The organism is Microbulbifer harenosus, from assembly GCF_005771435.1.
Taxonomy (GTDB): domain Bacteria; phylum Pseudomonadota; class Gammaproteobacteria; order Pseudomonadales; family Cellvibrionaceae; genus Microbulbifer; species Microbulbifer harenosus.
The window spans coordinates 57,672-115,342 of record NZ_VANI01000014.1; the positions used below are offsets into that span (position 1 = coordinate 57,672).

General features: G+C 57.6%; 46 protein-coding genes (2 of these 46 cut by a window edge). 31 read left to right on the forward strand and 15 right to left on the reverse strand.

The features are described 5' to 3' along the window. From FDY93_RS13305 to FDY93_RS13325, 5 genes are all read left to right on the forward strand, one after another. Positions 1-601, forward strand: the 3' portion of a protein-coding gene (locus tag FDY93_RS13305; protein WP_138236249.1) for a DNA polymerase III subunit delta'. Its footprint begins 449 nt before the window's first position; the window shows 601 of its 1,050 coding nt (coding positions 450-1,050); the start codon falls outside the window, past its left edge; it ends in the stop codon at positions 599-601. Positions 602-773: 172 nt separating this feature from the next. Next, entirely contained in the window at positions 774-1,127 is a 354-nt protein-coding gene (locus FDY93_RS13310; protein WP_138236250.1) for a PilZ domain-containing protein, read from the forward strand. Between the two features lie 130 nt (positions 1,128-1,257). Next, positions 1,258-2,034 (forward strand): TatD family hydrolase, encoded by a 777-nt coding sequence (locus tag FDY93_RS13315; protein ID WP_138236251.1) that lies wholly within the window; start codon positions 1,258-1,260, stop codon positions 2,032-2,034. Positions 2,035-2,065: 31 nt separating this feature from the next. Then, positions 2,066-2,698: a dUTP diphosphatase gene (locus FDY93_RS13320; protein WP_138236252.1), complete on the forward strand. Its 633-nt coding sequence runs from the start codon at positions 2,066-2,068 to the stop codon at positions 2,696-2,698. 88 nt (positions 2,699-2,786) lie between these two features. Beyond that, positions 2,787-3,767: a malate dehydrogenase gene (locus tag FDY93_RS13325; RefSeq protein ID WP_138236253.1), complete on the forward strand. Its 981-nt coding sequence runs from the start codon at positions 2,787-2,789 to the stop codon at positions 3,765-3,767. Positions 3,768-3,844: 77 nt separating this feature from the next. Here FDY93_RS13325 and asnS read toward each other — a convergent pair whose 3' ends face one another. Continuing rightward, complete coding sequence (asnS, locus tag FDY93_RS13330; RefSeq protein WP_138236254.1) at positions 3,845-5,245, reverse strand: asparagine--tRNA ligase; 1,401 nt, start codon at positions 5,243-5,245, stop codon at positions 3,845-3,847. 316 nt (positions 5,246-5,561) lie between these two features. Here asnS and FDY93_RS13335 point away from each other — a divergent pair, with 316 nt between their 5' ends. From FDY93_RS13335 to FDY93_RS13360, 6 genes are all read left to right on the forward strand, one after another. Continuing rightward, entirely contained in the window at positions 5,562-6,098 is a 537-nt protein-coding gene (locus FDY93_RS13335) for a DUF2244 domain-containing protein (RefSeq protein WP_138236255.1), read from the forward strand. A gap of 109 nt (positions 6,099-6,207) precedes the next feature. After that, positions 6,208-6,684, forward strand: coding sequence for a thioredoxin-dependent thiol peroxidase (gene bcp / locus FDY93_RS13340; RefSeq protein WP_138236256.1), 477 nt, complete (start codon positions 6,208-6,210; stop codon positions 6,682-6,684). Between the two features lie 458 nt (positions 6,685-7,142). Then, complete coding sequence (locus FDY93_RS13345; protein WP_043316188.1) at positions 7,143-7,589, forward strand: helix-turn-helix domain-containing protein; 447 nt, start codon at positions 7,143-7,145, stop codon at positions 7,587-7,589. 275 nt (positions 7,590-7,864) lie between these two features. Then, a complete protein-coding gene (gene yajC / locus FDY93_RS13350) occupies positions 7,865-8,197 on the forward strand; it encodes a preprotein translocase subunit YajC (RefSeq protein WP_138236257.1) in 333 nt (110 codons plus the stop codon). Positions 8,198-8,333: 136 nt separating this feature from the next. Further along, on the forward strand, positions 8,334-9,365 hold the full coding sequence (locus tag FDY93_RS13355; protein WP_138236258.1) for a D-cysteine desulfhydrase family protein: 1,032 nt from the start codon (positions 8,334-8,336) through the stop codon (positions 9,363-9,365). Positions 9,366-9,648: 283 nt separating this feature from the next. Beyond that, on the forward strand, positions 9,649-11,307 hold the full coding sequence (locus tag FDY93_RS13360; protein WP_138236259.1) for an alanine/glycine:cation symporter family protein: 1,659 nt from the start codon (positions 9,649-9,651) through the stop codon (positions 11,305-11,307). Between the two features lie 63 nt (positions 11,308-11,370). Here FDY93_RS13360 and FDY93_RS13365 read toward each other — a convergent pair whose 3' ends face one another. After that, complete coding sequence (locus tag FDY93_RS13365; RefSeq protein ID WP_138236260.1) at positions 11,371-12,705, reverse strand: glutamine synthetase family protein; 1,335 nt, start codon at positions 12,703-12,705, stop codon at positions 11,371-11,373. A gap of 253 nt (positions 12,706-12,958) precedes the next feature. Here FDY93_RS13365 and FDY93_RS13370 point away from each other — a divergent pair, with 253 nt between their 5' ends. The 5 genes from FDY93_RS13370 to cysB all read left to right on the forward strand — a co-directional run bounded on the left by FDY93_RS13370 (position 12,959) and on the right by cysB (position 19,749). After that, the gene (locus FDY93_RS13370; RefSeq protein ID WP_138236261.1) at positions 12,959-14,266 is read left to right on the forward strand and encodes an NAD(P)/FAD-dependent oxidoreductase; all 1,308 of its coding nucleotides are present in this window, start codon (positions 12,959-12,961) and stop codon (positions 14,264-14,266) included. Between the two features lie 122 nt (positions 14,267-14,388). Next, positions 14,389-16,761 (forward strand): TonB-dependent receptor, encoded by a 2,373-nt coding sequence (locus FDY93_RS13375; RefSeq protein WP_171018984.1) that lies wholly within the window; start codon positions 14,389-14,391, stop codon positions 16,759-16,761. 128 nt (positions 16,762-16,889) lie between these two features. Next, entirely contained in the window at positions 16,890-17,570 is a 681-nt protein-coding gene (locus tag FDY93_RS13380) for a TetR/AcrR family transcriptional regulator (protein ID WP_138236263.1), read from the forward strand. 13 nt (positions 17,571-17,583) lie between these two features. Continuing rightward, the gene (locus tag FDY93_RS13385; RefSeq protein ID WP_138236264.1) at positions 17,584-18,501 is read left to right on the forward strand and encodes a 5'-nucleotidase; all 918 of its coding nucleotides are present in this window, start codon (positions 17,584-17,586) and stop codon (positions 18,499-18,501) included. A gap of 273 nt (positions 18,502-18,774) precedes the next feature. After that, positions 18,775-19,749, forward strand: coding sequence for an HTH-type transcriptional regulator CysB (cysB, locus tag FDY93_RS13390; RefSeq protein WP_138236265.1), 975 nt, complete (start codon positions 18,775-18,777; stop codon positions 19,747-19,749). Positions 19,750-19,830: 81 nt separating this feature from the next. Here cysB and FDY93_RS13395 read toward each other — a convergent pair whose 3' ends face one another. From FDY93_RS13395 to ppsR, 3 genes are all read right to left on the reverse strand, one after another. Beyond that, a complete protein-coding gene (locus tag FDY93_RS13395) occupies positions 19,831-20,103 on the reverse strand; it encodes a hypothetical protein (RefSeq protein WP_138236266.1) in 273 nt (90 codons plus the stop codon). Between the two features lie 136 nt (positions 20,104-20,239). Beyond that, entirely contained in the window at positions 20,240-21,571 is a 1,332-nt protein-coding gene (pabB, locus tag FDY93_RS13400; RefSeq protein WP_240914239.1) for an aminodeoxychorismate synthase component I, read from the reverse strand. A 143-nt stretch (positions 21,572-21,714) separates the two neighbouring features. Further along, a complete protein-coding gene (ppsR, locus tag FDY93_RS13405) occupies positions 21,715-22,593 on the reverse strand; it encodes a posphoenolpyruvate synthetase regulatory kinase/phosphorylase PpsR (protein ID WP_240914240.1) in 879 nt (292 codons plus the stop codon). Between the two features lie 227 nt (positions 22,594-22,820). On the opposite strand from ppsR, the gene ppsA reads away from it, so the two are divergent. After that, positions 22,821-25,187, forward strand: a complete 2,367-nt coding sequence (gene ppsA / locus FDY93_RS13410; protein ID WP_138236268.1) for a phosphoenolpyruvate synthase — start codon at positions 22,821-22,823, stop codon at positions 25,185-25,187. Between the two features lie 550 nt (positions 25,188-25,737). Continuing rightward, complete coding sequence (locus tag FDY93_RS13415; RefSeq protein ID WP_240914242.1) at positions 25,738-26,283, forward strand: L,D-transpeptidase family protein; 546 nt, start codon at positions 25,738-25,740, stop codon at positions 26,281-26,283. A 7-nt stretch (positions 26,284-26,290) separates the two neighbouring features. On the opposite strand, the gene FDY93_RS13420 is transcribed toward FDY93_RS13415, so the two are convergent. Continuing rightward, entirely contained in the window at positions 26,291-26,527 is a 237-nt protein-coding gene (locus FDY93_RS13420; RefSeq protein ID WP_220446194.1) for a hypothetical protein, read from the reverse strand. Between FDY93_RS13420 and rraA the strand changes: the two genes are divergently transcribed. From rraA to FDY93_RS13460, 8 genes are all read left to right on the forward strand, one after another. Continuing rightward, a complete protein-coding gene (gene rraA / locus FDY93_RS13425; protein WP_138236270.1) occupies positions 26,517-27,020 on the forward strand; it encodes a ribonuclease E activity regulator RraA in 504 nt (167 codons plus the stop codon). The two genes, FDY93_RS13420 and rraA, sit on opposite strands and share 11 nt — an antisense overlap. Before the next feature lie 58 nt (positions 27,021-27,078). Beyond that, positions 27,079-27,849 (forward strand): DMT family transporter, encoded by a 771-nt coding sequence (locus FDY93_RS13430; protein WP_138236271.1) that lies wholly within the window; start codon positions 27,079-27,081, stop codon positions 27,847-27,849. 115 nt (positions 27,850-27,964) lie between these two features. Continuing rightward, entirely contained in the window at positions 27,965-30,190 is a 2,226-nt protein-coding gene (locus tag FDY93_RS13435; protein ID WP_171018985.1) for an acyl-CoA dehydrogenase, read from the forward strand. Between the two features lie 15 nt (positions 30,191-30,205). Beyond that, positions 30,206-32,428, forward strand: coding sequence for an acetyl-CoA hydrolase/transferase C-terminal domain-containing protein (locus tag FDY93_RS13440; RefSeq protein WP_138236273.1), 2,223 nt, complete (start codon positions 30,206-30,208; stop codon positions 32,426-32,428). A 218-nt stretch (positions 32,429-32,646) separates the two neighbouring features. Next, a complete protein-coding gene (locus FDY93_RS19780) occupies positions 32,647-34,683 on the forward strand; it encodes a hypothetical protein (RefSeq protein ID WP_246068578.1) in 2,037 nt (678 codons plus the stop codon). Further along, positions 34,680-35,234 (forward strand): hypothetical protein, encoded by a 555-nt coding sequence (locus tag FDY93_RS13450; protein WP_138236274.1) that lies wholly within the window; start codon positions 34,680-34,682, stop codon positions 35,232-35,234. The genes FDY93_RS19780 and FDY93_RS13450 overlap by 4 nt, the downstream gene beginning before the upstream one ends. 88 nt (positions 35,235-35,322) lie before the next feature. After that, positions 35,323-36,237 (forward strand): hypothetical protein, encoded by a 915-nt coding sequence (locus FDY93_RS19785; RefSeq protein ID WP_246068579.1) that lies wholly within the window; start codon positions 35,323-35,325, stop codon positions 36,235-36,237. After that, a complete protein-coding gene (locus FDY93_RS13460; protein ID WP_138236275.1) occupies positions 36,234-36,785 on the forward strand; it encodes a hypothetical protein in 552 nt (183 codons plus the stop codon). Before FDY93_RS19785 ends, FDY93_RS13460 begins: the two co-directional genes overlap by 4 nt. Before the next feature lie 153 nt (positions 36,786-36,938). Here the strand turns inward: FDY93_RS13460 and pta are convergent, their stop codons facing one another. The 4 genes from pta to FDY93_RS13480 all read right to left on the reverse strand — a co-directional run bounded on the left by pta (position 36,939) and on the right by FDY93_RS13480 (position 44,722). Continuing rightward, entirely contained in the window at positions 36,939-39,077 is a 2,139-nt protein-coding gene (gene pta / locus FDY93_RS13465; protein ID WP_138236276.1) for a phosphate acetyltransferase, read from the reverse strand. Positions 39,078-39,080: 3 nt separating this feature from the next. Beyond that, complete coding sequence (locus FDY93_RS13470) at positions 39,081-40,316, reverse strand: acetate kinase (RefSeq protein WP_138236277.1); 1,236 nt, start codon at positions 40,314-40,316, stop codon at positions 39,081-39,083. 126 nt (positions 40,317-40,442) lie between these two features. After that, on the reverse strand, positions 40,443-42,821 hold the full coding sequence (locus tag FDY93_RS13475) for a glycoside hydrolase family 9 protein (protein WP_181954063.1): 2,379 nt from the start codon (positions 42,819-42,821) through the stop codon (positions 40,443-40,445). A 302-nt stretch (positions 42,822-43,123) separates the two neighbouring features. After that, positions 43,124-44,722, reverse strand: coding sequence for an isocitrate lyase (locus FDY93_RS13480; RefSeq protein ID WP_138236278.1), 1,599 nt, complete (start codon positions 44,720-44,722; stop codon positions 43,124-43,126). A 208-nt stretch (positions 44,723-44,930) separates the two neighbouring features. Here FDY93_RS13480 and FDY93_RS13485 point away from each other — a divergent pair, with 208 nt between their 5' ends. The 4 genes from FDY93_RS13485 to FDY93_RS13500 all read left to right on the forward strand — a co-directional run bounded on the left by FDY93_RS13485 (position 44,931) and on the right by FDY93_RS13500 (position 51,503). Further along, positions 44,931-45,866: a LysR family transcriptional regulator gene (locus tag FDY93_RS13485; RefSeq protein ID WP_138236279.1), complete on the forward strand. Its 936-nt coding sequence runs from the start codon at positions 44,931-44,933 to the stop codon at positions 45,864-45,866. Between the two features lie 129 nt (positions 45,867-45,995). Beyond that, entirely contained in the window at positions 45,996-48,170 is a 2,175-nt protein-coding gene (locus tag FDY93_RS13490; RefSeq protein WP_138236280.1) for a malate synthase G, read from the forward strand. 151 nt (positions 48,171-48,321) lie between these two features. Then, on the forward strand, positions 48,322-49,158 hold the full coding sequence (gene fdhD / locus FDY93_RS13495; protein WP_138236281.1) for a formate dehydrogenase accessory sulfurtransferase FdhD: 837 nt from the start codon (positions 48,322-48,324) through the stop codon (positions 49,156-49,158). An 11-nt stretch (positions 49,159-49,169) separates the two neighbouring features. Then, positions 49,170-51,503, forward strand: a complete 2,334-nt coding sequence (locus tag FDY93_RS13500; protein WP_138236282.1) for an FdhF/YdeP family oxidoreductase — start codon at positions 49,170-49,172, stop codon at positions 51,501-51,503. Here FDY93_RS13500 and FDY93_RS13505 read toward each other — a convergent pair. Both FDY93_RS13505 and FDY93_RS13510 read right to left on the reverse strand, forming a co-directional pair. Continuing rightward, on the reverse strand, positions 51,500-52,897 hold the full coding sequence (locus FDY93_RS13505; RefSeq protein WP_138236283.1) for a sensor histidine kinase: 1,398 nt from the start codon (positions 52,895-52,897) through the stop codon (positions 51,500-51,502). The genes FDY93_RS13500 and FDY93_RS13505 overlap by 4 nt on opposite strands. Beyond that, entirely contained in the window at positions 52,894-53,562 is a 669-nt protein-coding gene (locus FDY93_RS13510) for a response regulator (RefSeq protein ID WP_138236284.1), read from the reverse strand. The genes FDY93_RS13505 and FDY93_RS13510 overlap by 4 nt, the downstream gene beginning before the upstream one ends. Before the next feature lie 225 nt (positions 53,563-53,787). On the opposite strand from FDY93_RS13510, the gene FDY93_RS13515 reads away from it, so the two are divergent. Continuing rightward, positions 53,788-55,326, forward strand: a complete 1,539-nt coding sequence (locus FDY93_RS13515; RefSeq protein WP_138236285.1) for a SulP family inorganic anion transporter — start codon at positions 53,788-53,790, stop codon at positions 55,324-55,326. 103 nt (positions 55,327-55,429) lie between these two features. On the opposite strand, the gene FDY93_RS13520 is transcribed toward FDY93_RS13515, so the two are convergent. The 3 genes in view from FDY93_RS13520 to purB are tightly spaced (at most 40 nt apart) and all read right to left on the reverse strand, a layout consistent with a single transcriptional unit that may run on beyond the window. Beyond that, positions 55,430-55,891, reverse strand: a complete 462-nt coding sequence (locus tag FDY93_RS13520) for a GNAT family N-acetyltransferase (protein ID WP_138236377.1) — start codon at positions 55,889-55,891, stop codon at positions 55,430-55,432. Further along, a complete protein-coding gene (locus FDY93_RS13525; RefSeq protein WP_138236286.1) occupies positions 55,891-57,099 on the reverse strand; it encodes a cupin domain-containing protein in 1,209 nt (402 codons plus the stop codon). The genes FDY93_RS13520 and FDY93_RS13525 overlap by 1 nt, the downstream gene beginning before the upstream one ends. 40 nt (positions 57,100-57,139) lie before the next feature. Beyond that, positions 57,140-57,671 carry the 3' portion of an adenylosuccinate lyase gene (gene purB, locus FDY93_RS13530; protein WP_138236378.1) on the reverse strand. 836 nt of this gene lie beyond the right edge of the window, so only the last 532 of its 1,368 coding nucleotides appear in the window; its start codon lies beyond the right edge, outside the window; its stop codon occupies positions 57,140-57,142.

Sequence of the window (57,671 nt, forward strand, 5' to 3'; positions counted from 1 at the left end):
GAATCTTGAAGAACCCTCCGGTTCGGTGGTCTTCCTGCTGATTACCGACAACCCCTCCGGTCTGTTGCCCACCATCCGCAGCCGTTGCCAGACCATTGCCTTCCCGGTACCACCGCAGCAGTCGTCGCTGCGTTGGTTGAGCGACAGCGGCGTAGAGGGGGAGGCGGCCACCGGTGCGTTGACTCTGGCGGGAGGCGCGCCACTGCTGGCTGTCAGTCTGATGGAGCCCGAGTCCCGCGAGCTGCGGGAGCAGTTTCTCGAGGACCTAACCGCGCTCACTCGGGGGGATGAAAGCCCTGTAACTGTGGCGGGGCGCTGGGAAACACCGGGGGAGGGCACAGATCTCAATTCGCTGCTGCAATGCTGGCAAAGCTGGGTGGCGCAGATGCTGCGTGCGCGTAGCACCGACAGCGCGGCGGAGCGCGAAATCATGGCGTTGTTACAGCGTTTGCCCGGCGCCGGGCCTGGGGGCATGCAGCGTCTGTTTGGCTTCTACGACCAGTTGCTTAAGGCCAGGGCCCTGCTTTCCGGGAACAGTAATCCCAACAAGCGACTACTGCTGGAAGAGCTGATGATCCGGTGGGCGGCTCTGTTCCGCTGATCAGGAGGCGGATTCCTGGGATGGAGTCGGATTCTTCTGTCCAGTAGACAGACAGCGTCTGTGCGGGGTAAGTTACGGCGACAACCCGCAGCGGAAGCCGCGGGTATAAAAAGACGTTTGCAGGATCATTTTAGGGCGCAGCGGATTTGCGACCAGTGAAGCGGGGTTGAATATGAAAGGTATGGGGGGCGGTGCCCGTAACGGCATCCTGTCGCTGAAAATCCAGGATAAATCCGTGCTGTATGCGGCCTATATGCCATTCGTTAAAAATGGTGGCCTGTTCATCAATACCGACAAGAGCTACAACCTCGGCGATGAAGTTTTCCTGCTTCTCAGCCTGATGGATGAACCGGAAAAACTGCCGGTTGCCGGGAAAGTGGTATGGATTACTCCATCCGGCGCCCAGGGCAACCGCACGCCGGGAATTGGCATCCAGTTCAGTGACAAGGAGCACACCGCGCAGAGCAAGATAGAGACTCTGCTGGCGGGTTCCCTCGAGTCCAGCCGACCCACCCACACCCTCTGACGCAGCTACCTTAGTGGCAACACCCAGGCGCGATTGCGAGCGCGCCGGGGCGTCAATCTGTATAATTCCCGGCTTTCTTTCTCCGACCGCCCGTTGTGTGGGGCGGTCCGCAACCCACGGGACTGGTTCCATGCTGGTAGATTCGCACTGTCACCTCGACAGGCTCAAACTGGACAAATTCGATGGCGATCTCGATGAGGTGTTGGCGCTCGCGCGCAGCCGCGGTGTGGGCAAATTCCTGTGTGTCGGTATCAGCCTCGACAATGTGGATGATGTGGTGCGCATTGCCAGCCGCTATGAAGACGTCGTCTGCTCCGTGGGTGTGCACCCCTTGGACGTGGATTCCGGGCTCGCGGATGTTGAAAAGCTGAAAGCGCTGGCGGGGCGCCCCAGGGTTGTGGCGCTGGGTGAAACCGGCCTTGACTACTACTACAGCACTGAAACCCGGGAAATTCAGCAAAAAAGTTTTATTGCCCACCTGCAGGCGGCGGGTGAGGTGGGGTTGCCGGTCATTGTTCACACCCGCGATGCCCGCGAAGATACCATCGACCTGATTCGCGCCCATGGCAGCCGTGAACACGCCGGCGTGCTGCACTGCTTCACCGAAAGTTGGGAGATGGCAAAGGCGGCGTTGGATCTGAACTACTACATATCCCTGTCCGGTATTGTGACCTTCAAGAATGCGGAAGAGCTGCGCGACGTCGCCAAACAGGTGCCGCTGGATCGGCTGTTGGTGGAAACCGACTCCCCCTATCTGGCGCCGGTACCGTATCGTGGCAAACCGAACATTCCCGCCTACGTGCGCGAGGTTGCGGAGTTCATTGCCGAGCAGCGCGGTATTCCTTATGAAGCGCTGGCCGAAGCCACCACGGAAAATTTCCACCGACTTTTTCCCCGCGCCGCTTGAGCGCGGACGACTGATTTAGCGAGAACTGTTTATGTTGCATACCCAATTGCAGACCATGCTGGCGCTGCAGGACGAGATCAACACGCTGGTGAATGAAAACTGGCGCGCCCAGAACTTCCCCTGGTACCGGGCTATCTGGGTGGAAAGCGCAGAGCTGCTGGATCACTACGGGTGGAAGTGGTGGAAAAAACAACAACCGGAAATGGAGCAGGTCAAACTCGAGCTCGTGGATATCTGGCATTTCGGTTTGAGTCTGGAGTTGCAGCAGGGCACACCGCAACAGGTTGCAGAAAAGATGCAGCAGCAGCTTTCTGCCGAGCGCGCTATTGCGGGTGATTTCCGCGAAAACCTGGAAGCCTTTACCCTGAAAACTCTGGCGAGCAGGCAGTTTGACCTGGTGGGGTTCGCGCAGATGATGGCGGACGTGGAATTGCCGTTCGATGAACTTTATCGCCGCTATGCGGGTAAAAACGTCCTGAACAGATTCCGCCAGGACCACGGCTACAAAGACGGCAGCTACCAGAAACTGTGGAGTGGTCGGGAAGACAACGAGCATCTTGCCGAAGTTGTTCAATCTTTGGACGCTTCAGCAGAAAATTTCAGCAATCAGCTGTATCAAACCTTAAAAGACCGCTATCCGGGCCCGGTAAAGAATTTGGCCTGACAGATTTGGTCCGTTAACGCGCGAAGGTTAATGAAATTTATTTGCAAGGCCCTATAATGCGGGCGCCTGAAAACAACGGAGATTAATCGTGAAAGCACCTGTTCGTGTCGCAGTTACCGGCGCCGCCGGTCAGATCAGCTACTCGCTGCTGTTTCGCATCGCTTCCGGTGAGATGCTCGGTAAGGATCAACCGGTCATTCTTCAGCTGCTGGAAATCACTCCTGCACTGGAAGCCCTGAAAGGCGTGGCTATGGAGCTGGAAGACTGCGCGTTCCCGCTGCTGGCTGGTATCGTACAGTCCGATGACGCTACCGTTGCCTTCAAAGACGTTGAATACGCACTGCTGGTAGGCGCACGTCCGCGCGGTCCGGGTATGGAGCGCAAAGACCTGCTGGAAGCCAACGCGGCTATCTTCTCCGCTCAGGGCAAAGCTCTGAACGAAGTTGCTGCACGCAACGTAAAAGTGCTGGTTGTGGGCAACCCCGCCAACACCAACGCGCTGATCGCCCAGCGCAATGCGCCGGATCTGGATCCGCGCAACTTCACCGCCATGACCCGTCTGGACCACAACCGTGCCCTGACCCAGCTGGCGAACAAGACCGATTCCACGGTGAACGACATCACTCACATGACCATCTGGGGCAACCACTCTGCGACCCAGTACCCTGACCTGCACCAGGCCAAGGTGAATGGCGAAGACGCCATGGGCAAAGTGGAACAAGAGTGGTACGAAACCGACTTCATCCCGACCGTGCAGCAGCGCGGTGCCGCCATCATCAAGGCGCGCGGTGCTTCCTCCGCGGCTTCCGCGGCCAATGCGGCCATCGACCACATGCGCGATTGGGCGCTGGGCACCGAAGAAGGCGACTGGACCAGCATGGCTGTGTACAGCGACGGCTCCTACGGTATCCAGGAAGGCTTGATCTACTCCTTCCCGGTAACCTGCAAAAACGGTGACTGGGAAATCGTTCAAGGCGTGGACATCAATGATTTCTCTCGCGAGAAAATGACTGCGACCGAGAAAGAGCTGGCGGAAGAGCGCGACGCGGTTGCGCACCTGCTGCCCTGATTTCACGAATCCCGATTTGTGAAAACGAAAAACCCGCACAATGTGCGGGTTTTTTTATCGCTGCGCGAAGGTGAAAATCAGAATTTCACATTGCGCGGGGTGCGCGGGAAGGGGATCACATCGCGGATGTTGCCCATTCCGGTCACGTAGGAAACGATACGGTCGAAGCCGAGTCCGAAACCGCCGTGAGGCACGGTGCCGTAGCGGCGCAGGTCGCGGTACCAGTCCAGGTGCTCCTTGGGAATGTCCATCTCGTCCATGCGTGCGTCCAGCTTGTCCAGGCGCTCTTCGCGCTGGGAGCCGCCGATGATCTCGCCGATGCCCGGGGCCAGAATATCCATCGCCGCTACGGTTTTGCCGTCGTCGTTCATACGCATATAGAAGGCTTTGATGTCCTTCGGATAGTTCAGCACGATCACCGGCTTCTTGAAGTGCTTCTCGGCCAGGTAGCGTTCGTGCTCGGACGCGAGGTCGATGCCCCAGGAAACCGGGAACTCGAACTTCTCGCCACACCTCTCGAGAATCTCGATGGCCTCGCAGTAATTGATCCGGGCGAAATCGTTGCCGATGATGTTTTCCAGACGGCTGATAGCCTCTTTGTCGATACGCTCGGCGAAGAACGCCATATCATCCGGGCGCTCTTCCAGCACCGCCTTGAATACGTATTTCAGCATCTCTTCGGCGAGATTGGCGCAGTCCGCCAGGTCGGCGAACGCAATTTCCGGCTCCACCATCCAGAACTCTGCCAGGTGGCGGGTGGTGTTGGAATTTTCTGCACGGAAGGTGGGGCCGAAGGTGTACACCTTGGACAGTGCCAGGCAGTAGCTCTCCACGTTCAGCTGGCCGGATACGGTGAGGAAGGTTTCCTCACCAAAGAAATCCTGCGCATAGTCCACAGCGCCTTTGTCCGTCAGCGGCAGGTTGTTCTGATCCAGCGTACTCACACGGAACATCTCACCGGCGCCTTCGCAGTCGGAGGCGGTAATGATGGGCGTGTGCACGTAGTTGAAGCCACGCTCGTGGAAAAAGCGATGGATGGCCTGGGCGATGCAGTTGCGCACCCGCGCCACGGCGCCGCTCACGTTGGTGCGCGGACGCAGGTGGGCGTGCTCGCGCAGGTGCTCCATGGTGTGGCGTTTGGGGGACATGGGATAGGTGTCCGGGTTCTCGACCCAACCGACCACGGTGACGTGGGTCGCCAGCAGCTCGATGGCCTGGCCCTGGCCTTCGGAAGGCTTGATCGTGCCTTCGATATCCACGGCGCAACCGGTGGTCAGGCGCAGAACCTCGGACTGGTAATTGTTGAGGTTGGACTCCACGACCACTTGAATCGGGTCGAAGCAGCTGCCGTCGTGAACGGCGAGAAAGGACAGGCCGGCCTTGGAATCGCGGCGGGTGCGAATCCAGCCCTGAATACGCACGGACTCGCCTTCGCGCTGGCTGGATTTTAGAAGCTTATCAATGGATTCAACTTGCATGATGGTGCTCTTGTTGTTCGCGTTTGCTGATGGGCATGCCCCCCGGGGGCATCACGCGGCTTTCACGCGGCTTTTTATAGACGCGGCTTGTGGCCGCGCAGGCGAAAGACGCCGGCATCTTGCCCCCTGATCGCGCGAAAATCCAGCCCCACAGCGGAGCGGCGCTGCTGTCGCCAAACCTCTGACTTGCTGGTTTCAAACCCTGGGAGAGTGTAGTTCAGCGGAGGCGGCGGGCGCGGTAATCTGCCTGTTCCCAATGGACAATCGTGACTCTTGGTTCGAAAAAGGGCTGTCCTACACTGAAAAGGTCACAGTGATGGAAGCCGTACCCATGGTCAAAGAAGTCGGCGGCGTGCGCGGGCGCCGGACCTGTATTCTCCTCGCGCCCAATCAATCCCTGTCGCTGGAAGGCAACCTCTGGGTGTTCATCTCTCTGGTAGCGGTGTCACTGGGGATCAGTATCGCCTTTGCGCTGGCAGGCGCCTGGATGGTAATCCCCTTTGCAGGTCTCGAAATACTCCTGCTGGCCGTGTTGTTCGGCTACGTATATATGGAGGGCACCCGGCGCGAGGTGATCCGAATCAGCGATGACCGCGTAATCCTCGACACCAGTCGCGGCAGTCTCAAGCGCCCCGTCTACCACACCGAGTTTGACCGCAACAGTCTGGCCGTACTAGTGCGTATGGGGACCACACCGGCAGAGCCTGCGGTGGTGACGTTTACCGGTCCGGAAGGTTGTCTTGAAGTGGGTGAGTTTTTAACGGACGCGGAAAAAGCCGCGCTGGTGGACAAGCTTGGCAGCTGTGGTTTGCGTGCGCGCCGCGAGCAGAGCTTCCGTCTGCAGGAATTCTGAACGGGACCTTGCCCGGCAGTGGGTCTGTCGATTGGATATAATGCGCGCGTTCCACAGCGCGAGACTCGCGCCATTCACTTTTCGACACATACACCGCGGGGGAGGGGACATGGCATTTCCCAAGATCGGCAATCTGGCACCAGCCTTTTCATTGAACAATCAAAACGGCGAAAAAGTATCCCTGAAAGATTTTCGGGATGAAAAGAACGTGGTGCTGTATTTCTATCCGAAAGCACTGACACCCGGTTGTACAACCCAAGCCTGTGGTATTCGCGACAGCGCTGCCGAGTTCGCCAACCGGGATACCATTGTTTTCGGTGTCAGCCCCGATCCGGAAACCAAGCTTCAGAAATTTATCGAGAAGTATGACCTCAACTTCGATCTGTTAGCGGATGATGACCACAAGGTTGCTGACAAATACGGTTGCTGGGGGCTTAAAAAATTTATGGGGCGCGAGTACATGGGGTTGTTGCGCACAACCTTCATCATTGATAAGAGTGGTCGCCTGCGCCACGTTATCGACAAGGTGAAGACCAAGACGCACCACGACGATGTGCTGCACTGGATCGACGAAAACCTGATGTGAGAGACGGGTTTGCGAAGGGCGCTCAGCGAAGGCCGGGAAAGCCCGGTTTGAGCCGGTGAAGTGGCTGAAAAGGTCGGGAAGTTCACACTTTTTTGGTCTTGGTGATGGCGCGTGTACCGTTTTGTGCGGCAATTAAAAAAAATTCACTGTCGTCCCTTGCATTCTCCCCATATGGTCTATACTGGCTTGTGTAAAGGAGCGCCGCTCAACCGTCTGGCCCAGAGCGATTGGGTGTGGTGCGAGGAAGTAGTACAAAAAACATTCACTCTGGGTAGGCTTTGATGCTTGTTTTCAGGTGCGCCCCCGCACCCAGGTAGTAGTCAGCTGTTGCTCAAGGCAGAACCGTCGAAAGACAGATCGGCCGCGGGTACAATCGCTGGCAGTGGTAAATAGGGACTCGCAGGAAGCGGGCGTAGAACAATAACCGCGGCTCAAGGAACCCATCAAGGAGCAGCTCAATGAACCATATTCAGCCAGACCAAGCTTCGCTCTCAGAAGACAAACCTTTGCAGCAGGCAAGACTGTCCGGAGATCCGAACATTCTTGACCAGTTGCTGGCGCCGCCGGAAGCCACCAGCTTCGGTATCGCCGCCCGAGTAATCGACGTGCTGGAACAACGGATTGGAAAGGCATCTCTGGCAATTCGCCCGGTGGCATCTGACCTCAGTATGTCTACCCGGACCCTGCAGCGTCGCCTGCAGGAGCACAACCTGAGTTTCGCCTCTCTACGTGATCACGTGCGTTTCCGCCATGCAGTGCATTTCCTGAAGGATACTGCTCTGAGTGTGGATGGCATCTCCCGTATCCTCGATTTTTCCGACAGAACCAGCTTTACCAGTGCCTTTAAGCGCTGGACCGGTATGTCACCCACGGGGTATCGCCGCCAGGTTCGACAAAGATTCTGAGGGCTTGCTGAAAAACCAGTACGCGTGCGGCTGGTGTTGTCCGGCGGCATCCAGATGGGGATGTGTTTCTTACATTCTGCTTTCTGTATTCCGGCGGAGACCTTCAGCGGCGCGTTGGCTGTGTTTTTTAGCAGCCCTTCGAATAAAAATTGCCAAACCCTCGCATCACGTAATCCAGTGCCCGACTTATCCCCGGCGCTCTGGATTGCCTCATTTTGACAAAGCCGTTAGAGTTGGCCCCAGATTTTACGACTGACTCTATCGAGGTTTGGAACATGGATTTCTTTATTCCCGCTGCTATGGCACAAGAGGCCGCACCGGCTCCACAGGGTAACCCGCTGATAACCCTGCTGATGTTCGCTGGTCTGTTTGTGTTCATGTGGCTGTTTATTATTCGCCCGCAGCGCAAGCGCCAGAAAGAGCACCAGGAACTGGTCGGCGCTCTTAAAAAGGGTGATGAAGTCGTTATGACCAGCGGCATGCTCGGTCGCGTTGAAAAGGTCGACGATGACTATCTGATCCTGGAAGTGGCGGACAACATGAAGCTGAAGTTCCAGAAGGTGGCCGTGCACGCAGTGCTTCCCAAAGGCACCATAAAAAATATCTGACTCGTGCAATCCCGGTGCTGCTATCGAGCCGCTACCGCCAAAGCGAGACATGCGCGAACGCTACAAACCCGGTTTTCCGCCGGGTTTTTTTGTGTTCAGAATATATATTTCGACTGACTGGCAGAGGAAGTAGAACTTGAGTATCCATTATCCGGCCCGTGAACGCCTGGCGAACCTGCCCACGCCATTGCAGCCTCTGCACAAGATTACGGAGCGATTCTCGAGGCCCTACGGTGGACCAAACATCTGGGTCAAAAGGGATGATCTGACCGAGAGCGCTATGTCCGGCAACAAGCTGCGGAAACTGGAATTCATCATTGCAGAGGCAAAAGCGCAGGGATGCAATACGCTGATTACCTGCGGCGGCGAGCAATCCAACCACTGCCGGGCGACGGCCCTGGCGGCAGCCCGTACCGGGCTCAAGTCCCATCTGATCCTTCGGCAAAATGCCGGTGGTGCAACGAGCGATACTCCCGATGGCAACCTGTTGGTGGATTACCTCGCCGGTGCCAAAGTGTCGCTTTACCCGTTAAAGGAATACGTAAATCAGTTGCCGCAACTCTTCGGTGAATGGGCAAGTTATTACCTTAAGAGGGGAGACCGCGCCCTTTGTATTCCCACCGGCGGCAGCGACGGCCTTGGAATCTGGGGCTATATCCTGGGCGCGGAAGAGCTGCTGGCGGATTGCCGGGATAATGGTTTCGAGCCTGATCGCCTGATTTGCGCCAGCGGCAGCGGTGGTACCCAGGCGGGACTGACACTCGGCTGCCAGATGCTGGGCGCACAAACCCGTGTTACCGGTTATGCGGTGTGCGACAGCGAAGACTATTTTGTAAGCAAAATACGGGACGACATCAGACTATGGGCCGAAGCTTACTCTCAGGTATTTCCTTTTGATGCCGAGCAAATTCATGTGAGCGATAAGTACATTGGCCCGGGCTATGGTGTCGCCGGGGAGGAGATTTTTCAGACCATCTCACTTGTTGCGCAACTGGAAGGAATTTTGCTGGACCCGGTGTACACCGGTAAAGCGTTTTACGGCTTGCTGAAAGATATTGAACAGGGGCTGTATGCGGATTGCCGGCACGTTGTATTCGTCCATACCGGAGGGCACTTTGGCGTCTTCCCCCAACGCACTGGATTCAGCGCCGCTTGGGGACAACAGTGAGTGTTGATAAATACTGACCAGATGTTTTGGGTTATCGTCAACGCATAACAAGTTTTGCGACATAATTGTCGGTTTTAGCGAGAAATTTAGTGATTTGTTGAAATTTTGGCAGAAATAAGGACTATGCTGCTGTTGGTTGGCGGTTTACTGTTCTCGCGCGAGTGAAGCTGATAATCTGCCCGGCAATTGTTGGCGGCCGGCGTTTCATTAGGCGTGGATTTGCCTGTATTTTTGCCGTTTTGTTGATAAATCAATCAAGAATAATTAGGTAGTGGGGGTTGGTTTGGAATCATTCAATCAGTTGTTGTTAACCCTGGATGGCTTGTTGGGCTCTGCGGCCTGGTTTCCCTGGGTTCTTCTCGGAGTGGGTTTTTTCTTCACTCTCTACCTTGGCTTCCCTCAGATCCGCTATTTTGGCCACGCCATTAAGATTGTGCGCGGCAAGTACGACAAACCCAGCGACCCGGGTGATACCTCCCACTTCCAGGCGCTCGCCACTGCGCTTTCCGGTACTGTCGGTACCGGCAATATTGGCGGTGTTGGCCTCGCCATTTTTCTCGGTGGCCCGGCTGCTCTGTTCTGGATGTGGGTGACAGCATTTTTGGGGATGACGACCAAATTTGTCGAGGTAACACTTTCACATAAATACCGCATCAAAGCGGCAGATGGCTATTACGCCGGTGGTCCGATGTTTTACATGGAGCGCCGTTTGAATATGAAGTGGCTTGCGGTGATCTTTGCCATCGCTACGGTTATAAGCTCTTTTGGTACCGGCAGTCTCCCCCAGGTAAACAACATTGCTCAGGCCATGCATGACACCTTCGGCCTCAGCAAAATGTTGACCGGCGGCGTGTTGGCCATTCTGCTCGGCCTGGTAATTATTGGTGGTATTACCCGTATCGCCAAAGTCACATCCACGATTGTTCCAGTCATGGCGGTGCTGTATATCGTTGGCGCACTGGCGGTTATTCTCTACAACTATCAGAACATCATTCCTTCCTTCGCTGCGGTATTCTCCGGTGCATTCAATGGCAGCGCGGCGATGGGTGGATTCCTCGGTGCGAGTTTTGCCTACGCGTTCAACCGCGGCGTAAACCGCGGCCTTTTCTCTAATGAAGCCGGGCAGGGCTCCGCACCAATTGCGCACGCCGCGGCACGGGCGGACGAGCCTGTCTCCGAAGGCATGGTTTCCCTGCTGGAACCGTTCATCGACACTTTGATTATCTGTACGCTGACCGGTTTGGTCATCCTTTCTTCCGGCGTATGGACCGAGAAGTTCATGAACCGCTTCGAGCGCGCGGACATGATGGTTGTTGCCGGCACCTTCACCGATAAGGAAGAGGAGGATGTCCAGCATCTGTTCGGCTTCCTGAGTGGGGATAGCAGCGATGTCCGTCCGTATACCGGCACGATTGTGGTGGCGGATGGGCGGCCGTTGAACAGCAGCGAATTTACCGTTATCAACTCTCGCTCCGTGGCGGAAGATGTCGAATTCCGGGTGGGTGAAGACAATTTCTCCGGCGTACTGAATGTTACCAGTGGCAGCCTGGTAAATCCGAACGTGGAAGTTTGGGGGAACTCTCTGCTGCACTCTGTGGCGCTTACCAATCGGGCGTTTCAGCGGGGATTCTTTGGGGAGTACGGCAGTTATATCGTTACTCTGGGAATTCTGCTGTTTGCTTTCTCTACCGCCATTGCCTGGTCCTACTATGGCGACCGCTCAATGATTTACCTTTTCGGTCCAAAGGCGGTCATGCCTTACCGGCTGGTGTATGTCGTTGCTTTCTTCTGGGCAGCTATCGAAGACACCACAATCATCTGGAATCTGTCGGCGGTGGCGATTGTACTGATGACGCTTCCCAACCTGTTCGGGATTTCGGTATTGGCGCGAGAAATGAAAGAGACGGTGAAGGATTACTGGAAAGATCCCAGCCATAAGTAACGATGCAAGACTGAATTCAGTAAAAAACCCGGCATTGCCGGGTTTTTTACTTTAAGCCGGTATTTATACGTTGAGTAGCAGGTATTCACGCTCCCAAGAGCTGATCACACGGTTGAATTCCTCGTATTCATCGCGCTTGATCGCGGCCCAGGCGCGAACAAATTTCTCCCCGAACATTTCTTTGGCTTCCGGGCACTCTGCCAGCAGGTTCAGCGCGTGTTCCTGGGTGCGGGGCAGGGTGATCGGTTCGGAGGCGCAGCTCCCCTGATAAGGTTCGCTCGGTTTGACCTTTTTCATCATGCCGAGATAGCCGCAGGCAAGGGATGCCGCAATCGCCAGATACGGGTTGCAGTCGGCGCCGGGGAAGCGGTTTTCCAGTCGTTTTGCCTGGGGTGCGCTGTCCGGCACGCGCAGGCCGGTGGTGCGGTTTTCATAACCCCAGTGCAGACTGGTAGGTGCCGCCATTTCCGGAGTAAAGCGGCGGTACGAGTTCACATTGGGGGCAAAGAAGGTGATAAAGCCTGGTGTAAATTCCTGTGTGCCGCCGATAAAGTGCATGAACAGATCGGTTTCGTTGCCGTCATCGTCGACAAAGATGTTCTTGCCGGTTTTGATATCCAGAACACTCTGGTGAAGGTGCAGGGCGCTGCCGGGTTCGTCCTCCATTGGCTTGGCCATGAAGGTGGCGTAGATGCCGTGGCGCAGGGCGGTTTCACGCACGGTACGCTTGAAGGTAAACACCTGGTCTGCAAGGTTCAGGGGGTCGCCGTGCAGGAAGTTGATCTCCATTTGCGCGGTGCCGGATTCATGGATCAGGGTGTCCACATCCAGGCCCTGCGCCTCACAGAAATCGTACATGTCTTCGATGATCGCCTCATACTCATTGGCGGCGTCAATACTGTAGGACTGCCGGGTTTTTTCCGTGCGCCCGGAGCGGCCGACCGGGGCGGACAGCTTTTCATCCGGGTCCAGATTGCGTTTGACCAGGTAGAACTCCACTTCCGGTGCAACCACTGGCTGCCAACCCTGCTCGGCGTACTTGTCGAGCACGAATCTGAGAATATTACGGGTAGCGATAGGATGGCGTTTGCCATCGCGGGTGTAGCAGTCGTGAATGATCTGTGCAGTGGGCTCGTTGGCCCATGGGTTCAAGCGGATGGTACCGGGATCAGGTTCCAGCAGCATGTCGGTATCTGCCGGATCTACCAGTTCATTATGTTCGTCGACGTAATCGCCGGTCACGGTTTGTACCAGGATACTTTCCGGCAGGCGGCTGTCCTGGGTGAGAAATTTATCGGTGGGGGTAAATTTACCCCGCGCATTTCCGGACATGTCCGGCACCAGGCACTCGACCTCGGAAATTGAGTGTTCTGCGAGCCACTGGGTAATCTTGTCCATGTTGCACCTTGTAGATGAAAGGTCTTTCCCCTGAATGGGGTTCATTAGTATATAACCCGCCTCTGTGCCCCCCGGCAGGTGCGGGGGAATCACGGCGCAGGAAAACTGTGAGTTTTCGGGCGGGGCTTTGATTATGGCAAGAAACCGAATTATCATTCAATAAATTTCGAATAATGATTCGGTTTTGTTGCGAGGCTTTTTGTAAAGTGCCGCTGTCACCGAATCGGACCAGTCAGTTTTCGGAGAATTATTCATGCCAGCCAGTGGAACTGTAACCAAACTGCTCGGCCACACAGACTCTTATTACGCCGCCAGCGCAAATGCAGCGCCTGAATTTGGTGCCCTGGAAGAGGTAACGGAAGCAGACGTGTGCATTATTGGTGCGGGGTACACCGGGCTCTCTTCCGCACTGCACCTGGCTGAGCGAGGCTTCAAGGTAGTAGTGCTTGAAGCGGAGCGCATCGCCTGGGGGGCTTCCGGTCGCAACGGCGGGCACGTAGGGGTAGGGCAGCGCAAAGGCCAGGAAGAGCTGGAAAAAATGCTCGGCCTGGACACGGCGAAAATCCTGTGGGAAATGGGGCTGGAGGCCGTGCAATTGGTCGAGGACCTGATTCAGCGGCACCAGATTCAATGCGACCTCAAGCGCGGCATCATGCATCTGGCGGCCAAGCCCAGTCACGATGCCTGGCTGAAGGAGGAGGTGGAACTACTGAATGAGCGCTATGGCTACGACAAGGTCCGCTATGCCGACCACAGTGAAGTGCGCTCCCTGGTGGGCTCCGAACGTTTTTACAGTGGGCAGGTGGACAGCGGCTCCCTGCATCTGCATCCGCTCAATTATGCGCTGGGCCTGGCAGCAGCGGCAAAGAAGGCGGGAGTGCGTTTTTTTGAACACAGCCGCGTGACCAGCTATCGGGGAGGGAATCCCTGTGTGGTGAACACCGCGCGCGGCAGCGTACGTGCACGCAATGTGATTCTGGCTTGCAATGGTTATCTCGGAAAACTCGAGCCGAGAATGGCTGGTCGTATCATGCCCATCAATAACTTTGTGCTTGCCACTGAACCGCTTCCGCAAGAGTTGGCGCGGGAATTGATAGCCAATGACTACGCGCTTCAGGACACCTTGTTTGTCATTAACTACTGGAAACTCTCCGGCGACAACCGGCTGATTTTTGGCGGGGGAGAGAATTATACCTCCCGGTTCCCGCAAGACATTCGCGCCTTCGTGCGCCGATATATGCTGGAGACTTACCCGCAGTTGGCGGATACCCGCGTCGATTTCGGCTGGGGCGGCACACTCGCCATCACCCTGAACAGAATGCCCAGCATCGGCCGTCTGGAACCGAACGTTTACTACAGCCAGGGGTATTCCGGACACGGTGTTCCGACCGCGACGTTCGCAGGAAAGGTACTCGCAGAAGTGCTTGCCGGCACCGAGGAAAGATTTGATATATTGGCGCGAATTCCAACGCCTAGTTTTCCCGGTGGAACACTGTTGCGTTGGCCTGGGCTGGTAGCGGGGATGCTTTATTACAGCTTGAAGGACAAGCTGGGCCGATGAAATGAAAATTGAATGTTTGTTCGGTTTGTGGGATAACAGGCTGTCAGCTCAATTACCGGGGCCGTCCTGAGTGGTAATGAATGGGCAGAAACCCGAACAAAAATAACCCACGGGGAGTAACGATGACGCAATCAGACCAGCCGTTTGCCACCAAAAAGCACCTCTTGGCTTTCACCATTGGTGCCGTCGTATTTACCATTTCCAGCGGCGTTAGCGCCGCGCCGGAAATCGAGGAAGTGACCGTTACCGCGCAGATGCGCGCGGAGTCGCTCAAAGATGTGCCCATGTCGGTCAGCGCCTTTTCCGGTGAGACCATCAAGAATGCCAACCTCAGCGATTTCAAAGACCTGTTTGCCATCACTCCCGGTATCTCTGGCGATACCACGGATTCCTTCTTCGACACTGTCTCTGTGCGCGGGGTAAACAACAACAGCTTTGGTACCGGCAGCGATCCGGCATTGGGCGTATTCCTCAACGGTGTGTATCAGAGCCGCACCGGCGCCACCCCGACCATGTTCGACCTGGACCGTGTAGAGATTGTAAAGGGACCGCAGGGCACCCTGTTTGGGCGCAATACCGCGTCTGGCGCCATCGCCATGACCTCCCGTAAACCCGGCGAGGTGTTCGGTGGTGAGGTCTCGGTAAACGCGGGTCAGTACGGTCGCCGGAACTTTGAAGGCGCGGTGGATATGCCGGTGAGCGAAGACTTTGCCGTGCGTATTTCCGGCATCCACCAGGAGGAAGAGGGGCATGTAAAAAACCTCGCCGGTGGCCGCAACCTGGGTGCAAGCGAGGCTGATGCCATGCGTTTTACCGGTGTCTATGATGGCATCGAGGACACCACTATCACCCTGTTGGCCCAGTACGAAGACCGTATCAGTGACGGCACCATCTACCGGGCACTGGGCACCGAAGGGGATTACGACGAGGTCTATAACGACCAGCGGGGCACGGATCAGGCCGAAATCGGCGATGCGATTCTCACCATAGAGCACCAGATGGGCGATGTTACGTTTAGCTCCATCACCGGATACAAGACCCACAACTACACCTATGTGGAAGACTTCGATGGTACGGCGCAGTCCATCGACACCTTTGTGCGCGATCAATCCGGCGAGTTTTTCAGCCAGGAGTTCCGCCTGACCTCCAACAATTCCGGTCCCTTCAACTGGGTGCTGGGGGCGAGCTACTACCAGGAAGACCTGGATGCGTACTTTGCTGGCGTTGACTCGGAAGACTTCATTTGTGCCGGTACCATGGAAGTGGACTACGAGCTCGACGTAAACGCCTCCATGACCTGTGAAGAGCTGGCGCTGGCATTTCCTGAGGAGATGGATGATGCCTTCTGGACCGGCGGCGATGCCTGGGAATACGCGCCCACTGCCGGCATGGCAATCCCGGGCGGGGTCATGGTCCCGGACGGTATGTCCGTGGAAGAAGCCTACACCCGCGGCGAATTCAGTGGCTGGGGGGTGTTCGCCAATACCACCTTTGACTTGACCGAGGCCACCAGCCTTGGCCTCGGTGTGCGCTATACCGAAGACCAGAAAAAATACACGGTGGATTCCCCGTGGCCGGATACCTGGACTGCGGGCTGGAACTACCAGGCCATGTTTACCGATGGCCCGATCACCGGTGACAAGACCTGGAGCAACGTTTCCGGTCGCGCCACGCTGAATCACGATTTTTCCGACGCGGTTACCGGCTATGCCAGTGTGGCCACCGGCTATAAGTCCGGGGGATTCGATTACCTGACCTACCACATTACCGATCCGGCCTTTACCGACGACCAGGATACCTGGCTGGAAGAGTATGAGTGGACCGTCGACAGCGCTACTGGCGAGCCCAACAGCTTTGATGAAGAACAGGTGCTGTCTTACGAGCTGGGCGTTAAGGCGCGCCTGCTCGATAATCGCCTTCACGTCAATGCCGCTGCCTTCCAGTACACCTATGACGACCTGCAGCAGGCCTTCTTTATTGGGGCCGCTGCGGTGACCCGCAACGTGGGTGAGAGTGAAGGGCAGGGACTTGAGATAGATGCCCGCTGGCTGATTTCCGACAGCCTCGACCTCTACATGGGCCTGGCCTGGCTCGATACCGAGTTCACCGGTGCTCCGGAAGAGTTGTGCGAGGACTGTGACGGCAATCAGATGGCGTTCTCCCCCGAATTTTCCTCCGCAACTGTACTGACTTACACCACGGATGTCGGCTTCGGCACCCTGGCCCTGTCCGGTGAGTACACCTACACCAGTGAGCAGTATGCCGATCTGGAAAACAACGAGGAAGTGAAGCTGGCGAGCCGCGGCCTTGTGAACCTGCGGGCATCGCTCACCGCGCCCAGTGAAAATTGGACAGCTGGTGTCTACGTGGAAAACCTGACTGCTGAGGAGTATTACCACTGGGGCTACGCCGCTGCAGATTACAACCTGCCGGCCACCCAGACGGATCCGTCTCGCGGTCGCGTCGCGGGAGTCAGCCTGGACTACCGGTTCTGATCGCGGCGCATCTTTCTCCTTTTCATCTCACAGGATGAGCAGAAAAGCCGGCACGCATTGCCGGCTTTTCTGTTAATTACGCCCGTCATTTGTGTTAAAAATGCCACTTCGGTAGAAAGGATCACGAAGTGTCGACCGCAGAACAGAATCGCCGCAGAAATCAGTTGTCGCCGCGACGGGAGCCAGTACAGGCCCGCGCCCGCGAGCGCGCCCGTCAGATACTGGATACCACCGGTCGCCTGCTGGAGCAGGTCGGCCTGAACGACCTCACCACCATTTTGATCGCCAAGGAGCTGGGCGTCTCAGTTGGTTCCGTGTATCACTACTTCCCCAACAAGCACGCCATTCTCTATGCCATGGGCGAGCAGTGGTTGGCGAGTCTTACCGAGCGCCTGGACGACCTGGCGGCGAAGGAGTTGGAAACACTGGAGCTGCGGCCCTTTCTTGACGACTTGTTGAATCGCTGGTTGTCGGTCTACCGCGAGCAGCGGGGGCTGCTGCCTTTGGTGCAGGCCATGTGGGGCATCCCCGAACTGCACGAACTCGACGAGCGGCATGATGAGCTGGTCATCAACCATCTGGTGGGCATGTTCCGACGCCTCGGTTTCCGCTGTCCGCCCAACGAGACTAATCGTCTCGCCCGCGCCACACTGGAAACCTGTCACGCGATGATGCTGGTGATCGTCAACCAGCAGGGCACCCGTGCCAAGCGCACCCACGAAGACCTGCTGAATATGCTGATGGTGCTGCTGGAGCCGCACCGCGACGAAGAGAAGCCCGCCGGGCTCGACGATGTGGAGGCGCCCTGAGCGCCGATCGACGATGAGCAGCACACAGCAGACCCCCAGAGGCAACAAACTCACCATCGCGATTTCCTCCCGCGCCTTATTCGATCTGAGGGAAAGCCACCAGATTTACGAAGAGCAGGGCGTGGAGGCGTTCTCCTCATACCAAATCGAGCGGGAAAACGACGTGCTGCCAAAGGGTGAGGCGTTCTCGCTGGTCGAGAAATTCCTGCAGATCAACGAACGGCTCGAGGATGAACCGCGGGTGGAAGTCATTCTGCTGTCGCGCAACAGCGCCGATACCGGTCTGCGGGTGTTCAACTCCATCGAGCATTATGGACTGCAGATTAGCCGCGCCGCCTTCTGCAATGGCGGTAGTCCCTACCGCTATATTGCGCCCTTTGGCTGTCACCTGTTTCTGTCCACCGACGGCGGTGATGTGCGCAGGGCGTTGGAACAGGGCGTGGCTGCAGCTACGCTGATCCCCGGTGGCGCTCGCCAGCGGGGAGACGATACCCTGCGATTTGCGTTTGATGGCGACGCGGTGATTTTCTCGGACGAGGCGGAGCAGATCTTCAAGCGCGAAGGTCTTGCCGCCTTTACTTCCGCCGAGCGCGCATCCGCGCGACAGCCCCTGCAGGGAGGGCCATTCAAAGGATTCCTTGAAGCATTACAGCATTTGCAGGCGGAGTTCCATGCGGAAAGCTGCCCGATCCGCACGGCGCTGGTCACCGCACGTTCGGCGCCGGCGCACGAGCGGGTGATCCGCACCCTGCGGGCATGGAATATCCGTATTGACGAATCCATTTTCCTGGGTGGACTGCCAAAGGGCGAGTTCCTGCGGGCGTTCGGCGCCGATGTATTTTTCGACGATCAGCCCAATCACTGCGCCTCCGCTGCGGCCCATGTTGCTACCGGCCATGTGCCCCACGGCATTGCTAACCTGGAGACTTAGAGACTCACATGTGCCGTGGTTTTGGCCAGGCTTTTCGGAAAATTTTTCCGCCATGCCTTGCGATTCCGCGTGTAGATCCGCCAATTTGGTCACTTTTGGTAACCTTTTTCTCGTTTTTCCTGCCTCTGGAAACCGGGCTATTGGCTCGTCAGCAGATTCACTGCTATTCTTTTCCCGCATAAACTCACTTAGTTTTTATAACCAATAACTGGCGTAAAATTGAGCACTGTCGATTGTTGGCAGGTTTGCGCCCGTAGTAGACAGGGAGAGACTATGAAGCTGCAGCAGTTGCGTTATATCTGGGAAGTGGCACACCACGATCTCAATGTTTCTGCCACGGCACAGAGTCTGTTTACCTCGCAGCCAGGTATCAGTAAGCAGATCCGCCTGCTGGAGGATGAGTTAGGGGTAGAGATTTTTGCCCGCAGCGGCAAACACCTGACGCGGGTGACTCCGGCGGGAGAGGCCATTCTCAAGACCGCCGGCGAGATCATGCGCAAGGTGGAAAACATCAAGCAGGTGGCGCAGGAGTTCAGCAATGACAAACGCGGCAGCCTCGCTATTGCCACCACCCACACCCAGGCCCGCTACGCATTGCCACCAGTCATCAAAGCGTTTATTGCGCGGTATCCGGAGGTGTCCCTGCATATGCATCAGGGGACACCGATGCAGATCTCCGAGATGGCCGCAGACGGCACCGCCGACTTTGCCATTGCTACCGAAGCGCTGGAGCTGTTCAGCGACCTGGTGATGATGCCGGTCTATCGGTGGAACCGCTGCATCCTGGTGCCCAAGGGCCATGAGCTGTGTCAGCTTTCCAAGCTGACCCTTGAAGATGTGGCTAAATTTCCCATTGTCACTTACGTATTTGGTTTTACCGGGCGCTCCAAACTCGACGAAGCCTTTCTGGAAAAAGGGCTTTCACCCAAGGTGGTTTTTACCGCGGCGGATGCGGATGTCATCAAGACCTATGTGCGCCTGGGGCTCGGCATTGGAATCGTCGCGGATATGGCGGCGGTGGAAGACGAGGACAGCGACCTGGTGGCTCTGGATGCGAGTGAGTTGTTCGAGTCCAGTATCACCAAGATTGGGTTTCGCAAGGGTATTTTCCTGCGTGGCTTCATGTATGAATTCATTCAGCAGTTCGCACCGCACCTCACTCGTGAACTGGTGGATGAGGCCGCACAGGCATCTTCTCGCGCAGAGGTGGACGAGCTGTTTTCCCATCTCGAATTGCCGGTATATTGAGCTGACGCTTCGCGCGCCCAAACAAAAAGCCCGGTTGTTGAAACCGGGCTTTTTGTTTTGGGCAGGCAGATATTGCCGCTGTCAGCGATTCAGCACTTCTTTAACGAACTTGAAGTACACGGTGTACACCTCCGGTTCCTTGCCTTCCTCTTCGACCACAAAGAACGGGGCGCGCTGCACATTCAGGCGCTGAGCCAACTGCATACCCGGGCTCTGTGGGTCGCGCTCGTCGGCAATCAGGACCTCGTCCAGAAATTTTTCCTGATCGTTTTCCTTGAGCCGCTGTTCCACATCGTTGCACTTGGCGCAAAGGGAGCCATCGGCGAGAATTTTTTTGACCAGTGTAATGTGCATGTGAAACGGCCTTATGGTTCACGGCCCGACGCCGATCGTGCGGCCCATCGGGCTGGAATGTGGTTAGGATTGGCGCGGAATCTAGCAGAGTCGAAATCCCCATGGAAATACCGAAGGGCGATAGATTTATAACCGATCAGAGGTAGTGGCTTTCCAGTGTTTCCAGTAGCAGGCGCACCTTGTCGAGACACTCGCGGTGCTCTGCTGCCGGATTGGAATCGGCAATAATACCGCCGCCTGCCGCACAACTGATCTGGCCGTTGCTGGCGGTGAGGGTGCGAATAGCGATACTGGTATCCGCACGGCCACTGCTGCTGATGTAGCCGATGCTGCCGCAGTAAACACCGCGGGGACTCCGTTCCAGCTCATGGATGACTTCCATTGCGCGTCGCTTGGGCGCGCCGGTGATCGAACCACCGGGAAAGCCGGCGGCCAGCACTTGGGTAAATTCGGTATCTTCCGGTAGTTGCCCGGTAATTGTGCTCACCAAATGATGCACATTGGCGAAGCTCTGTAATTCGAACAGTGTCGGTACCCGCACACTGCCTCGCGTACAAACCTTGCCAAAATCATTGCGCAGCAGATCGACAATCATCAGATTCTCCGCGCGGTCTTTGCGGCTTGCCGCCAGTGCGCTGGCAAGCTCGCGGTCGCGAGAAGGATCGGCGCTGCGCGGTGCGGTGCCCTTGATTGGCTCCGTCTGCAGGTAGCGACCGTCGGCGAGGATGAAGCGCTCCGGTGACAGGCTGAGAATCTCCCCCTGTGGCAGTGACAGGAACGCGGAAAACGGGCCGGCAGCCAGCTTGCGCAGGGTCAGGTAGGCCGTAAGCGCGCTGCCTTCGAAGGCGGCATTGAAGCGCTGGGTGAAATTGGCCTGGTAGATATCACCGGCGCTGATGTAATCCAGAATACGCGCGATCCGCGCGCGGTATTCTTCCGGGGTGAACTCGTGCGTGAACCCCGTAATTAACCTGAATGCTTCCGTGCGCGGTGCTGTGTTCCAGTTGATGGCGTTGAAGCGCGCGCGCAGATCCCGTATCTGGATCGCCGTGCAGGCCGGATGGAAAACCAGGTGGCTGACCTGCAGTTGATGATCGACGATCAGCGCCCAGGTGTAGAGGCCGAAGAACCCCGCAGGTAGTGGCGTCGACCGGGTATCGGCAGTGAGAAAGTTGCCGGTGGTCCCGAGCTCATATCCGGCATAGCCGATGGCGCCGCCGCAGAAGGGCAGTTGCTGATCTACTTCCTGGGGGGCAAGTTCGCACAGCAGATCGTCAAGCGCTTGGAAGGGGGCGGAGTCCGTAGCGGAGAGTTCCAGTCCACACACCGGGTCGGCGCTGAGGATGTCAAAACGGCCACTGCGGGAAGTGGGGTGGCCTGAGTCCAACCACACCGGGCAGGGCAAATCTGCGAGCGCCGCAAATGCGGCCTCGGTATTGAGCGAGTAGGGCAGGGAAACAATTTGCAAAACGTCAACCAAGGGTTCGGGCGGGTTATCCGCTCAGACTGATACTCAAACGGGCTCTGACGGCGCTGGCGAGCCGGCCTTGTGGGCGGCGCTACTTTACTCTAAAACGATGCCAGTCCGGTAATCGCACGAATATAGAGAATCTAGCCGATTCTGCGCTCAATCCCTGCCTGGGACATCAGTCGGGTGGCCAGCTCTTCTACAGACAGCTCGGTGGCATCGAGATATGGTACCTGCGCCCGGCGCAACATTTGCTCTACCTGGCGGACTTCAAACTCACATTGTTCCGGGGAGGCGTAACGGCTGTTGGCGCGGCGCTCCTGGCGGATACTGACCAGACGACGCGGGTCTATGGTGAGGCCGAACAGCTTGCGCTGAAATGGGCGCAGGATTTTCGGCAGAGAGGTGGAATCCATGTCCTCCTCGGTGATCGGATAATTCGCGGCGCGCAGGCCAAATTGCAGAGCGAGATAAAGACAGGTTGGCGTTTTTCCCGAGCGGGAGACACCGACGAGAATGATATCGGCACTTTCAAACTCGCGGGTGCGACGGCCGTCGTCGTTATCCATGGCAAAGTGCACGGCGTCTATTCGCGCGGTGTAGCGGCGATTGTCGGCGATGCCGTGGGAAATGCCGACGGTGCGGGCGGGATCGGTGCCGAACAGGGTCGCCAGCGGCGCCAGGTAGCTCTCAAACACATCCAGCATCAGTGCGGAGCTCTGGTGCAACTGTTTGCGTATCTGGTCGGATACGATACTGGTGATAATGATGGGCTGCAGGCCCGACTCGCGCGCCGCGTTCTCAATACGCTGTAATACCTGATTGACCCTGGCCTCCGAATCCACATAAGGGACTGTGACCTGTTCTACCTGTTGGTCGCGGAACTGTGCCAGCAGGCTGTGACCGATGCCCTCTACTGTAAGGCCAGTACCATCGGAAATGAAAAACGCGGTACGTTTTCTGGCGCTCGATACGGAGTCCCCCAGCTTTGATGGATGCACGCTGTGCTGCTTGCCGCTCATTGTTGATGGTCTCCACTGACTTTTCAGCCATGGTATACCAGCGGCGCGATAAATTCGTGTGCAGATTTTTACGCCCTTCTCATTGATCCAGGAACGCCGGCCAGAAAAATTCTTGTAGAAAAATTACAACAGGAAACAGCCATTTTTCGCGTTAATCACGGGGTATTATTTACAAAACCCTTCCTTATAATCGGCGGCCTGAACACGCAGTTGCAGAGGGCAATCCATTGAGCAGTTACACTCTCGAATTCGCGAAGCTGGGCATGGCGGATGTCGACAAGGTCGGCGGCAAAAACGCATCACTGGGTGAAATGATTTCTTCGCTCTCCGGCGCGGGCGTCAGCGTTCCGGGTGGTTTTGCCACTACCGCTGACGCTTTTCGTGAGTTTCTCGCCGGTGCCAAGCTGGATACCCGGATTGCCGAGCGACTTAAAGGTCTGGATGTAGGTGATGTCACGGCGCTGGCGGCAGCGGGAGAGGAGATCCGCAACTGGTTGCTGGATGCGCCGTTCCCCGCGCAACTCGAAGCGGAGATCCGCGCAGGTTATGACACCCTCGGTGGCGGCGAAACGGCGGTGGCCGTGCGCTCCTCGGCGACTGCGGAAGACCTGCCGGATGCATCTTTCGCCGGTCAGCAGGAGACCTTCCTGAACATCCGCGGTATCGACGCGGTGCTGCAGGCAGTAAAAGAAGTGTTTGCCTCCCTGTATAACGATCGCGCTATCGCTTACCGGGTGCACACCGGCTACGCAGATGTTGGTGTTGCGCTGTCTGCGGGCATTCAGCACATGGTACGCAGTGAAACCGGTGCTTCCGGAGTCATGTTCACCCTGGATACCGAGAGCGGATTCCGCGATGTGATCTTCATTACCGCCGCCTACGGCCTCGGTGAAACCGTGGTACAGGGTGCGGTAAACCCGGACGAGTTCTACCTTTACAAGCCTGCCCTGGAAGCCGGCCGACCGGCTATTCTGCGCCGCAACCGCGGCAGCAAGGCGATCAAGATGGTCTACGATGCGAGCGGCGAATGTGGACGCTCGGTCAAAACCGTGCCGGTCTCCGAGCAGGACCGCCTGCGCTTCGCGCTGAGCGATGCAGAACTTACCGATCTCGCCAACCAGGCGCGCAAAATCGAGGCCCACTATCAGCGTCCGATGGACATTGAATGGGCCAAGGACGGCGACAGCGGCAAGCTGTTTATCGTTCAGGCGCGCCCGGAGACTGTGCGCTCCCGGGATACCGGTACCAGCATTGAGCGCTACAAACTGCAGGAGCGCGGCGACATCCTGTGTGAAGGGCGCGCTATTGGCCAGCGTATTGGCGCCGGCCCCGTGCGGGTGCTGGAATCTGTAGAAGACATGGCAAAAATGCAGGATGGCGACGTTCTGGTTACCGACATGACCGATCCCGACTGGGAGCCGGTATTGAAGAAAGCCAGTGCCATCGTCACCAACCGCGGCGGTCGCACCTGTCACGCCGCGATCATTGCCCGTGAACTGGGGATTCCGGCGGTCGTAGGCTGTGGTGATGCTACGGACAAGCTGACGACTGGTACCCCGGTCACCGTCACCTGCGCGGAGGGTGACACCGGATTTGTGATGTCCGGTCAGTTGGACTTCGAGCGTTCTCTCACCGAAGTGAGTGACATGCCGGAGCTGCCGTTCAAGATCATGCTCAATGTCGGCAATCCGGACCGCGCATTTGCGTTCAGCAATCTGCCGAATCAGGGCGTGGGGCTTGCGCGGCTTGAGTTCATCCTCAACCGCATGATCGGTATTCACCCCAAGGCCTTGCTTGAGCTGGATCGCCTGCCGGCAGATCTGCAACAGAATATCCGCAACCGCATCGGCGGATACGCCTCGCCGGAAGATTTTATTGTCGAGAAACTGGTGGAGGGCATTTCCACACTGGCTGCGGCCTTTGCACCAAACCGTACCATTGTGCGCCTGTCGGACTTCAAGTCCAATGAGTATGCGCACCTTGTGGGTGGTCAGATGTACGAGCCCAGTGAGGAAAACCCGATGTTGGGTTTTCGCGGCGCATCGCGCTACCGCTCAAAGGATTTCCGCGAATGCTTTGCGCTTGAGTGCCGCGCGCTGAAAAAAGTGCGCGACGAAATGGGGCTTACCAATGTGGAAATCATGGTGCCCTTCGTGCGCACTCCTGATGAGGCCCGTCAGGTTGTTGAGTTGTTGGAGGAAAACGGCCTGAAGCGGGGCGAGAATGGCCTCAAGCTCATCATGATGTGTGAGTTGCCATCCAATGCACTGCTGGCAGATGAGTTCCTGCAGTACTTCGACGGTTTCTCCATCGGTTCCAATGACCTGACCCAGTTGACCCTGGGGCTGGACCGGGATTCAGGGCTGGTAGCGGAGCTGTTCGATGAGCGCGATCCTGCAGTAAAAATGCTGCTGTCCCGCGCTATTCAGGCGTGTAAGAAAGCGGGCAAGTACGTGGGTATCTGCGGCCAGGGTCCGTCCGACCACAAGGATTTTGCCCAGTGGTTGATGGAAGAGGGCATCGACAGCGTTTCCCTGAATCCGGATACCGCGGTAGACACCTGGTTGTACCTGGCGAACAGCCAGAAGGCCTGATACAGAAGCCCCGAACTTACCGATCGTCACTGACTCAGCCCCTGATTCAGCTTGACTCTGAAAAAAGCGACTTTTCCAGTCGCTTTTTTTTCATCCCCGCCTGAAACAATTTCCCACCATTGCCCGCTTTTCAATAAAAGCATCTTTGCCGGCTGTTGGTTCATAACCTTGTGAACATTTTTCCTCCACGCTAAGTCAATTGCCAATCCCCATAACAGGGGGTTCTGGGCATGTAAATCAGTCTAAGAGCATCGTACCCAGTCAATAGAATCGGAAAGGTTCCCGAAAAAAGTCCGGAATTCCCCGGATGATTTTCGGGAAACCTGACTTGCACTGCTGCACTGTGCACGCAGTTGAAACCTTCGATTGAAGTTCTGACGAGTTGAATCCTGATTGAGGTGCCACCATGCAAAGTAGTTCGAAATGCACATTGCAAAAGCTCCAGACTGAATGTCCCCCGGTCTCGTCACCTCCAGGTGCAGTGTTCGCTGCCCGCGGTGGTGGGCATACGATTGCGACATCTGTGGACTCCACGCAGGCGTGGTGGCGCATGCTGCTTATGTTCATGCTGTTGTTAGGAGCGCTTGTGGGCGGCTTGTGGGCGAACCCGGTCAATGCTCATGGCGGTGTCAATTGGTTCGACGATGCAGCGGCGATGAACTCTTCCGGTTCGCCCTCCATCAGAATCAATCTCTCGGAGCAGAAAGCCTACTTTTACAAAGGTTCGCGCCTGGTCGGCGTGTCGCTGATCTCTTCCGGCAAGCGCGGGTTCAGCACAAGCCCTGGTAATTTCCGCGTGCTGGCAAAGCGCCCCAACCACCGCTCCAGCATCTACGGCAGCTACGTCGATAGTTCCACCGGACGCGTGGTGAAAGCCGACGTAGATACGCGCAAGCATCGCCGCCCGCCCGGTACCCACTATCGCGGGGCGAAAATGAATCACTACATCCGGTTCAATGGTGGTATCGGTCTGCACGCCTCCGGCCATGTGCCGCGCTATCCGGCGTCCCACGGCTGCGTGCGTATGCCCCCGCACATGGCGAGTAAGTTTTACCAGTACGCCCGGGTGGGTATGCCGGTAAGAGTGAGCTATTGAGGTGATGTTACAGGGAGAAAATTCGCCGGTGACCTGGCAAGAATGTCTGAATTGGTAAGCCAGCTTGCCGGCTCTTAAACCGCTTGCCCAGATAGAAGAGGGTGAGTTCTTCGCCGGGATTATCCATCAGGGTAATTCCCGGCATTTTTATTTGTGCACTGCGCGGAACCGGGCTCGCCGCTAAGATGGGTTGGTCAATATTTTGCAACCCGTTATTCGGCAGGAGCCTTTTTATGCAAGCCACAACAATTTCCACCCCTGATCTTTGCGACACATTTCCGGACCTGGTCTGTGTGGTGGAACCGATGTTCATCAACTACGGCGGCAGAGAGCGGTTTGGCGGCCAGATAGTGACTATCAAGTGCTTCGAAGATAACTCGTTGGTGCGGGACCTGGTGGCGGAAGCGGGCACCGGCAAGGTACTGGTAGTGGACGCTGGTGGCTCCATGCGCCGCGCCTGTCTCGGCGATCTTCTGGCGGAGAAGGCTACCTTGAACGGATGGGAAGGTATCCTTATGTACGGCTGCATCCGCGATGTGGATGCCATTTCTGGACTAGAGTTAGGAGTACAGGCGCTCGGAAGCCACCCCATGAAGACCGACAAAAAAGGGGTCGGTGAACGCGATATCGCAGTGACTTTTGGCGGCGTCACCTTTAAACCTGGAGAGTATTTGTACGCTGATAATAACGGCGTGATAGTTTCTCCCCAACCTCTTATTCAAATTGGAAATATCTGAGACTGTTTTATTTGCGCTGGTCCTGCTGTCTGCCCTTGCCCACGCCGTGTGGAATGCCGTGGTAAAGCACAGCGGCGAAGGTTTCCTGCAGCTGGCGATGATTCGCAGTGTCGGCTTGCTGGTTGGCGCGGCCCTGGCGACGCAACTCCCATTGCCTGGAAAAAATGCGCTGGGCTTTCTGATCGGTGGGGCCTTCTTCCAGTATCTGTACTTCTTCCTGCTTTCCCGTTCGTATCAGGCACTGGATTACGGCACCGCCTATCCCATGGCGCGGGGCGTCACACCACTGATGGTAGCGATTGCCGCATTACTGTTCCTGGATGAATCGCTCGCACCGCTGCAGCTTACCGGCATATTGCTTGTGACCTGCGGCATCTTCGCGCTGATCATGAAGGAACTGAAAGTCAGCGGGCGCGGAATCTTTTACTCCCTTGGCACCGGTATCGCCATTACCGGGTACACGACACTCGGCGCCGCGGGGGTGCGCAGTGTCGCCAACCCACTCAGCTATGTGGCCTGGCTGGAAATTCTCTCCGGTGGCGGTGTCATCCTTGCCGTGTTGTTTACCCGTCCGATGAAAGGGCTGGCATTCGCCCGCGCGAATCTGCTGCGCAGCTCCCTGTCCGGCGTGCTCGCCACTGGCGGCTTCGGTATTGCGCTCTGGGCCACATCGATGATGCCCGTCGCCGCGGTGGCCGCTACCCGCGAAGTCAGCATCCTGTTTGCCTCCATCATTTCCGTGGTTTTGCTCAACGAGCGTTTCTCCACCCAGCGTCTGCTCGCCGCATTGATAATTTTCTGCGGTGTTGGCACTCTGGCATTCGCCTGATCGCAACCAGTGGCTGTTCATTGCCTATAGTTGCAGGCAAGTCTCTGTATCAATTTTTTGTGGCATCGCTGTATAGGCAGTGAATGTCGCTGTTTTCAGCTGACAAGGATAAGTGATGAGCAACCTGCGCCAGAAGTGGATCACCGCGCCGCTGTTAAAGTGGATCAAAAAAGTACTGCCGCCGATTTCCGATACCGAACGCGAGGCCATGGAGGCGGGGGAAGTGTGGTGGGATGCGCAACTGTTATCCGGAAAACCGGATTGGGATCAATTGCTGAATATGGGCCCCCCAGAGCTGACGGACGCGGAACAGGCGTTTCTGGACGGCCCGGTGGAAGAACTGTGCAAGATGGTCGACGACTGGAAAATTTCCTACGAAGATCACGACATTTCGCCAGAGATCTGGGAATTCCTCAAAAAGAACCGCTTCTTTGGCATCATCATTCCCGAAGAATTCGGTGGCCTCGGTTTTTCGCCCACCGCACACGCGCAGATCGTCACCAAAATTTCCACCCGTAGCACCAGCGTCGGCGTCACCGTGATGGTGCCGAACTCCCTCGGCCCTGGTGAACTGCTGATGGCACATGGTACCGAGGCACAGAAGAACCATTACCTGCCGCGACTCGCCGATGGCCGTGAGATTCCCTGTTTTGGTCTCACCAGTCCGGAAGCGGGGTCTGACGCCGCCTCCATGGTGGACAACGGTGTGGTCTGCTATCAGGAATACAAGGGCGAGAAAACCCTCGGTATGCGCGTGAACTGGCACAAGCGCTACATTACTCTTGGTCCGGTGGCGACGATTCTAGGGCTTGCTTTTAAACTCTACGACCCGGATCACATCCTCGGCGAGGAGGAGGATCTCGGTATTACTGTGGCTCTTGTACCCACCGACACACCCGGGGTGAAGATTGGCCAGCGTCACCTGCCGGCGCTGCAGGCGTTCATGAACGGACCCAATTGGGGTGAGGATGTATTCATCCCCATGGATTGGATCATAGGAGGGCAGGAGAATATCGGGCGAGGCTGGCACATGTTGATGAGTGCGCTTGCGGCTGGCCGCGGTATTTCACTGCCATCGCTCTCCACGGGTGGTGCGAAACTCGCAGCGCGCACAACCGGGGCCTATGCGCACATCCGCGAGCAATTTGGCATTCCCATCGGAAAGTTCGAGGGTGTCCAGCGCCGACTCGCAGAGATAGCCGCAATTGCCTATGTGCTGGACTCCGCGCACATGACAACAACCCGCGCGCTGGATCAGGGGCGCAAGCCGGCGGTAGTCTCGGCAATCATGAAGGCCCATGCTACCAATGGGCTGCGCCAGGCCATCAATGACGCCATGGATATCCACGCTGGGAAGGCCATTATGGACGGGCCGATGAACTATCTCGGTAATGTGTACCGTGCGGTACCAGTGGCGATCACGGTAGAAGGTGCCAATATTCTCACTCGCAGCCTGATGATCTTCGGGCAGGGCGCCATCCGCTGCCACCCATACCTTTTACAGGAAATGGAGGCGGCCACCAATGAAGACGAAGCCGAAGGCTTGAAGCAGCTGGATGCGCTGTTGCCGAAGCACGTGCTGTTCCAGCTCAAAACTTTCTGCCGGGCCGTCTTCCACGGCTGGACCGGGGGCCTGTTTGCCAGCAGCCCGCAAGGCGTTGGCAGCGCGGCTAAGTACTACCGCCAGATGAACCGTTATTCCGCAGTGCTGACGCTGGTGACTGAAATTTCCCTGATGGTGCTCGGTGGAGAATTGAAGCGCAAAGAACTGATCTCCGCGCGGCTCGGAGACGTGCTCAGTGAACTCTACCTGATGAGTGCCACCCTCAAGCGTTTCAATGACGACGGCAGCCCCGCAGCCGATCGCCCGCTGCTGGAATTCGCCATGCGCGCCGGTTTCCACAATATCGAGGTAAGTCTGATCGAGGTGTTCCACAACTTCCCGGTGCGTTTTGTAGGCCAGATAATGCAGTTCCTCACCATGCCCTGGGGCCACAGTATTCGCGCCGCTTCCGACCGCCAGGCGCGCGCCTGTGCCGATCTGATCATGAAGCCCGGTGATACCCGCGACCGTTTGACCCGCGGTGTATTTCTCGGCAATCCCGGCGACGGCATCGACATCGTCGAACAGGCCTTCATCAGCAGCCACCAGACTGAAAGTATTCGCAACAGGATGAGAAAAGGTGGACTGCGCGCACTGAATGACGATGCCATCGACGCTGCGCTGGAGGAAAAACTGATCAGTGAAGACGAGGCAAAGAAAATCCGCGCGACGGCTGCCGCCGTCAACAAAGCCATACAGGTGGATCACTACGAGTCGCTTTCCCCGGCTGGCAGATAAAGGTTGGAAGCATCCATGGCAAAACCGGAAACGTTCAATGCAGCCGAGATCTGTGTGGATGCGGTGCTGGAGAAGGTTGGAAAACGCATTGTATTGGGGCTGCCCCTCGGGCTTGGCAAGGCCAACCAGTTTGCCAATACCTTGTACGCGCGAGCGGAACAAGACCCGGAAATTGAACTTACTATCTATACCGCACTGACCCTTGAGCGCCCATCCGCGGACAATGAATTACATCGGCGTTTTGTGCAGCCATTGCTGGACCGGCTCTACGCGGACTATCAGGACCTGGCCTACAACCAGGCCCGTCGCAACGGACTGCTGCCGGCCAATGTGGAGGTGTGCGAATTTTTTCTGCAGCCCGGCAGCTTCCTGCATGTGAACTCCGTGCAGCAGAGTTACGTCAGCGCCAATTACACCCACGTGCCGCGGGACCTGCTTGATCGCGGCGTCAACGTGATCGCACAGATGATTTCGCCAGCTGCGGACGGCAGCGGCGATTACAGCCTAAGCAGCAATCCCGACCTGACGCTACCGGTACTTGAGCTGGCGCGGGAGCGCGGACACGGGCCGATTACGCTGGTGGGAGAAGTGAATCCGCGGCTGCCTTTTGTCGGTGGCGATGCGCGGGTTGCCGCCGACAGGTTCGACTTCCTGCTCGAGGGGGAAGCATTCACGAAGGAGCTTTTCGCTGCTCCCAACGCCCCGGTACGCCTGACCGATTATGCGCTTGCGTTTCATATTGCCGGCCTGGTACGCGACGGCGGTACCCTGCAGGTGGGAATCGGTACACTGGGCGATGCCATTTGTCACGTGCTGCGCCTGCGCCACTGCAACAATGCGGATTACCGGGATATTTTGCAGTCCCTGGATGTGGATACCGAGCGTGTCCTGTTCAAGCAGCCGCTGGAACTGAGCGATTTCCAGAAGGGCCTGTACGGTGCCAGTGAGATGGTGCCCGAAGGTTTCCTGCACCTGCGTCGCGCCGGAGTGCTGAAGCGGAAGGTGTTTTCCGATGCGACACTGCAGAAGCTGCTGAATGACGGTGTCATCAGCGATACCATTGACGAAAACACCCTGATTGCCCTGCGCGATGCCGGGCGTATCCAATGCCCGCTGACGGAGGCGGACACACGGTTCCTGCAGGCGGTAGGTATTGTCGATCCTCGTTATAGCTGGCGCGGTCACCGCTTTCTCGATGAGCACGGCGAGATCGAAGAGTGCGATCTGCACAGCGGCGCCGGGCGCAATAAACTCCTGGGCAGTTGCGCCGGTAAGCCACTGCCTGATGGTACTTGGTTGCACGGTGGTTTTTATCTCGGTTCCACCGCTATGTACCGCGCATTGCGGGAAATGCCGGCACAGGAAATGGCCGGCATCAATATGACCGCCATTGATTACATCAATGAGCTGCAAAAAGACCGCGACCTCAAGATCGCCCAGCGTCAGCACGCGCGTTTCGTCAACTCCGCGATGATGGTCACCCTGAACGGCGCGGTGATTTCCGATGGGCTGGAAAACGGGCAGGTGGTCAGCGGTGTGGGCGGCCAGTATAACTTTGTTGCCCAGGCCCACGAATTGCCCGGGGGCCGCTCGGTGATAGCTCTCGCCAGCACACGTCTGGCCGGTGGCCGCATACGCAGCAACATCATCTGGGAATATCCCCATTGCACCATTCCCCGACACCTGCGGGATATCGTTGTCACTGAGTACGGTGTTGCCAACCTGCGCGGAAAATCCGACCGCGACGTTATTGCTGCCATGCTGTGCATTGCCGATTCACGCTTCCAGCAGGAGCTGATGGACAAAGCCAAAGCTGCCGGCAAAATAGAGGCGGACTACACCATTCCGGAAGTATTCCGTAACAACACACCAGAGCGCATACATGCGGTCTTCGCCCAAGGGCACCGCCTGCAGTTGCTGCCGTACTACCCCCTCGGTACCGACCTCACTTTGGAAGAAGCCCGGCTCGCGGTGGCGTTGAAAGCACTGAAAGAAGAGGGGCGCAAGCTCTGGGATCTGTGGCCAATAGTGCGCAAAGGGCGAAGCGTTTGCAAAAGCAAAGCGCCGGAATACAAATTCGTACACGAATGTCTTGAGCGCATGGAATTTGAATACAGCGATACGTTTGAGCATCGTCTGGAGGCTTATCTGGTCGCGGGTTCGCTGGTGTTATTTCTTGAAAAAGACCGTCCTCTGGGGGAAGTGTCAGATCTGGCGCTAGCGCCTACCCCTGTCTAAGGATATCTCTAAAAACCGTCATTCCCGCGAAGGCGAGAATCTAGAAACCCCGTGGCTACTTGGCCCGCGCCTTCTCGGGGGTGACGGGGAAACGAATTTTTAGAAGTGTTTTAAGTAGTTCTCCACAAAATTTTGGGAAATTTTCCCTCCCCCCTCTTCATGATTCGTGTTAGTTTCTCGCGCTCAAAATTTATCATTTCACGGAATATGACACGGATATGTCGTTTTGCACCCTTACGGATAATTTGGGAAATACGTACCAACTCACCTCCGGTAACCGAATAGCATCCCTGGCCATTGCCGATTATTTCACAGCGCTGGAGACGCTCGGGCGCATTGATGTTCATCAGTTGGCGGCGGCGGAAGATGAACTGTTCAGCCTCTATGGTGGAGACCTCGAGCGAAGCCTCTTCAGCCAACCAGGGTCCGGCTGGCAGGATATGAATTCCGTCGGGATTTTCAGTACCCATGCGCACCATCCCCATATCGGCATCGGGTTTTTACCCGGCCGCTGGCCGCGGATTCTCGACGCCATACATCAGGGAAACCTCCGGTTTATCCATGCCGGCAGCGCGAAAAAAACCAAGGAAGAACAGCCGCACGATACCCGCAATTTGCTGCGAGTGAAGATTCGCCAGGCACTGCTAGCAATTGTTGCGGCCGAAAGAGCCGAAGCCTCGCAACACGCCAGACAACTGCGGCAGGAAACGTCGGTTAATCGCGGGCTGATTTATACCGGCGCCTTCCTCACCGGCCTGTGGCAGGCGGGCTCGGGTTTTGCGCAGTGGCTGAAAGACGTCAACGATGTGGTGAGCCCACTGCAACGCAGCCTGCGGGGTGTACAAGCCGCCTACCGGGCAACGCAGCGCAGCGACAACGGCGAAAACCTGATGGCTGCCTATCAGGATGAAATTCTAACCGCGGAAAAGCGTGAGATCGTACAGGTACTCGGCTTCGATCCCACCGCCATTACCCGCGAACAGTTCCAACACGCCACGGAACTCGCCGATCTCATCTGGGAAGACCCAGCCCTGCAGGCCGACCTCCGGCGCTTCGTCAAAGACTACGTTAAAGCCCAACACGCCATTGAAATCACTGAATTCTCCGGTGCCGCGGCGTTTGAAGTCCTGTTCACCATACTCCTGGCGGCAGTAACCGGCGGCGCCGGCCTCGCCGCCAGCGCAGCAAGCCTGACCCGGCATTTTGCCAAGTTCCGCAAGGTCGGGCAGTTGCTGTTGCAGTTTGGAGAACAGATCAAACAAGCCAGAATGCTCAGGAACCGCCATGCCCCGGCCAAGCAAACAGCGAGCTTCGAGGACTTTGAAAGTCTCGGCGAGGTGGAGGTTGCCAGGCCAGCCGACATCGCCCCCGATACCCGGAAGAAGAAGCCGAAACCCCGTGAGAAAACCGATTTCAGCCAACGCAAAGGCATCCCTCCCACGTCTCTCGAGGATGCCGTCAGCCGCCTGAACTCTATGGCGGACGAAATTGCCCGCAACGGCTACCAGCCCAAATACACAGATGCCGAGCTGAAAGCCCTGGCCGAAACCGGCGATATTTCGAAGGAACGCTATCAGGTCCGCTTTATGGAAAGCCGCCACCTGACCAACAACGGAGCACCGGGCATGCTTGGGGCGCCCATGCGAGGCGTCAGCGGCAACGGCGCCAAGTACTGGTCCACCAGCTTCGATCAGTTGGAAGACGCGGATACCAATGCGCGCCTGATTTCGGAGAAGCTTGGCCTCGACTATGACCCAACAGCAAAATATACCTTGATCGTCATCGACACCGAAAAGGCCGCGCCTCTCACCGGTGTGAAAAGCGTACCGGCCACTTTTGACAAGGTCAGTGAGTTTGCCAACCGGGAGCTGCCAGAGGAATTTCCCAAGCAGTTTACCGATACGGTTATGACGCCCGAGTTTCAGGATCAGTATGGGTGGCACTACCAGGAGGCCGTGGATAGAAAATTTCTGGAGGATAAATGGTCTACAAAAATAGATGATTTTGAGGACTATCTGGACACCACCGATCTTTCCGAAACAGAGAAAAGCCTCCTTAAGCAGCGCTTGGAAATGCAAGGCACCGTGGGCAACAACCAGTACTACGAGGGCAATGGCCTGACCCGGGACAAGATCGCCGGGTCCGGCAATCACTACGGCGCGGTGGAAACGCTGAACTTCGAGCGGCAACCGGTCAATCTGCAACAACTGGAAGAGGCCGGCGCTATTGCCTATGTCTCTAAGGGGTTTAAATGAATTGGTTCCAAAAACCGAAATACCCGGTAAAAGAACAACTGCCCAAAATCGCGCACCATGAACAGCTGCCGGAGGGCGCCGTGGAGCTGGCAAGAATAGCTGACCCCAACAGTGAAAGGTACACTATTTTTTTTGTACGCCAGGGAAAGTTCCTGAGTGTGTTGGAGGCCGGTAGCTGGCTGCTTAAAGATGGCACACCCCATTACCGATGCTCACAAGTGGATTTCCCCCTCGGCGTATTGCCCTGGTTCGCCGATACCCTCACCGAGTTTCGCAAACCCCCGGCACAGGGCGGCCTGCACGCCGGTGCCATGACCAGTGCCGATGAGGACGTGGAGGGCGAGATGCTGTGTATCCAGCGTGCCATGAGCGCGGGCCGCGGTGTGGGCGGCTATTCCATCGTCAATCGCTCCAGAAAAGACCACTCAGCGCGCTTAGAAGAACATTTTTCGCCCCACAGAATCACCTTCGCCGACAACTTCCTCTACGACGCCGGCTTGCTGGATCTGATCAAAGACCTGGGAGAAAAGTATCGCCGTGGCGAGCTGTAAATACTCGGGAACGAAGCAGCTGTAGCGGGAAAAAAAGCGTGAAATCGTTCAGGCGCTCGGCCTGCAGGACTTTGAAAGTCTCGGCGAAGTGGAGGTTGCCAAACCAGTCGAGGTCGTCCCCGATACCCGGAAGAAACCGAAACCCCATGAGAAAACCGATTTCAGCCAACGCAAAGGCATCCCACCCACGTCTCTCGAGGATGCCGTCAGCCGCCTGAACTCTATGGCGGACGAAATTGCCCGCAACGGCTACCAGCCCAAGTACACTGATGCGGAGCTGAAAGCCCTGGCCGAAACCGGCGATATCTCGAAGGAACGCTATCAGGTCCGCTTTATGGAAAGCCGCTACCTGACCAACAACGGAGCACCGGGCATGCTTGGGGCACCCATGCGAGGCGTCAGCGGCAACGGTGCCAAATACTGGTCCACCAGCTTCGATCAGCTAGAGGATGCCGATACCAATGCGCGCCTGATTTCGGACAAGCTCGGCCTCGACTACGACCCCGACGCCGAGTACACACTGATTGTCATCGACACCGAAAAGGCAGCGCCTCTCACCGGTGTAAAAAGTGTACCGGCCACCTTTGACAAGGTCAGTGAGTTTGCCAACCGGGAGTTGCCGAAGGAATTCCCTAAGGAATTTACCGACACGGTCATGATACCCGAGTTTCAGGATCAGTATGGCTGGCACTACCAGGAGGCGGTGGATAAAGAATTTCTGGCGAACAAGTGGTCTACAAACATAGACAACTTTGAGGACTATCTGGACACCACCGATCTTTCCGAAACAGAGAAAAGCCTCCTTAAGCAGCGCTTGGAAATGCAGGGCACCGTCGGCAACAACCAATACTACGAAGGCAATGGCCTCACCCGGGACAAGATCGCCGGGTCCGGCAACCACTACGGTGCGGTGGAAACGCTGAACTTCGAGCGGCAACCAGTCAATTTGCAACAATTGGAAGAGGCCGGCGCTATTGCCTATGTCTCCAAGGGGTTTAAATGAGTTGGATACAAAAACCGAAATACCCGGTTAAAGAACAACTACCAAGAATCGAGCACCACGAAAAACTGCCGTATGGCACCGTGGAGTTGGCGAGAACAACGGACCCTAACGAGGGTGATACCGTTGTCTTTGTACAGCAGAGAGATCACCTGAGCATATTGAAGGCTGACAGCTGGCTGCGTAAAAATGGTACGCTCAAGTACCGATGCTCGCAGGCCGATTTCCCCCTCGGGGTATTGCCTTGGTTCGCCGATGCGCTCACCGAGTTCCGCAAGCCACCGGCACAGGGCGGTCTGCACGCCGGTGCCATGACCAGCGCCGACGAGGACGTGGAGGGTGAAATGTTATGTATTCAGCGTTCTATGAGCGCTGGTCGCGGTGTGGGCGGTTACGCAATCGTCAATCGGTCCAGAAAAAGCCGCCTAGTGTCTAGAGCAGAGCACTTTTCGCCACAGGAAATCACCTTCGCCGACAACTTCCTCTACGACGCCGGCTTGCTGGATCTGATCAAAGGCCTGGGAGAAAAGCATCGCCGTGGCGAGCTTTAGATCTTTCACCGCTCACCAAAAACAAGGCCTGTGGATGATCGCCAAAACCAGACATCTTCTGTCGTTTAGCTTGAACATCAAGCAAATGTACCGACTGACCGCAATATGTGTAATCAGTGCCGGCTCCGCAATAATTGAAGATTGATTTAGCATTTATTCAAGCTGGCTGGCCTGGATCGCCGTTAACGCAATGGTGTAGATGATGTCATCCACCAGCGCCCCCCGCGATAGATCGTTCACTGGTTTGCGCATTCCCTGCAACATGGGGCCGATACTGATCAGGTCGGCGCTGCGCTGCACCGCCTTATAGGTGGTATTGCCGGTGTTGAGGTCGGGGAAGATGAACACCGTTGCGCGCCCGGCGACCGGGCTCTCCGGTGCTTTTTTCCTGGCCACATTTTCCATGATCGCGGCGTCGTACTGCAGTGGTCCGTCAATCACCAGGTCCGGGCGCTTTTTCTGGGCGAGCTTGGTGGCCTCGCGCACTTTATCCACGTCGCTGCCGCTACCCGAGGTGCCGGTGGAGTAGCTGATCATGGCCACTCTGGGCTCGATACCAAAGGCGCTGGCGGAGTCCGCGGACTGGATCGCGATGTCTGCAAGCTCTTCAGCGTTTGGGTCCGGGTTGATGGCGCAGTCGCCATAAACCAGCACCTGGTCCGGTAGCAACATGAAAAACACCGAAGACACCAGGCTTGCGCCAGGTGCGGTCTTGATCAATTGCAGCGCGGGACGGATGGTATTGGCGGTGGTGTGTACTGCGCCGGAGACCAGACCATCCACTTCACCCTCCGCCAGCATCATGGTGCCGAGCACCACATTATCCTGCAGCTGCTCTTTAGCAACGATGTCTGTCAGCCCTTTGCTTTTGCGTAATTTCACCATTGGCTCGACGTATTTATTGCGCGCAGTTTTCGGGTCGATGATTTCTACCTTGTCGCTGAGAGTGAGGCCCTGCTGCTCGGCGACACGGTGGATTTCTTTTGGATCTCCCAGCAATACCGGCCGCGCGATACCGCGTTCGGCGCAGGTGAGTGCGGCCTTGACGGTGCGCGGCTCATCGCCCTCTGGCAGCACGATGCGCTTGTTGGCTCGGCGCGCACGCTCGGTGAGATAAAAGCGGAAGGCCGGTGGCGAAAGCCGTTTGGGTCGATTGGAGTCCCGCCCAAGGGATTCCACCCAGTGGTTGTCCAGGTGTCCAGCAATGAAGTCTTGTACTTTTTCGATGCGCTCAAGGTCGTCGGTGGGGGTTTCCATGTTGAATGACTGCAATTGCAGTGCCGTCTGCCAGGTATTGGTATCGACCAGAATTACCGGCAGCCCGGTTTCCATGGCTGGTGCACAGAGTTTGCGCACCATCGGTTCAATGTTGTAGCCACCGGTCAGAAGCAGGCAGCCTATTTTAATGCCGTTCATGGCGGCGAGGCAGGCGGCGACGATGACATCCGGGCGATCGCCGGAGGAAACCAGCATTGATCCGGGCTCAAAGCGGTAAATCATATTGCCGAGCGAGCGGGAACAGAAGGTAACGCTGCGCAGGCGGCGTGTATCCAGTTCACCATAATTGACGATTTCCGCCTGAAAGTGATCCGCCAGATCCTTGGCCCGCGGCGCCACCAGATCCGCATTCCACGGAATACAGCCAATAATGGGCAGCGGACTTTTGCCAAACAACGAGAGAATTTCCAGGCTACCCTGGTGGACCTTTGGGCCTTCGAAAACCCCGGTGATATCCGCGCCCGGGGTATCCGGTACCTGCGAAGGCGCCCCTACCTTGTTGACGATACATCCTACCACTCGGCCCGACCGGCTTCCGCCAAACCTCCCCATGGCCATCTCAAGGCGATTCTTGAGCTGCTGTGGTGAGTCCAGATTGGGGCACACCACCAACACAATCTCCGCATCCAGCGTTTTCGCAATCTGAAGGTTCAGCTGATTGGCGAATTGGTTTTCGGAGTTGGGGACTAGTCCCTCGATGATCGCGACATCCGCTTGATTCGCGCTGTCGTTGAAGCGCGCAAGGACTTCTTCCAACAAATCCGAAAGGTCGCCGCGGCCGATAAGGGATTCCGCATGTTGCATCGAGAAAGAGTCGGGTACTTTCAGATTGGCGGCGGTGCGCAGTATCTCGTTACTGCGATCGCGGTTTTTCTCGTTTTTTACCGCTTCCGCGATGGGTTTGTAAAAACTGACGCTGACACCGTTACGTTCCAGTGCGCGCAGGATACCGAGACTGACGGAGGTAATACCGACACCGGCACTAATGGGAACCAGCATGATGGTGCGCGACATGGATCACTCCCTCGAACTGGGGTCGCCATTTGGCCTGTTGGGGGGAGCCAGGCTGGCGGTGTCGCGGGCGATCACCCATTCTTCGTTCGTGGGAATCACCAGTGTTACCGCAGAGCGCTCCGTGGAGATCGGGCCTTCCTCACCGAAGCGCGCGCGCAGGTTTCGCGCCATGTCCAGCTCGTAACCGAGGCCATCAAGATGTGCGAGTACTTTTTCTCGCACCAGACTCGAATTTTCACCAATGCCGCCAGTGAACACGAGAGCATCTACTTGCGATAGCACACCGTGGTAGGAGGCGATGTACTTTGCGAGACGGTAACAGAAAATATCCAGAGCCAGCTGCGCGCCATCGTGGCCCTCCGCTGCAGCCTGCTCCAGTGCACGGCAGTCACTGCTCAGTTCGGAAATTCCCAGCAGCCCGCTTTTCCTGTTCAGCAGCTCGTTGATTTCTTTCACTCGGTAATCCAGCCGGCTGGCCAGATGCATTATCAGCCCCGGGTCCACATCGCCGCTGCGGGTGCCCATAACAAGGCCTTCCAGTGGTGTCAGCCCCATGCTGGTATCCACACTGTGGCCGTCGCGTATCGCAGTGATGGACGCGCCGTTGCCCAGGTGGGCAGAGATGATATTGACCTCGTTAACCGGCAGGTTCAGCAGCTCCGCGGCGCGCTCAGTAACAAAGCGGTGACTGGTGCCGTGCATACCGTAGCGGCGGAGACCATGGTCGCGGTAGAGCTCGTAGGGCAGGGCATAGATATACGCATGGCGCGGCATGGACTGGTGAAAGGCCGTGTCGAACACCGCGACCTGCGGCAGGTCTGGAAACGCGTTAAACGCCGCTTCAATCCCCTGCACGGCGGCGGGGTTGTGCAGGGGTGCCAGTGCTATGCAGTCGCGAATGGTATTGAGTACTGCGTCGTCGATCAGTACCGAGTGGGAGAACTTTTCTCCGCCGTGCACCACTCTGTGGCCGACGGCGATCAGGTGCTCCTGTAGATCCGCGCATTTGCTCAGGATTTCGTCCACCAGAAAACGGATCACGTCGCTGTGCTGCGCCTCCGCGGGCAACCCGCTGGACTGGGTTCTACCATCGCACTTCCAGCTGACCGTCGGTTCATCCTGCCCCAACGCATCGCCAATGCCGCTCAGGTCAAGCGTGCCACTGTACGGGTCGATCACGGCGAACTTCAGCGATGAGCTGCCGCTGTTCAGAACAAGGACGCGACTGGGATTCGACATAGGCGACGCAGTTTGGTTACAGGCATCGTCTAAAGACTAGTGCAAGCGGCCGGCAATTCCCTGCTGGATGAGTGCGTTGGGAAATCGGGAAGATTGGGGGGCGATACCGCCCCCCGATAGAAAGGATCAGTTGCCGTCAGAAACAAACTTGGACAGCAGGCGGATATACGCCACCTGATACATGTTGTGGTTTTCGGTGACCGCCCAGGAGTTCAGCGGCCAGCTGGTATTGAAGTCGAGGAATGACTTCTGTGCGGGCTGGCCGTAGGGCGGTGCCGGTGGGGCGATACCGCAGCGGGCGTTGTTTTCCGGGCTGCCGCAGCTGTTGGGGCAGCAGGTGTCCCAATCGTAGCTGGGGTTAGGGCCGCCCACCAGGAAGCCCGGGGCCGGACCGTAGGAAGAACCGGAAACGGAATCCCACTGCGGGCTGCCGTCGGTAAACCAGCTGTGGTAGAAGCTGTCCACCGAGTTCTCCGCACCGAACTCACCCATATTGGACAGGTACACCTTGCCCTGTGGATTGACGCCGTGCAGGTAGTTGAGGTTACGCAGGGCGGCGTTGCGCGCGGCGGTTTCTCCTGGCGTGCCCGCGTTGTACTGGAGCTGGTCCAGAAACAGGTTGCCCTGGTGCGCCTGACTGCGGTTGCTGCCCCAGGTGTACTGCGGGATGTAAGCGCGATAGGCATCGCTGTTGCCGGTAACCGCCGGCCAGTTGTCATCGCCATTCATGCCCGTGGCATAGGTACTGCGGATACTGCTGGCGACGCTGCCGTCCACACCGGGTAGAGACGCGAAGTAGAGCAATGCATGCTGCAACTCCGTTTCCCAGATGGATACCCAGCTCCACTCCATGAGATGCGCTGTCTGATAGTTACTCTCCACATAGCTGCGATACGCCGCTTTGCCGGTGGCGCGGTAGAGGTTGATCGCCGCTATCAGGCTCTTGGCGAAGCGGCCGTAGTCATCCACTTCCTGTTCGCCGGCGGCAACACCGTTATCGGCGTTGTGGAAAGTGACGGCGGGATTGGCTTGTGCCCACTGCCACGCGGACTCCGCGCGCGCGCTCAGGTCTGCGGCGTAGCTCTGCATGCCCGGCATCTGCCCGAGTACGTGGCTGCCGAGGGCGAAGGCGGCGGCGCTGCTGTAGGTGGCGGCGGTGGTGGCAGGGCCATAGGTACTGGCGCCACTGGCAGCAGACGGCGGGCTGGCGTGAGACAGGCCCATCACCGAGAGTACGGAACCGTTACTCTCCTGCATGCGCACCAGCCAGTCCATGCCCCATTTCACCTCATCCAGCAGGTCGGGCATGCCGTTGCCGGATTCTGGAATATTGAAATCGTCGGTCCACACTGCGGGGTTTTCGCGGTAGCTGTGGAGCAGCGAAATCAGGTAGTCCGCATGCCAGTTGGTGTACTTGTTGTAATCGCCCGCGTCGTACCAGCCTCCGCGCAGATCCCTTTCACTGGATGCGTCGCCAGTAGCATTGTACCGGCGCGCCTGCGGATCCTGCCCGGCGCCCAGATGGCTCGCCCCGTCGGCCCAGCGGGCATCGGCATAGGGCGCCTGCTTGGGGAAACCGACGCGCTGGTAGAAGAAGGTGCGCACCGCTTGCTCGAGCACCGGCCGGTACACATCCGCGGCGATGCGGAACTCCGCCGAGCGCAATTCGCCGGACGCATCAGCGAGGATGTAATCGCCACTGGCGGTCACCGCAGAAAAGTCCACATGCCAGACGCGGTCGCCAGAAAACTCTGCCGTGGCCCCACCATTCCAGGCTTGCGGTTGTGCCGTATGCACGATCTGGCCGTTGTCGGTATTCACCACGTGTATCTCAGCGGGTGGCGAGTAGCTGTCGGCGGCGTCATAGCCCTGCTGCGGGTCGCGCAACACCGCCACTTTCTCGCTGTTCGGCAGATAGCCGAACTGATCCACCGTAATAAAGCCGCTCTGCTCATAGCTCAGATAACCACTGCCGGAACCGCCGGACGACGAAGACGTCGACGAGCCGGAGGAGGAGCTGGAAGACGACGATGAGCTGCCGCCGGAAGAGCTGGACGAACTGCTTGAGGAGCTGCTGCTGGAACTGCTTGAGGAACTCGAAGACGAGCTGCTGCTGGATGAAGAGCTGCTCGAACCGCCGGATGAGCTGCCGCCCTCCGTATGGACGGTCACGGCTACGGTGTCAAGGCCTCCCGGGCTGGCAATAAAGCCGATACTGACCTGGCCGTTGACGCCGATAGTACTGTTATAGGCCGCGGGCCCCACCACATAGTGGTCGCCGCTTTGGGACAGTACCACCCCGTTCCACATCTGGGTGATCTCCGCGTCCAGGTCGAACTCCACCGTCCAGTTGGAAATTGGTGCGGTTTCGTCATTCAGCACGACGATTTCCGCCTGAGCGCCTTGTCCCCAATCGTTGGTGACGTTCATTGTCGCCTGGGCGGCGAATACCGCCGGCGCGGCAAAGCACACCGTGGCGGACAGTAATAAATGCGACAAACGCATTGCGTGGACCTCCATTTTCTCTCGGTTTTTTTATGGATGTGAATCTCTGCGAGATTCGTATGAAATGTATGACTTTTTATAAGGCCGTTATAAAGACGTACGAGAGAGGGTTGGTGAGAGGGCACAGTTCACGCACACCGGGTAAAAATCCGGAAGTGGAAACGGCGTCACGTAGGCAGGTGAATTCAGGCGCTAGAAAAGTGATGACGCGCCCATAAAAAAGGGCTGCCAAGGGCAGCCCGAAGTGAGTGAAGCGATTTCTCAGGGATACTCGCTTTTGGAACCTGGTTAACTCTTATCCATTAACCGAACTGGTTCATGGTGTTGTCTTTACCCGCGGCCTTCAGCGCGGCTTCACCGGCGAAGTACTCCTTATGGTCGTCGCCCATGTCGGAGCCGGCCATGTTCTGGTGTTTCACGCAGGCGATACCCTGGCGGATTTCCTTGCGCTGCACACCTTCCACGTAGCCGAGCATGCCTTTTTCGCCGAAGTATTCCTTGGCCAGGTTGTCGGTAGACAGAGCCGCGGTGTGGTAGGTCGGCAGGGTGATGAGGTGGTGGAAAATACCCGCTTCGCGTGCCGCATCCGCCTGGAAGGTGCGGATTTTCTCGTCCGCGGCCTTGGACAGCTCGGTGTCGTCGTACTCGGCGCTCATCAGGTTGTCCCGCTTGTAGGCGGACACGTCTTTGCCTTCCTCCTGCCAGGCGTCGAATACCTGCTGACGGAAGTTCAGGGTCCAGTTGAAGGACGGGCTGTTGTTGTACACCAGCTTGGCGTCCGGCACCTGCTTGCGGATTTCATCCATCATGGCGCCGATCTGACGCACGTGGGGCTTCTCGGTTTCGATCCAGATCAGGTCCGCGCCGTTCTGCAGTGAGGTCACGCTGTCGAGTACACAGCGGGCTTCGCCGGTGCCTTTCCTGAACTGGAACAGGTTGGAGGGCAGGCGTTTCGGACGCAGCAGTTTGCCATCGCGGTTGATGATCACGTCGCCGTTGGCCAGGTCGCCCGGGGCCACTTCTTCGCAATCCAGGAAGGAATTGTACTGGTCGCCCAGGTCGCCCGGCTCGCGGGTCACGGCGATCTGCTTGGTAAGACCGGCGCCCAGGGAGTCGGTACGGGCAACGATCACGCCATTGTCCACGCCCAGCTCAAGGAAGGCATAGCGCACAGCGCGAATCTTGGCGAGGAAGTCTTCGTGAGGCACGGTGACCTTGCCGTCCTGGTGACCGCACTGTTTCTCGTCGGAAACCTGGTTTTCGATCTGGATGCAGCAGGCGCCAGCCTCGATCATTTTCTTCGCCAGCAGGTAGGTGGCCTCGGCATTACCGAAACCGGCGTCGATGTCCGCGATGATCGGCACAACGTGAGTGACGTGGTTGTCGATCTGGTTCAGGATAGATTTTTCCTTCACCTGGTCGCCGGCTTCACGAGCGGCGTCCAGCTCGCGGAACAGTCCGCCCAGCTCACGGGCGTCCGCCTGGCGCAGGAAGGTATAGAGCTCTTCGATCAGGGCCGCCACGGACGTTTTCTCGTGCATGGACTGGTCCGGCAGCGGGCCGAATTCACTGCGCAGGGCGGCAACCATCCAGCCGGACAGGTACAGGTAGCGGCGGTCGGTCTTGCCTTCAAAGTGCTTCTTGATGGAAATCATTTTCTGCTGGCCGATAAAGCCGTGCCAGCAGCCCAGAGACTGGGTGTACTTGGAGCTGTCTTTGTCATACGCGGCCATGTCCTTGCGCATGATGTCAGCGGTGTAACGAGCGATCTCCAGACCATTCTGGAACCTGTTCTGCAGGCGCATACGGGCCACGGATTCCGGGTTGATGGCATCCCAGGAGGCGCCATTGGCTTTGCAGAGCTTTGCGGCTTTTTCGATTTCTTGAGCGTAGGTGGACATGGGCATCTTTCCTCAACGTTCCTTAAAAAGGTGACTGCGATCAGGTTGTGCGTATCCTAGGAGTGCTGGCATAATTTGGCTAATTTATTGTCACAATTCCCGCTATCCAAGCGGTGAATATGTGGCTGAGCCACTTGTGAAACCTGAGCCGGCGACAGAACAAGAGCCGGTTTGAAACGGTCACAAAAGCCCATCGGGAGCCCCGCCAATGAATCTGGAACGCGCTGACCTGAACCTGCTGGTCTACCTGGATGTACTGTTGCGTGAGCGCAATGTGACCCGCGCCGCCAACCAGCTGGGCCTGTCCCAGCCCGCCATGAGCAACGGCCTCAAGCGCCTGCGTGAGCTGTTTGACGACCCGCTGCTGGTGCGCACTCGCGAGGGTATGATGCCCACCGAGCGCGCCATGGAGCTGCAGCCGATGGTGCGCGAAGCGCTCGCCGCCATCGATCAGGTCATCCAGCCCAACCGGGATTTCTCTCCCGCCGAGGCGCGCCGTACCTTCCGCATCATGGCCAGTGACTATGCGGAATCCACCTTGATTCCACCGCTGTTGAAGCAGCTGCGGGTGAGCGCCCCCGGTATCAGTCTAGACATCATGACGCCGAGTGACGTGAGCTTCGTGGATGTTGAGCAGGGCAAGGTGGATATGGTGATCAACCGCTTCGACTCCATGCCCCAAAGCTTTCACCAGGCAACCATTTGGAGCGACAGCTTCTCTTGCGTGATGCGCGCGGATAATCCCATCCTGCAAGACTACAATCTGGAGAGTTATCTGCGCGCACAGCACATCTGGGTGAGCAAGACCGGCATGGGCGTGGGCGTAGGGGTCAACCCCGAAGATGTGCAGCGCCTGGGTTGGGTGGACGAGGCCATTGGGCGGCACGGCCGCAAGCGGGACATTTCCGTGTTTACGCGCCACTACCAGGTGGCAATGCTACTGGCGGAACAGAGTGACCTGATCGTCACCGTGCCCACGCGGCTGGCGCAATTGGCGTGTAACAATCCGCGCGTGGTACTGCGCGATCCGCCGCTCAAGATCCCGCCGCTGGAGCTCAAGATGGCCTGGAGTCCGCTTCTGCAGCAGAGTGCGCCACATCGCTGGATGCGGCGTCTGATTCTGGATGTTGGCCGTCAGCTCTGACTTTGGTCGACATCTAAATTCATTTCACGAATATTGAGTATCGCACCTATAAATTAGTGGTATGGACGGTCGCCTGTTTAGAATGCGGCGAAACCCATCAGTACCCATTACCAGTACAAGAGGTCATTCATGACGGAAAGAATCCGTATTGGCGGTCTGCAGATTGCCACAGAGCTGCACGCATTGATTGCGGAAGACGTTATCCCGGGCACCGGAGTCAGTGCCGACGTGTTCTGGGCGGAATTCGAGAACATCGTGAATGACCTGGCGCCGGTCAACCGCGCGCTACTGCAAAAGCGCGACGACATCCAGGCCCGCATGGACCAGTGGTACAGCGAAAACCCCCGGGGCTACCGGGATCTCGACAGTTACAAGGCATTCCTGAAAGAAATCGGCTATCTGGTGGACGAGCCTGCGGACTTCAGCGCGAAAACCGAAAACGTCGACGCGGAAATTGCCACTATGGCCGGCCCTCAGCTGGTAGTGCCGGTGATGAACGCCCGCTACGCCCTGAATGCGGCCAACGCCCGCTGGGGAAGCCTTTACGATGCACTGTACGGCACCGACGTAATCAGCGAAGACAATGGCGCGGAAAAGGCCGGTGCGTACAACCCGGTGCGTGGCGAAAAGGTCATCGCCTATGCCCGGGACTTTCTCGACCAGGCTGCACCCCTCAGCGGTGTCAGTCACTGCGATGTGACTGCCTATCGCATCAACGGTTCGCTATTGGAGGCGGAGCTCGCCAACGGCAAGGTAGCCGCGTTGAAAAACAGCCGCCAGTTTGAAGGTTATCTCGGCAGTCCCGAGGCGCCGGAAGCCATCCTGCTCAGCCACAATGGCCTGCACTTTGAAATCCAGATCGACCGCGCTAGCCCCATCGGCAAGACCGACAAGGCCGGGATAAAGGACATCCTGGTGGAATCCGCCCTCACTACCATCATGGACTGCGAAGACTCCGTCGCTGCGGTAGACGCGGAAGACAAGGTGGTGGTGTACCGCAACTGGCTCGGCCTGATGAAAGGCGATCTGCAGGAAAAGCTCAACAAGAACGGCCGGGAAATCCTGCGCACGCTCAACCCGGATCGCGAATATACCGGTGCCGAGGGCGGCACACTGACACTGCCAGGGCGCAGCCTCATGTTTATTCGCAACGTCGGCCACTTGATGACCAACGATGCGGTACTGGACAAAGACGGCAACGAAGTGCCGGAAGGCATTCTCGACGGCATGGTAACCACCTTGATCGCCATGCACGATCTTCGCGGCAACGGGCCGCACAAGAACTCCCGCGCCGGCAGCGTATATATCGTGAAACCGAAAATGCACGGGCCGGAAGAGGTGGCGTTTGCCAATACCCTGTTCAACCGCATTGAAGATGCACTGGGTCTCGCCCGTAACACGGTGAAAATGGGCATCATGGACGAGGAGCGCCGCACAACCGTCAACCTCAAGGCGTGTATTGCCGCAGCGAAGGAGCGGGTGGTATTCATCAACACCGGTTTCCTGGACCGCACCGGCGACGAGATTCATACCTCCATGCTGGCCGGCCCGATGATTCGCAAAGGTGAGATGAAACAGTCGAAATGGATTACCGCTTACGAAGACTGGAACGTCGACACTGGTCTCGCCACCGGCCTCAAGGGGCGCGCGCAGATCGGTAAGGGTATGTGGGCCATGCCGGACATGATGGCGGCAATGATGGAGGCCAAAATCGGCCACCCGCAAGCCGGTGCCAACACCGCCTGGGTGCCGTCACCCACCGCCGCCACCCTGCACGCGCTGCATTACCACAAGGTGGATGTGGCTAAGGTTCAGGAGGAGTTGGCAAAACGCAAGCGCGCGAACCTTGATGACATTTTGACAGTACCGGTAGCGGATGACCCCGCGTGGAGCGCGGAGGAAATTCAGCGGGAGCTGGACAACAACGCCCAGGGTATTCTCGGCTATGTGGTGCGCTGGATTGATCAAGGCGTGGGCTGCTCTAAGGTGCCGGATATTCACGACGTCGGATTGATGGAGGACCGCGCCACCCTGCGGATTTCCTCCCAGCACATTGCCAACTGGCTGAAACAGGGCATCTGCACCCGCGCCCAGGTAGAGGAGACCATGCGCCGCATGGCGGCTGTTGTTGACCGCCAGAACGCCAATGATCCGGCCTACCGGGACATGTCGCCAAACTTTGACGGGAACATCGCCTTCCAGGCTGCCTGTGAGCTGGTGTTTGAGGGCTGCGCGCAACCCAACGGCTATACCGAGCCGGTGTTGCACCGCCGTCGCCGTGAGTTCAAGGCGAGCCAGCGCTGATAGGAACCCCTGAACGTCAATTGCCCCGCCACGTGCGGGGCTTTTTATTTGTGCACGCTGCGCGGATTATTTGTGTAAGCTCAACAGGATCCCGGTTCGTTCCAGAGGGGTAAACGATGTGTGACCCTCTCTGCATTTATTGAGTTTTCACATGGCCATGAAGTACAGCGAGCTGAAATTTCAGCGTTATTGTCTTGCCAGCGACGATACTGAATGCACCGAAGTATCCCAGCTTCTGGCGCCGGAAATCGCGGTGGGTATCAGTTACAACGGCCTCAATCACGCGGTGATGATGGCGACCCCGGAGGACCTTGAAGACTTTGCCCTCGGCTTCAGTTTCACCAGCGGGATTGTGGATCAGCGCGAGCAGATACTCGATGTGGAAATGGCATCGGTGGAGGAGGGGGTGCTGCTGGAAATCACTCTCAGCCAGCGCGCACTCAGCCGTTTGAAGCAGCAGCGCCGCAATCTGGCTGGCAGTAGTGGCTGTGGTCTCTGCGGAGTGGAGGCGCTGTCTCAGGTGTTGTCCATCGACGGGGTGGCGGAGGAAAAACTCAGCTGTGACTTTTTCTCGCCGCTTCCGCCAATTCCCCATCTCTCGGAACTGCGTGGGCGTTTTCTCGCCGCGCAGAAGAATCGTCAATTGCGCGGCGCGATGCACTGCGCGCTTTACGTCGATCAATCCGGCGAAACCGTGCTGTGCCGGGAAGATATCGGCCGGCACAATGCGCTCGACAAATTGCTCGGTGCCTGTCTGGTGGAAGGGGTGGACATTCGGCGCGGGTTTGTCGCCATTACCAGTCGTTGCAGTCTGGAACTGATACAAAAATCAGTGCGCGCCGGCGTCGGCACGCTCGTCAGTTTGTCATCACCATCAGACATCAGTGTGCGCTGGGCGCGGCGCTATCGGCTGAACCTGCTGCACCAGCCCGCAAGCGATGCTCCGCGAATTTACAGCGGCTCTGACATTCAGGAAAAAAACCTGTAAAGGAATTGCCAATGAGAACGCCGGTCGACCGTTTTCGCTTTCGTCCCTACAAGCGGCCCGCTGCCGGCTGGGGTGCACTGCGCAGTGTGGCTCACGCGTGGCTCGACAGCCGCCAGCCATTCAAGAATCTGCGGGCCATGCTGCAGATAAACCAGAACGGCGGCTTTGACTGCCCCGGCTGTGCCTGGGGCGAAGCCCCGAAGGAGGGGCGCATCCGCTTCTGTGAAAACGGTGCCAAAGCCGTCAACTGGGAGGCCTCCGGTGTCGGCGTGGACCGGGCGTTTTTTGCCAACAACAGCGTGCGGGAACTGTCGGCGCAGGATGACTACTGGCTCGAATACCAGGGGCGCCTTACGGAGCCGATGTATTACGATGGTGAAGACGAGCATTACAAACCCATCACTTGGGACGACGCCTTTGCTCTGATTGCCGCAGAACTCAACAAGCTCGGTTCTCCGGACGAGGCCGCGTTTTATACATCTGGTCGCGCCAGTAACGAGGCCGCGTTTCTTTATCAGCTGTTTGCCCGCAGTTTTGGTACCAACAACCTGCCGGACTGCTCCAACATGTGTCATGAGGCCAGTGGGGTTGCACTGAAAGCGAGTGTCGGTACCGGCAAGGGCACCGTCACCTATGAAGATTTCGACAGGGCGGAAGCCATTTTCGTAATCGGCCAGAACCCCGGCAGCAATCACCCGCGCATGCTGGAACCTCTGAGTGAAGCGGTGGCGCGGGGCGCCCAGGTTCTGGTGTTCAATCCGCTGCGCGAGCGCGGGCTTGAGCGCTTTCAGGCGCCGCAGAATGCGCTGCAGATGCTCACCGACGGCGAGCGACCTTTGAATACAGACTACTTCCGCCCCGCACTGGGCGGCGACATGGCGGTGATCCGCGGTATCGCGAAGTTCCTGTTGCAGTGGCAGGGTGAAGCGGAGCAGATTGGAGAAAAAGGTCCTTTAGACCTGGAATTTATCCGTGAACATTGCGCGGGCTTTGAGCAGTATCGCGCGCTGGTGGAGGCCACCAATTGGGACGAGATTGTCGCCTACAGCGGGCTCACTCTGGATGAGTTGGCGCGGGCCGCGGAGGTCTACCGCCGCAGCAACGCCACGATCATCTGCTGGGCCATGGGCATTACCCAGCATCGTCACTCAGTGGCGACCATTCAGGAAATCACCAATTTGCAGTTGCTGCGCGGCCAGATAGGCCGCCCCGGCGCCGGTCTGTGTCCAGTGCGCGGGCACAGTAATGTGCAGGGTGATCGCACCATGGGGATTGACGACAATCCCTCTGCAGACTTTCTCGATGCGCTGGAGCGAAGATTTGCCATCTCCATGCCGCGGGAAGCGGGTGTAAATGTGGTAAAGGCCATCGAGGCGATGCTTGCGGGCAACATAAAAGTATTTATTGGCCTCGGTGGAAATTTTGCCCAGGCCACACCGGACACAGCGCGCGCCCACAGTGCGTTGCGCAATTGCAGTCTCACTGTACATATCAGCACCAAACTGAACCGCAGTCACCTGGTGACCGGCAAGCGCGCACTGATATTACCCTGCCTTGGGCGCACGGATATCGACATGCAGGCGGGCGGAGCGCAGGCGGTGACGGTGGAAGATTCCTTCAGTATGGTGCACGCGTCGTTCGGGCAACTGAAACCGTTGTCTCCAGAGATGCGCTCGGAACCGGCCATTATCGCCGGTATCGCACAGGCTACGCTTGGTGAGAGTCCGGTGCCATGGCTGAATCTGGTGCAGGATTACCGGCAGATTCGCGAGTTGATTGCGGATGTCATTCCGGGGTTTGAAAATTTCAATCGTAAACTGGAGGTCCCGGGTGGATTCTATCTGCAGAATTCCGCTGGCCAACGCCAGTGGAGAACTGCCAGCGGCAGGGCCAATTTTGCGCATCACACGCTGCCCGCGCCGCTGCCACCGGAAGTGTTGGAAATCATTGGCAAGTCGGGCGCGCGCCATGCGGATCTGGTATTGCAGACACTGCGCTCGCACGATCAGTACAACACCACCGTGTATGGCCTGAACGACCGCTATCGCGGAGTGAGTGGCAATCGTCGTGTGTTATTTGCGCACCGGGACGATATCCGGCGGCTGGGCTTTAGTGACCGCCAGCCGGTGGATATCGTGTCGCTGTGGAGCGACGATGTGGAGCGCCGCGTGCAGGGATTTACCCTTATTGAATTTGATATCCCCAAGGGGCAGGCGGCCGCTTACTACCCCGAAGCCAATCCGCTGGTGCCATTGGAGAGTTACGGCATAGGCAGCTACACACCCACCTCGAAATACATTGCCATCCGCCTGGAACCGAACACCGCGCCGGAAAGGATTGTTTAGGCGGGTTTGTTGATCAATGGAAATGTACACACAAAACAGGCACCGGTGGTGTCGGGAGCCTGTTGTAGTTCCACGGTGGCGCCATGGGCGAACGCGATTTCTTTTACAATCGCGAGGCCGAGCCCGCAGCCTTCACCGGTAATTTTTGAGCGAAAAAAACGCTCGAAAATCTGAGGCCAGTGTTCGCGGGGGATTCCCTGCCCATCATCCTTCACCGCGAGCCGGACCTTGCCTTCGTCTCGGGTGAGCTCTACCCACACATTGCCGCCCTCCGGTACGTAGAGGATGGCGTTTTCCATCAGGTTCCACACCAGTTCCCGCAGCAGGAAGTACTCTCCGGATACTTTGAACGTATCCAGAGACTCGCCGCTGACACTCTGGTGCACCTGTACCCGGCGATCGCGGGCCAGTTCACGCAGGCTTTCTGCCGCTTCGCGCACTACGTTATCCAGTGCCACCGGCTCATTGCGCAATCCGCGGCCCGAGGCGGCTTCAGCCCGCGCCAGTTTCAGCAGCTGGATATTCAGGTGTGTCATGGCATCGGTGGTCTGGCAGATGCGCTCCAAGGCTTGATGCGCTGCTGCGATGTTGTCTTCCCGCAGCGCCAGTTGCGCCTGGAGCTTGATGCCGGCGAGTGGGGTTTTCAGCTGGTGTGAAATATTGCCGATAAACTGCTCGCGCGCATTGAAGGCGTTATCAAGCCGCTCCAGCAGGCGATTGGTATTCTCGATCACCGTGCGCACTTCCTTGGGGGCGGATGGCGCGCTGACGGGAGTGAGGTCACGCGGCGAACGACTGGCCAGCTCCTGACTGAGGCGAAGCAAGGGGCGGATTCCCCGGCTCAGCGCAAAAGCGACCACCAGCAGAGCCACGACGATCATTGCGGCTTTTGACAGCACCACTTCAAACATCAGCGTGCGCGACAGAGGAATACGTTTGTGAAGCGTTTCTGCCACGCTTACCAGTGCACTATCGCGGGGCGAGTCCGGATTGGCAAGCACGGTCACGCTGCGTACCCATTCGCCTCCCATTTTCACATTGGTGAATACCGGTCCCTGTTTCAGTTCTGAGAAATCCGGATTGACCCAAGCTTCGCTCTTGCCGGCAAGCACTTGCCCATTCAGGGTTGAGACGCGGTAATAGACTTCGTCCAGTTCGTCCCATTCGAAGACTTCAATAGCGGCTTCATCGGCGTAAAACACCAGCCTGCCGTCTTCCCGTCTAACCTCCTGAGCCAGTGAATAGGCGGAGTCCAGCAACCAGCGATCGAAGACCTGATTGGTAACATGCAGGCCAATGCCAAACGTGACCAGCATTTCGATCACCAGCAGGACGAACAGCGGCCCGCCGACCAGTAACAACAATAGTGAACGCAGCCCGAGCTGTGACTTCAACCGTCTTCCTCCAGCACGTAGCCGGCACCGCGCTGAGTGCGGATAGCGAGCCCGGATTCCTGTAGTCGGCGGCGCAGCCGGTGCACGTAAACCTCTACGGCGTTGTCGCCCACCTCATCGCCCTCGCGGCTGAGACGCTGTGCGAGACGTGCCTTGGTGACTACCCGGTGCGCATTGAGAGCAAGAATCTCGAGAATTTCATACTCGCGTGCCGGCAGTTCCAGGCGTTCGCCGTGGAGCGTGGCCGTGCGCTGAAATGGGCTGAGCTGCAGTACGCCGAGGCTGACCTCATCGGTTGAGAGGTTGTGACTGCGGCGCAACAACGCCCGCAGCCGCGCTTCCAGCTCGCGCAAGTCAAAAGGCTTTTCCATGTAGTCGTCGGCGCCCTGATCGAGGGCGGCAACCTGCTGCTCTACACCGTCGCGGGCGGTCAATACCAGCACCGGTACACGACTCTGGCGCGCACGCAGGCGGCGGAGCAGTTCGAGTCCGTCCATATCCGGCAGCCCCAGATCGAGAATGATCAGGTCAACGTCGTTAGCGAGGAGCAGGCCCTCGGCGCGCTCGCCATAGGGCGCGTGCACCACTGTGTAGGCGCTCTGTTTTAGTGCTTGCAATAACCCCTGTGCGATCAGAGGGTCGTCTTCTACCAGCAATACATTCATGGCTTCAGCTTAACCGTTGGCGTTTTTGGTGCGGCAAAGATTACACGATTCCGCGCGTTTGTACCTGACTGTTGAGACATACAGAAATCTGTCGCATTGAAAGGTTACTGAAAGCGGCTGTCGGTAATCTCGCCAACGTCATAGTCACTGGAGCCTGTCTGGCGGTGACCGCGTTCCACTTCCGTCGATCGCATTGACTGATGAGTTGTACAGGAGTTGTTGGTGATGGATTTGCAGAATCTCAGGAAAGATATTCCCGCAAGCGTGGTGGTATTTTTCGTCGCGCTGCCGCTTTGTCTTGGCGTTGCACTCGCTTCCGGTGCGCCGCTGTTTTCCGGACTGATCGCCGGTATTGTGGGCGGCATTGTAGTGGGCGCACTGAGCGGGTCGCGCCTTGGTGTATCCGGGCCCGCCGCCGGCCTTACCGTGATCGTACTCAGTGCGATAGAAACGCTGGGGTCGTTTGAAATATTCCTGCTGGCGGTAGTAATCGGCGGGCTGATACAGATCCTACTCGGCCTGCTGCGCGCTGGTGTTTTCGGCTATTTCTTTCCCTCATCCGTCATCAATGGAATGCTCACCGGTATCGGCATAATCATCGTGTTGAAGCAGATTCCGTACGCGTTCGGACTGGATGATGGCCTATCCATGAAGGACGGCGTGCTTGCGTTGCTGGGAACGATGCATCTGGGTGTGCTGACTATTTTTGCGCTGTCGCTCGCGCTGTTGATTACCTGGGAAACTCCGCTGGTAAAGCGTTCGCGCTGGCTGGCGATGGTGCCGGGCCCGGTGGTCGCGGTGCTTTCTTCGGTTGTGTTGTATGTATTGTTTCAAAGCTCCGAGAGCCTTGGGCTGACCGAGTCACACCTTGTAAGTGTGCCGGTGGCCACCAGCTTCGATGAGTTTGTCAGCTTGTTCACACTGCCAGATTTTTCACAGCTGGATAATCCACTGGTGTGGACCGTGGCGGTAACCATTGCGGTCGTAGCGAGCCTCGAAACGCTGCTCAGCGTGGAAGCCATCGACAAGATGGATCCACTGAAGCGCACCACGCCCACCAATCGCGAGCTGGTGGCGCAGGGGATGGGTAATTCCATTTCCGGCTTGATCGGCGGTCTGCCGGTAACCCAGGTCATTGTGCGCAGCTCGGTCAATTTACAGACCGGCGCGCGCTCGAAGGCGTCGACCATCTGCCACGGCATTCTGTTACTGGTGTGTGTGGCGACGCTACCCACCTGGCTCAATATGATTCCGCTCGGTGTTCTGGCTGCCGTGCTGATTCTCACGGGGTACAAGCTCGCCAAGCCGGCGCTGTTCCGCAAGGTTTGGGACAGTGGACTCGAGCAGTTCCTGCCGTTCATGATTACCGTGCTTGGCGTTGTGTTTACGGATTTGTTGACTGGCGTCGGTGTCGGTATGGTCGCGGCAATTTTTGCGCTGCTGCGGCGCAATTACCTCAACTCTCACTTCCTGCACAAGAAGCAGGATACGGAAGAGGGTGATCGCATCCGTATCAGAATGCAGCTGGCGGAAGAGGTGACCTTTCTTAACAAGGGAGCCATCCGCAAGGAGCTGAGTGAAATTCCAGACAACGCTCACGTGATTCTCGATAAGCGCAATTGTGTATACGTGAATCACGATGTTGCAGAGACCATAGCCGACTTTATTGCCACGGCGTCTTCCCGCGGAATCGACGTTGATGTGATTGAGCGCAGAAATGTGGTGCCGATCTGGGATGTAAAAGACCTACGAGAAGTGGCGTAGCCCTGGAAAAATCCAATTAGCTTAAAAAAAGGCCCTGGCTGCAATTGCAGCCAGGGCCTTTTTGATGGCCGAGATAACCATTCAGTGAATACAGGATCTGTAATCAGCGGTTCCAGTCGTCGGCATTTTCGCTGGGTTCATGCTCGTTCAGGGTGAGATCCATACGCACATGCGGAATATCCGCTTCCATAAATTCTTCGCCGGTGACAGAAAAACCGGCCTTCTCGTAAAATGGCACGGCGTGAACCTGAGCGTTGAGATATACATTTTTCTGCCCGGACACCCGGGCAAATTTGCAGATACGCTTCAGCAGCTCCAACCCGGCGCCGTGACCGCGTGCGTCCTTGAGGATCGCCATGCGGCCGATCTTGCCACCGCCGGTCAGGCGACCGGTGCCCACGGCCTTGTTGCTCTGGTAGACCAGAAAATGCTGGGCGCTTTCTTCCAGCTCATCCCACTCGAGATCCTCCGGGACCTGCTGCTCTTCCACGAACACTTTCTGGCGGATACCGCGGATAGTGTCCCGATCCGTCTGCCAGTCGGCGAGACGCACAAACAGAGTCATCAATCGCACTCCTCTTCATCATCCATGTCGTCTTCTTCGAGGAGCCCAGGGTAAATGAGACTGCCCTGGGAAACCAGCAGGTCAATCAGCGCGCCTTTGGCGGCGAGTTCGGGGTAGGCGTCTACATCACTCTGTGTCACCTCGCGGGACTCGCAGAGGCCTTCGGCAAATAACAGCGGGGTGGAGAAGGACTCGCCGTCCACGAACAGCGTTGCCGGATCGCGACAGAAAGCGCAGCGCGAGCCCGGATTCAGAATCAGGCCGCCACCATCGGCCAGCTCTTCGCGCCAGTCGTCAGCGGCGCCGGCATCCAGCGCAATGGTGTCTGGGTATTTGGCCTCGGTCATGATGGCGCCGAACCACTGGGCAATGTTTTGCGGTTGCTGCAGCCACGCCGCCAGTTGTCGCTGTACCCTCGCCACGGTCGCGCCGTCGATTTCCGCAGGGTTGGCCGGCAGACTCAGGTCGGCGTCGGTATAGCGATAGTGGTCGGGCAGTCCCGCGCCCAGCTCTGCGGCCAGATCCTCGAGCATGGTGCGCGCGGATGGCGCGCGGAAGCCGACGGAAATAGTGGTGCAGCCGCCTTCCGCAATCCCCCAGTGGCTGTACTGCGGTGGCAGGTAGAGCATGTCACCGGGCTCGAGCAGCCAGCTGGCCTCGGATTCGAATTCCCGCAGGATATTCAGTGGAGTGCCTTCTACCCGCGGGCTGCTGGCGTCCGCCTTGGGCCCCAAGTGCCAGCGTCGGTTACCCTCAGCCTGTAGCAGGAACACATCGTAGAAGTCGTAATGGGGGCCGACGCTGCCTTGATCGGCGGCGTAGCTGATCATGATGTCATCGAGACGCCAGTCGGGAATGAAGCGGAAATAATCCTTGAGCGAAGCCACTTCCGGAATCCACTGGTCCACCGCCTGCACCAGCAGCGTCCAGTGGGTTTTCGGCAGGGAAAAGAAGTCCTCTTCGGTAAACGGGCCGTTGCGCAGCTGCCAGGGACCGTCGATGCCGTGTTCCTCAATGAGGCGGGATTCGATCTGCTCTTCCAGCGCCATGCCGGCGAGTTCTTCGCCGGAAATAGGTGCCTCGAACCCGGGAAAGGCATTGCGGATCAGCAGTGGCTTTTTCTGCCAATACTCCCGCAGGAAGGTTTCTACCGGGATTTCTCCCAGGTGGGTCAGCGGTTCAACGGAGCGATTCACCGATGCCGTCATGGAAGATCTCCCGGATCAAAAGGCGGAGCCAGAGTTTTATTCAGATATTTTTTGCTTGCTCAATGGCATTGCCAATGTAGTTGGCGGGGGTCATTTCTCGCAGCGCCTGTTTGGCATCTTCCGGCATGTCCAGGCCGTCGATGAATTTGGCCAGGGTTTCCTTGGTGATGCCCTGGCCGCGGGTCAGGGCCTTGAGCTTCTCGTACGGTTCTTCGATGTTGTAACGGCGCATGACGGTCTGGATTGGCTCGGCGAGTACTTCCCAGGCGTTGTTCAGGTCTTCCTCAAGGCGCGCGCGGTTGATTTCCAGCTTGCTGAGGCCCTTCAGGGTGGCGGCATAGGCGATCACGGAGTAGCCGGCGCCCACGCCCATGTTGCGCAGTACGGTGGAGTCGGTGAGATCGCGCTGCCAGCGGGAAACCGGCAGTTTGGCAGCCAGATGCTGGAATACCGCGTTGGCGATGCCCAGGTTACCTTCGGAATTCTCAAAGTCGATGGGGTTGACCTTGTGCGGCATGGTGGAGGAACCCACTTCACCGGCGACGACTTTCTGCTTGAAGTAGCCAAGAGAG

Excerpts from the sequence above, each read along its gene's own strand:
- FDY93_RS13310 (WP_138236250.1), top strand. The coding sequence starts at position 774 with ATGAAAGGTATGGGGGGCGGTGCCCGTAACGGCATCCTGTCGCTGAAA.
- FDY93_RS13315 (WP_138236251.1), top strand. The coding sequence starts at position 1,258 with ATGCTGGTAGATTCGCACTGTCACCTCGACAGGCTCAAACTGGACAAA.
- FDY93_RS13320 (WP_138236252.1), top strand. The coding sequence starts at position 2,066 with ATGTTGCATACCCAATTGCAGACCATGCTGGCGCTGCAGGACGAGATC.
- asnS (WP_138236254.1), bottom strand. The coding sequence starts at position 5,245 with ATGCAAGTTGAATCCATTGATAAGCTTCTAAAATCCAGCCAGCGCGAA.
- FDY93_RS13335 (WP_138236255.1), top strand. The coding sequence starts at position 5,562 with ATGGAAGCCGTACCCATGGTCAAAGAAGTCGGCGGCGTGCGCGGGCGC.
- bcp (WP_138236256.1), top strand. The coding sequence starts at position 6,208 with ATGGCATTTCCCAAGATCGGCAATCTGGCACCAGCCTTTTCATTGAAC.
- FDY93_RS13345 (WP_043316188.1), top strand. The coding sequence starts at position 7,143 with ATGAACCATATTCAGCCAGACCAAGCTTCGCTCTCAGAAGACAAACCT.
- yajC (WP_138236257.1), top strand. The coding sequence starts at position 7,865 with ATGGATTTCTTTATTCCCGCTGCTATGGCACAAGAGGCCGCACCGGCT.
- FDY93_RS13365 (WP_138236260.1), bottom strand. The coding sequence starts at position 12,705 with ATGGACAAGATTACCCAGTGGCTCGCAGAACACTCAATTTCCGAGGTC.
- FDY93_RS13370 (WP_138236261.1), top strand. The coding sequence starts at position 12,959 with ATGCCAGCCAGTGGAACTGTAACCAAACTGCTCGGCCACACAGACTCT.
- FDY93_RS13375 (WP_171018984.1), top strand. The coding sequence starts at position 14,389 with ATGACGCAATCAGACCAGCCGTTTGCCACCAAAAAGCACCTCTTGGCT.
- FDY93_RS13385 (WP_138236264.1), top strand. The coding sequence starts at position 17,584 with ATGAGCAGCACACAGCAGACCCCCAGAGGCAACAAACTCACCATCGCG.
- cysB (WP_138236265.1), top strand. The coding sequence starts at position 18,775 with ATGAAGCTGCAGCAGTTGCGTTATATCTGGGAAGTGGCACACCACGAT.
- FDY93_RS13395 (WP_138236266.1), bottom strand. The coding sequence starts at position 20,103 with ATGCACATTACACTGGTCAAAAAAATTCTCGCCGATGGCTCCCTTTGC.
- ppsR (WP_240914240.1), bottom strand. The coding sequence starts at position 22,593 with ATGAGCGGCAAGCAGCACAGCGTGCATCCATCAAAGCTGGGGGACTCC.
- FDY93_RS13415 (WP_240914242.1), top strand. The coding sequence starts at position 25,738 with ATGCTGCTTATGTTCATGCTGTTGTTAGGAGCGCTTGTGGGCGGCTTG.
- rraA (WP_138236270.1), top strand. The coding sequence starts at position 26,517 with ATGCAAGCCACAACAATTTCCACCCCTGATCTTTGCGACACATTTCCG.
- FDY93_RS13435 (WP_171018985.1), top strand. The coding sequence starts at position 27,965 with ATGAGCAACCTGCGCCAGAAGTGGATCACCGCGCCGCTGTTAAAGTGG.
- FDY93_RS13440 (WP_138236273.1), top strand. The coding sequence starts at position 30,206 with ATGGCAAAACCGGAAACGTTCAATGCAGCCGAGATCTGTGTGGATGCG.
- FDY93_RS19780 (WP_246068578.1), top strand. The coding sequence starts at position 32,647 with ATGTCGTTTTGCACCCTTACGGATAATTTGGGAAATACGTACCAACTC.
- FDY93_RS13450 (WP_138236274.1), top strand. The coding sequence starts at position 34,680 with ATGAATTGGTTCCAAAAACCGAAATACCCGGTAAAAGAACAACTGCCC.
- FDY93_RS13460 (WP_138236275.1), top strand. The coding sequence starts at position 36,234 with ATGAGTTGGATACAAAAACCGAAATACCCGGTTAAAGAACAACTACCA.
- pta (WP_138236276.1), bottom strand. The coding sequence starts at position 39,077 with ATGTCGCGCACCATCATGCTGGTTCCCATTAGTGCCGGTGTCGGTATT.
- FDY93_RS13470 (WP_138236277.1), bottom strand. The coding sequence starts at position 40,316 with ATGTCGAATCCCAGTCGCGTCCTTGTTCTGAACAGCGGCAGCTCATCG.
- FDY93_RS13475 (WP_181954063.1), bottom strand. The coding sequence starts at position 42,821 with ATGCGTTTGTCGCATTTATTACTGTCCGCCACGGTGTGCTTTGCCGCG.
- FDY93_RS13480 (WP_138236278.1), bottom strand. The coding sequence starts at position 44,722 with ATGTCCACCTACGCTCAAGAAATCGAAAAAGCCGCAAAGCTCTGCAAA.
- FDY93_RS13485 (WP_138236279.1), top strand. The coding sequence starts at position 44,931 with ATGAATCTGGAACGCGCTGACCTGAACCTGCTGGTCTACCTGGATGTA.
- FDY93_RS13490 (WP_138236280.1), top strand. The coding sequence starts at position 45,996 with ATGACGGAAAGAATCCGTATTGGCGGTCTGCAGATTGCCACAGAGCTG.
- fdhD (WP_138236281.1), top strand. The coding sequence starts at position 48,322 with ATGGCCATGAAGTACAGCGAGCTGAAATTTCAGCGTTATTGTCTTGCC.
- FDY93_RS13500 (WP_138236282.1), top strand. The coding sequence starts at position 49,170 with ATGAGAACGCCGGTCGACCGTTTTCGCTTTCGTCCCTACAAGCGGCCC.
- FDY93_RS13510 (WP_138236284.1), bottom strand. The coding sequence starts at position 53,562 with ATGAATGTATTGCTGGTAGAAGACGACCCTCTGATCGCACAGGGGTTA.
- FDY93_RS13515 (WP_138236285.1), top strand. The coding sequence starts at position 53,788 with ATGGATTTGCAGAATCTCAGGAAAGATATTCCCGCAAGCGTGGTGGTA.
- FDY93_RS13520 (WP_138236377.1), bottom strand. The coding sequence starts at position 55,891 with ATGACTCTGTTTGTGCGTCTCGCCGACTGGCAGACGGATCGGGACACT.
- FDY93_RS13525 (WP_138236286.1), bottom strand. The coding sequence starts at position 57,099 with ATGACGGCATCGGTGAATCGCTCCGTTGAACCGCTGACCCACCTGGGA.